This is a genomic window from Streptomyces sp. NPDC001315, from assembly GCF_042896175.1.
Classification (GTDB): domain Bacteria; phylum Actinomycetota; class Actinomycetes; order Streptomycetales; family Streptomycetaceae; genus Streptomyces.
Window position 1 is genome coordinate 656,317 of the sequence record NZ_JBIAWZ010000003.1, and the last position, 42,337, is coordinate 698,653.

At 70.6% G+C, this 42,337-nt stretch carries 38 protein-coding genes and 1 pseudogene (1 of these 39 cut by a window edge); 25 read left to right on the forward strand and 14 right to left on the reverse strand.

The genetic code is table 11. The features are described from left to right. The 8 genes from ACFY16_RS13340 to ACFY16_RS13375 form a co-directional block, all read left to right on the forward strand. Nucleotides 1-1,178: the 3' portion of an L-aspartate oxidase gene (locus ACFY16_RS13340; protein ID WP_390647195.1), read on the forward strand. It extends 544 nt beyond the left edge of the window; 1,178 of the gene's 1,722 nt are visible here — the last part of the coding sequence; the start codon falls outside the window, past its left edge; it ends in the stop codon at nt 1,176-1,178. Between the two features lie 5 nt (nt 1,179-1,183). Continuing rightward, nucleotides 1,184-2,161: a carboxylating nicotinate-nucleotide diphosphorylase gene (gene nadC / locus ACFY16_RS13345; protein WP_390647196.1), complete on the forward strand. Its 978-nt coding sequence runs from the start codon at nt 1,184-1,186 to the stop codon at nt 2,159-2,161. Between the two features lie 16 nt (nt 2,162-2,177). Next, a complete protein-coding gene (locus ACFY16_RS13350; protein WP_351138313.1) occupies nt 2,178-2,975 on the forward strand; it encodes a type III pantothenate kinase in 798 nt (265 codons plus the stop codon). A gap of 214 nt (nt 2,976-3,189) precedes the next feature. Beyond that, complete coding sequence (locus ACFY16_RS13355) at nt 3,190-3,888, forward strand: hypothetical protein (protein ID WP_390647263.1); 699 nt, start codon at nt 3,190-3,192, stop codon at nt 3,886-3,888. Between the two features lie 76 nt (nt 3,889-3,964). Further along, nucleotides 3,965-4,147: a hypothetical protein gene (locus ACFY16_RS13360; RefSeq protein ID WP_390647197.1), complete on the forward strand. Its 183-nt coding sequence runs from the start codon at nt 3,965-3,967 to the stop codon at nt 4,145-4,147. A 168-nt stretch (nt 4,148-4,315) separates the two neighbouring features. Next, nucleotides 4,316-4,768 carry a BlaI/MecI/CopY family transcriptional regulator gene (locus tag ACFY16_RS13365; protein WP_390647198.1) on the forward strand — a complete coding sequence of 151 codons (453 nt, stop codon included), beginning with the start codon at nt 4,316-4,318 and terminating at the stop codon, nt 4,766-4,768. A gap of 9 nt (nt 4,769-4,777) precedes the next feature. Continuing rightward, nucleotides 4,778-5,308, forward strand: coding sequence for an amino-acid N-acetyltransferase (locus tag ACFY16_RS13370; RefSeq protein WP_355507930.1), 531 nt, complete (start codon nt 4,778-4,780; stop codon nt 5,306-5,308). Between the two features lie 290 nt (nt 5,309-5,598). Further along, the gene (locus ACFY16_RS13375) at nt 5,599-5,934 is read left to right on the forward strand and encodes an Lsr2 family protein (RefSeq protein WP_390647199.1); all 336 of its coding nucleotides are present in this window, start codon (nt 5,599-5,601) and stop codon (nt 5,932-5,934) included. On the opposite strand, the gene ACFY16_RS13380 is transcribed toward ACFY16_RS13375, so the two are convergent. Continuing rightward, nucleotides 5,913-6,518: an SCO3374 family protein gene (locus ACFY16_RS13380; protein WP_390647200.1), complete on the reverse strand. Its 606-nt coding sequence runs from the start codon at nt 6,516-6,518 to the stop codon at nt 5,913-5,915. The two genes, ACFY16_RS13375 and ACFY16_RS13380, sit on opposite strands and share 22 nt — an antisense overlap. A 430-nt stretch (nt 6,519-6,948) precedes the next feature. Between ACFY16_RS13380 and ACFY16_RS13385 the strand changes: the two genes are divergently transcribed. Then, nucleotides 6,949-9,474: an ATP-dependent Clp protease ATP-binding subunit gene (locus ACFY16_RS13385; protein ID WP_390647201.1), complete on the forward strand. Its 2,526-nt coding sequence runs from the start codon at nt 6,949-6,951 to the stop codon at nt 9,472-9,474. 104 nt (nt 9,475-9,578) lie between these two features. On the opposite strand, the gene ACFY16_RS13390 is transcribed toward ACFY16_RS13385, so the two are convergent. Both ACFY16_RS13390 and ACFY16_RS13395 read right to left on the reverse strand, forming a co-directional pair. After that, on the reverse strand, nt 9,579-12,638 hold the full coding sequence (locus ACFY16_RS13390) for an NACHT domain-containing protein (protein ID WP_390647202.1): 3,060 nt from the start codon (nt 12,636-12,638) through the stop codon (nt 9,579-9,581). A gap of 102 nt (nt 12,639-12,740) precedes the next feature. Then, entirely contained in the window at nt 12,741-13,364 is a 624-nt protein-coding gene (locus ACFY16_RS13395) for an HAD family acid phosphatase (RefSeq protein WP_390647203.1), read from the reverse strand. Between the two features lie 684 nt (nt 13,365-14,048). Here ACFY16_RS13395 and ACFY16_RS13400 point away from each other — a divergent pair. Continuing rightward, nucleotides 14,049-14,633, forward strand: coding sequence for a M23 family metallopeptidase (locus ACFY16_RS13400; protein ID WP_390647204.1), 585 nt, complete (start codon nt 14,049-14,051; stop codon nt 14,631-14,633). 10 nt (nt 14,634-14,643) lie between these two features. Here ACFY16_RS13400 and ACFY16_RS13405 read toward each other — a convergent pair whose 3' ends face one another. Next, entirely contained in the window at nt 14,644-15,231 is a 588-nt protein-coding gene (locus tag ACFY16_RS13405; RefSeq protein ID WP_390647205.1) for a TetR/AcrR family transcriptional regulator, read from the reverse strand. A 122-nt stretch (nt 15,232-15,353) separates the two neighbouring features. On the opposite strand from ACFY16_RS13405, the gene ACFY16_RS13410 reads away from it, so the two are divergent. Beyond that, a complete protein-coding gene (locus ACFY16_RS13410) occupies nt 15,354-16,943 on the forward strand; it encodes an MDR family MFS transporter (RefSeq protein ID WP_390647206.1) in 1,590 nt (529 codons plus the stop codon). 159 nt (nt 16,944-17,102) lie between these two features. On the opposite strand, the gene cseC is transcribed toward ACFY16_RS13410, so the two are convergent. From cseC to ACFY16_RS13435, 5 genes are all read right to left on the reverse strand, one after another. Further along, the gene (gene cseC, locus ACFY16_RS13415) at nt 17,103-18,455 is read right to left on the reverse strand and encodes a two-component system sensor histidine kinase CseC (protein WP_390647207.1); all 1,353 of its coding nucleotides are present in this window, start codon (nt 18,453-18,455) and stop codon (nt 17,103-17,105) included. Nucleotides 18,456-18,466: 11 nt separating this feature from the next. Further along, nucleotides 18,467-19,171 (reverse strand): two-component system response regulator CseB, encoded by a 705-nt coding sequence (cseB, locus tag ACFY16_RS13420; RefSeq protein WP_390647208.1) that lies wholly within the window; start codon nt 19,169-19,171, stop codon nt 18,467-18,469. Between the two features lie 49 nt (nt 19,172-19,220). Further along, nucleotides 19,221-19,874: a hypothetical protein gene (locus tag ACFY16_RS13425; RefSeq protein WP_390647209.1), complete on the reverse strand. Its 654-nt coding sequence runs from the start codon at nt 19,872-19,874 to the stop codon at nt 19,221-19,223. After that, on the reverse strand, nt 19,862-20,401 hold the full coding sequence (locus ACFY16_RS13430; RefSeq protein WP_390647210.1) for a SigE family RNA polymerase sigma factor: 540 nt from the start codon (nt 20,399-20,401) through the stop codon (nt 19,862-19,864). The genes ACFY16_RS13425 and ACFY16_RS13430 overlap by 13 nt, the downstream gene beginning before the upstream one ends. A gap of 279 nt (nt 20,402-20,680) precedes the next feature. Continuing rightward, complete coding sequence (locus ACFY16_RS13435) at nt 20,681-21,619, reverse strand: A/G-specific adenine glycosylase (RefSeq protein WP_390647211.1); 939 nt, start codon at nt 21,617-21,619, stop codon at nt 20,681-20,683. A 224-nt stretch (nt 21,620-21,843) separates the two neighbouring features. On the opposite strand from ACFY16_RS13435, the gene ACFY16_RS13440 reads away from it, so the two are divergent. After that, nucleotides 21,844-22,665, forward strand: coding sequence for a hypothetical protein (locus tag ACFY16_RS13440; RefSeq protein WP_390647212.1), 822 nt, complete (start codon nt 21,844-21,846; stop codon nt 22,663-22,665). Between the two features lie 124 nt (nt 22,666-22,789). On the opposite strand, the gene disA is transcribed toward ACFY16_RS13440, so the two are convergent. Continuing rightward, nucleotides 22,790-23,914 carry a DNA integrity scanning diadenylate cyclase DisA gene (gene disA, locus ACFY16_RS13445; RefSeq protein ID WP_390647213.1) on the reverse strand — a complete coding sequence of 375 codons (1,125 nt, stop codon included), beginning with the start codon at nt 23,912-23,914 and terminating at the stop codon, nt 22,790-22,792. An 80-nt stretch (nt 23,915-23,994) separates the two neighbouring features. Continuing rightward, nucleotides 23,995-25,404, reverse strand: a complete 1,410-nt coding sequence (gene radA / locus ACFY16_RS13450; protein WP_390647214.1) for a DNA repair protein RadA — start codon at nt 25,402-25,404, stop codon at nt 23,995-23,997. 264 nt (nt 25,405-25,668) lie between these two features. Between radA and ACFY16_RS13455 the strand changes: the two genes are divergently transcribed. Next, the gene (locus ACFY16_RS13455; RefSeq protein WP_390647215.1) at nt 25,669-27,381 is read left to right on the forward strand and encodes a hypothetical protein; all 1,713 of its coding nucleotides are present in this window, start codon (nt 25,669-25,671) and stop codon (nt 27,379-27,381) included. 53 nt (nt 27,382-27,434) lie between these two features. On the opposite strand, the gene ACFY16_RS13460 is transcribed toward ACFY16_RS13455, so the two are convergent. Then, nucleotides 27,435-28,283: a hypothetical protein gene (locus ACFY16_RS13460; RefSeq protein ID WP_390647216.1), complete on the reverse strand. Its 849-nt coding sequence runs from the start codon at nt 28,281-28,283 to the stop codon at nt 27,435-27,437. 83 nt (nt 28,284-28,366) lie between these two features. Here ACFY16_RS13460 and ACFY16_RS13465 point away from each other — a divergent pair, with 83 nt between their 5' ends. The 4 genes from ACFY16_RS13465 (at nt 28,367) to ilvD (ending at nt 33,036) form a co-directional block, all read left to right on the forward strand. Beyond that, nucleotides 28,367-29,299 (forward strand): Ppx/GppA family phosphatase, encoded by a 933-nt coding sequence (locus tag ACFY16_RS13465; protein WP_390647217.1) that lies wholly within the window; start codon nt 28,367-28,369, stop codon nt 29,297-29,299. A gap of 278 nt (nt 29,300-29,577) precedes the next feature. Then, entirely contained in the window at nt 29,578-30,402 is an 825-nt protein-coding gene (locus ACFY16_RS13470) for a sugar phosphate isomerase/epimerase family protein (RefSeq protein WP_390647218.1), read from the forward strand. Then, nucleotides 30,399-31,004: a TetR family transcriptional regulator gene (locus ACFY16_RS13475; RefSeq protein ID WP_390647219.1), complete on the forward strand. Its 606-nt coding sequence runs from the start codon at nt 30,399-30,401 to the stop codon at nt 31,002-31,004. Before ACFY16_RS13470 ends, ACFY16_RS13475 begins: the two co-directional genes overlap by 4 nt. A gap of 178 nt (nt 31,005-31,182) precedes the next feature. Continuing rightward, on the forward strand, nt 31,183-33,036 hold the full coding sequence (ilvD, locus tag ACFY16_RS13480; protein ID WP_390647220.1) for a dihydroxy-acid dehydratase: 1,854 nt from the start codon (nt 31,183-31,185) through the stop codon (nt 33,034-33,036). A gap of 47 nt (nt 33,037-33,083) precedes the next feature. Here ilvD and ACFY16_RS13485 read toward each other — a convergent pair whose 3' ends face one another. Beyond that, entirely contained in the window at nt 33,084-35,174 is a 2,091-nt protein-coding gene (locus ACFY16_RS13485) for a serine/threonine-protein kinase (protein ID WP_390647221.1), read from the reverse strand. Between the two features lie 182 nt (nt 35,175-35,356). Here ACFY16_RS13485 and ACFY16_RS13490 point away from each other — a divergent pair, with 182 nt between their 5' ends. The 8 genes and pseudogenes from ACFY16_RS13490 to ACFY16_RS13525 form a co-directional block, all read left to right on the forward strand. After that, nucleotides 35,357-35,668, forward strand: a complete 312-nt coding sequence (locus ACFY16_RS13490) for an SH3 domain-containing protein (protein ID WP_390647222.1) — start codon at nt 35,357-35,359, stop codon at nt 35,666-35,668. 88 nt (nt 35,669-35,756) lie between these two features. Then, nucleotides 35,757-36,038, forward strand: a complete 282-nt coding sequence (locus ACFY16_RS13495) for an SH3 domain-containing protein (protein ID WP_355507893.1) — start codon at nt 35,757-35,759, stop codon at nt 36,036-36,038. 43 nt (nt 36,039-36,081) lie between these two features. Beyond that, complete coding sequence (locus tag ACFY16_RS13500) at nt 36,082-36,591, forward strand: EamA/RhaT family transporter (RefSeq protein ID WP_390647223.1); 510 nt, start codon at nt 36,082-36,084, stop codon at nt 36,589-36,591. Between the two features lie 73 nt (nt 36,592-36,664). Next, nucleotides 36,665-37,441, forward strand: a complete 777-nt coding sequence (locus ACFY16_RS13505; protein ID WP_390647224.1) for a class I SAM-dependent methyltransferase — start codon at nt 36,665-36,667, stop codon at nt 37,439-37,441. Nucleotides 37,442-37,826: 385 nt separating this feature from the next. Continuing rightward, complete coding sequence (locus tag ACFY16_RS13510; protein WP_390647225.1) at nt 37,827-38,675, forward strand: ABC transporter ATP-binding protein; 849 nt, start codon at nt 37,827-37,829, stop codon at nt 38,673-38,675. Continuing rightward, nucleotides 38,672-39,448: an ABC transporter permease gene (locus tag ACFY16_RS13515; RefSeq protein ID WP_390647226.1), complete on the forward strand. Its 777-nt coding sequence runs from the start codon at nt 38,672-38,674 to the stop codon at nt 39,446-39,448. Before ACFY16_RS13510 ends, ACFY16_RS13515 begins: the two co-directional genes overlap by 4 nt. Before the next feature lie 146 nt (nt 39,449-39,594). Further along, nucleotides 39,595-40,407 (forward strand): pyrroline-5-carboxylate reductase, encoded by an 813-nt coding sequence (proC, locus tag ACFY16_RS13520; protein ID WP_390647227.1) that lies wholly within the window; start codon nt 39,595-39,597, stop codon nt 40,405-40,407. Between the two features lie 168 nt (nt 40,408-40,575). Then, nucleotides 40,576-40,762, forward strand: a pseudogene (locus ACFY16_RS13525) (AraC family transcriptional regulator); the annotation flags it as partial. On the opposite strand, the gene trpS reads toward ACFY16_RS13525, so the two are convergent. Then, entirely contained in the window at nt 40,702-41,727 is a 1,026-nt protein-coding gene (trpS, locus tag ACFY16_RS13530) for a tryptophan--tRNA ligase (protein WP_390647228.1), read from the reverse strand. The pseudogene ACFY16_RS13525 and the gene trpS overlap by 61 nt on opposite strands. Nucleotides 41,728-42,337 lie beyond the last annotated feature (610 nt).

A 42,337-nucleotide genomic window follows, 5' to 3' on the forward strand; every position in this document is an offset into this window, starting at 1 on the left:
GCGTCACCCTGCACGTGATGGGCGAGGGCCAGCACGACGGTGTGGGCGCCGTGCACGCCCCCGCCGTGGTCCTCGCGACCGGCGGCATGGGCCAGGTGTTCTCCGCGACCACCAACCCGTCCGTGTCCACCGGTGACGGCGTGGCGCTCGCCCTGCGGGCGGGCGCGGAGGTCTCCGACCTGGAGTTCGTGCAGTTCCACCCCACTGTGCTGTTCCTGGGCGTGGACGCCGAGGGCCAGCAGCCCCTCGTCTCCGAGGCGGTGCGCGGTGAGGGCGCCCACCTGGTCGACGCCGACGGCGTGCGCTTCATGGTCGGGCAGCACGAGCTGGCCGAACTGGCGCCCCGGGACATCGTCGCCAAGGGCATCACGCGCCGCATGCAGGAGCAGGACGCCGAGCACATGTTCCTCGACGCCCGTCACTTCGGCGCCGAGATGTGGGAGCACCGCTTCCCGACGATCCTCGCCGCCTGCCGCGCCAACGGCATCGACCCGGTCCACGAGCCCATCCCGGTCGCCCCGGCCGCCCACTACGCCTCCGGCGGCGTGCGCACCGACTCACACGGCCGTACGACGGTGCCCGGCCTGTACGCGTGCGGCGAGGTCGCCTGCACCGGCGTGCACGGCGCCAACCGGCTTGCCTCCAACTCCCTCCTGGAGGGCCTCGTCTACGCCGAGCGCATCGTCGCCGACATCACGGCGAACCGGGCGGAGGACGGCCTCCACGCGCGCGTGCCCGAACCGGTCGCGCAGCCCGAGAAGCCGGCGCACCCGCTCCTCGCCCCCGAGGCCCGGTTCGCGATCCAGCGGACCATGACCGAGGGCGCCGGCGTCCTGCGCTCCGCCGACTCCCTCACCAAGGCCGCCGAACAGCTCCAGCGGCTGCACACCGAGGCCCGCGACGCCCTCGACGAGAACGGCAAGACCGCCGAGCCCGGCGTCGACACCTGGGAGGCCACCAACCTCCTGTGCGTGGCCCGCGTCCTGGTCGCCGCCGCCCGGCAGCGCGAGGAGACCCGCGGCTGCCACTGGCGCGAGGACCACGCCGACCGCGACGACACCGCCTGGCGGCGCCACATCGTCGTACGGCTGAATCCGGACCGCACGCTGGCCGTACACACCACGGACACCGCAGACTTCCCCCCTACCCGGCAGTACCCGCGCCCCCAGGAGCAGTGACAGAAGTGAGCACCCCCGACCTTCCCCTCGCCTCGTCCGGTGGTTGCGGCGACGGCTGTGCCTGTGGCGCGGACGCCGGTGACGAATACCTGGAGTGCGGTCTCGACCCCGCGCTCGCCCAGCTCCTGGCCGACGCGGGACTCGATCCCGTGGAGGTCGAGGACATCGCCAACGTCGCCATCCAGGAGGACCTCGACCACGGTGTGGACGTGACGACGGTCGCGACCATCCCCGAGGACGCCGTGGCCACCGCCGACTTCACCGCGCGCGAGGCGGGCGTCGTGGCGGGCCTCAGGGTCGCCGAAGCGGTGATCTCGGTCGTCTGCACGGACGAGTTCGAGGTCGAGCGGCACGTGGAGGACGGTGACCGGGTGGAGGCCGGGCAGAAGCTCCTGTCGGTCACCACGCGCACGCGTGACCTGCTGACCGCCGAACGCAGCGCACTCAACCTCCTGTGCCGCCTGTCGGGCATCGCCACCGCCACGCGCGCGTGGGCGGACGCCCTGGAAGGCACCAAGGCCAAGGTCCGCGACACCCGCAAGACGACGCCGGGCCTGCGTTCCCTGGAGAAGTTCGCGGTGCGCTGCGGCGGGGGTGTGAACCACCGCATGTCGCTGTCCGACGCCGCCCTGGTCAAGGACAACCACGTGGTCGCCGCGGGCGGCGTCGCCCCGGCCTTCGAGGCCGTACGGGAGGCCTTCCCGGACGTACCGATCGAGGTCGAGGTCGACACCCTGCGCCAGCTGCGCGAGGTGGTGGAAGCGGGCGCCGATCTGATCCTCCTGGACAACTTCACGCCGGACGAGTGCGCGGAAGCCGTGGGCATCGTCGGCGGGCGGGCCCTGCTGGAGGCGTCGGGCCGGCTGACCCTGGACAACGCCAAGGTCTACGCCGACACCGGCGTCGACTTCATGGCCGTCGGGGCGCTGACCCACTCCTCGCCGATCCTGGACATCGGCCTGGATCTGCGAGCGGCGGAGTAGGGAGCGGGAACCGGCCATGCTGCTGACGATCGACGTAGGCAACACGCACACGGTGCTCGGCCTGTTCGACGGCGAGGACATCGTCGAGCACTGGCGGATCTCCACGGACGCGCGCCGTACGGCTGACGAGCTCGCGGTGCTCCTGCAGGGCCTGATGGGCATGCACCCGCTCCTCGGAGAGGAGCTGGGGGACGGCATCGACGGGATCGCGATCTGCGCGACGGTGCCGTCCGTGCTGCACGAGCTGCGGGAGGTCACCCGCCGGTACTACGGCGACGTGCCCGCGGTGCTCGTGGAGCCCGGGGTGAAGACGGGCGTGCCGATCCTCACCGACAACCCCAAGGAGGTCGGCGCCGACCGCATCATCAACGCGGTGGCGGCCGTCGAGCTCTACGGCGGCCCGGCGATCGTCGTCGACTTCGGTACGGCGACGACGTTCGACGCGGTGAGCGCGCGCGGGGAGTACGTGGGCGGTGTCATCGCGCCCGGCATCGAGATCTCGGTCGAGGCGCTGGGCGTCAAGGGCGCGCAGCTGCGGAAGATCGAGGTGGCCCGGCCGCGGAGTGTGATCGGCAAGAACACGGTCGAGGCGATGCAGGCCGGGATCGTGTACGGGTTCGCCGGGCAGGTGGACGGGGTCGTGAGCCGGATGGCGCGCGAGCTGGCGGACGATCCGGACGAGGTCACGGTGATCGCCACGGGTGGCCTGGCGCCGATGGTGCTGGGGGAGTCGTCGGTGATCGACGAGCATGAGCCGTGGCTGACGCTGATCGGGCTGCGGCTGGTCTACGAGCGGAACGTGTCGCGGATCTGACGGGGGCCCGGGACCGCGGGTGGGGGAGGGGCGAGCGGCCCGGCGCTGACGGATGCCGCCCTTCTGTGGGACGGGTGCCGCCCCGAGCGGCGCGGTTGTCCGCAGCTACCCCCACCCGGGTGGCTCCCCGCGCCACACCCGCCCGCTATGTCGAATTTGTCTGATTAGCGCGTACCGTCGCCCCATGCCCACGCCATACGGATCCCGCGGCGGCATGGCGTTCGGTGCGGAGGAGCTGCGTGTGCTCCGCCGCGCTCTCGCCCTCGCCCTGAACCCCGCCCCCGCCTCGGCCGAGGACGTCCAGGACTGCCTTCGCGTCGCCGAGTCCCTGGACGAGGCGATGCGCGAGGGTGCCCGGCTGCGTGCCTTCCTGGTGGCCGACCTCGCCCGGTACCGCGCCGCCCTGCCCGGCACCGCCGCCGGCTATCTCACACTCCTGGAGGAGGTGCTGGGAGCCGGGTACCGCCCCGACCCGGACGATCTCGCCGCGCTCCGGACGCTGCGGGGCAGTCCAGCCGCAGCCGCGCTCCTGGACCGCTGCCGGGCGCTCGCGGAACAGGACGTGCGCACCCGCCTCGCCCGGGACGGCGCCCGAGAGGCCGCTGTGGCCCCCCAAGCGCTCTCGGGTATCCCGGCGGCCCGCCAGCCCGTCCACGCGTCGCACATCCGCCTCCTGGCGCTTCCTGGGGGCCTTTGCGGTGACTCCTCCGGCGACTTCACCGCTGTCGCCGAGGACCCGGCCGAGAAGCCCGAGAAGGAGCCCGCCGTGAAGCCGGCCCCCTCCGCTCCCAAGCCCGCCCCCGGCGGGCCCACGCCGACCCGGCGCCCCGTTCCCACCCCGGGCGAGGTCTTCCCGCGCCGCAAGCCGGCCTCACCGCCCGCGAAGCCACCCCACCAACTGGCCGTGGGCTGACCCGGCACCGGGACGGGGGCCGACGCGCCGCCCACCCGCCCCCGTCCCGCTGCCCCGGCGTGGCTACTCTGGATCCATGGACTACGTCTCCGCGCTCGTACCCCCGGTCGTCATGGCAGCGTTCTTCATCGGTCTGATCAGGGTGATCGTGAAGACCCAGGGCGGGGCCAACAAGGCCAAGGAGGACGCGGCCGTCGACGCCGCGCTCGCACGCGCGGAGAACTCCCGTCAGGCCTCCACCGCGAAGTCCGACGCCTGAGCCCTGCCCGCGGCGCCTCCCGACGGCGTACGACGCGTGCCCGCGCACCTCGCGCACCGGCACTTTCCGCGTCGTACGCCCTTTTTGTTCCCGTTTGCCGCTGAAAGTGACCGTTCGGCACGCCATTGACGAGATCTCCCACTATTGTTCTGAGTTGTGCCTCGCCCATTGGGAGAACTCGAAGACGCGGTGATGACGCGGGTGTGGAAGTGGAACCGCCCGGTCACCGTTCGAGAAGTCCTGGAAGACCTTCAGCAGGAACGGTCCATCGCCTACACGACGGTGATGACCGTTTTGGACAATCTCCATCAGAAGGGCTGGGTGCGCCGCGAAGCGGAAGGCCGGGCCTATCGATATGAAGCGGTCTCCACGCGTGCCGCCTACGCCGCGGCGCTGATGAACGAGGCCTGGGGGCAGAGCGACAACCCCGCCGCCGCTCTCGTCGCCTTCTTCGGCATGATGAGCGACGAACAACGACAGGCCCTGCGAGACGCCGTACGGATCGTCCAGGTACCGGAAACGCCCGAACCCGCCCGTGCCCCCGATACCGCCGGGGATACGGCCGTGAGCGATACCTCGGGGGAGAACCCCGACTCGGCGGTGGAGGACGGCGGGCGATAGCGTCCGCTCATGTCAGAGAGCCCCGAAGTCACCGCTAAAGCCATCACCGTCCGACGGGCCCGGACCAGCGATGTCCCGGCCGTGCGCCGACTCCTTGACGCCTACGTCCGTGACGGCATCCTCCTCGACAAAGCGATGGTGACGCTTTACGAGGACATCCAGGAGTTCTGGGTCGCCGAACGGGACGACAACGCCGAGGTGGTCGGCTGTGGCGCACTTCACGTGATGTGGGAAGACCTCGCGGAAGTCCGCACTCTCGCGGTGAAGCCCGGCCTGAAGGGCGCCGGCGTCGGCCATCAGTTGCTGCGGAAGTTGCTGCACACCGCGCGCTGGCTCGGTGTTCGCCGGGTTTTCTGTCTGACCTTCGAAGTGGACTTCTTCGTCAAGCACGGCTTCGTGGAGATCGGTGAGACGCCCGTCGACACCGATGTCTACGCGGAACTCCTGCGCTCCTATGACGAGGGCGTCGCGGAGTTCCTCGGTCTCGAACGAGTGAAACCGAACACCTTGGGCAACAGCCGGATGCTTCTGCATCTGTGATCGCCGGGCATCGCGAGGTTCGTCAAGGCGTATTCCAGTGGTGGACAAGGACCGGACAACGGATGGACAACGGGCGGACAAGGGAGCGGACCCCTGCCCGGGTTCCCTATGTCCGAAACGCGCACGTTTCCGGTCCCGGGGCGGTCCTTCGATCTCTGCCGGGGGTTTGTGTTTTTCCCGCAAAAGCGGTTTGCTTTCCGACGTACTGCAGTACTGCATATAACAGGGGGCGGCGAAACGGCGGACGCCGCAGACCCCCGACCCTCACGTTTTCGATGAAAGGAAATCCGGTGGCACAGAAGGTTCAGGTCCTTCTTGTCGACGACCTCGACGGCGGCGAGGCAGACGAGACCGTGACGTTCGCGCTGGACGGCAAGACGTACGAGATCGATCTCACGACCACCAATGCGGACAAGCTGCGCGGCCTTCTCGACCCCTATGTGAAGGGTGGTCGTCGCACCGGAGGTCGTGCTTCGGGTGGGCGTGGAAAGGCGCGCGCCGCTACGGGTGGCAGCCAGGACACCGCGCAGATCCGCGCCTGGGCGAAGGAGAACGGTCTCGAGGTCAACGACCGCGGCCGTGTTCCCGCGGCCATTCGCGAGGCTTACGAGAAGGCGAACGGCTGAGCGCACGCGCGCAGCCGGACCCGGTGACACTGCGTTGCCACCGTGTCCACGAGTCGTACGAGATCGGGGGCGCCCCCACCGCCCCCCACGGCCGACAGCGTCGGCAACGAGGCCTCGACCTCGCACCCCGGCACGGGGGGCCGCAACCACACGGCGGCCCCCTGAAGACGTCCGGAAGGGCCCGGAGGCGACGGCCGGGCGTCGGCCCGCCAGGACCCGGGTCCTGGGGGCGGTGGCGCTTCCATGCGCCCGTCCGCGCCGAGCGCCACCAGATCCAGCGCCAGCGCACCCCACTCCAGCCAGTCCAGGAGCCCCGGCAGCTCGTCCGCGCTGCCCGCGGCCACCAGTAGCCGCATCCGGTCGCCCCGCAGCGCCACCGGAGAGTCCGGCCCCAGGCGCCTCAGCGCCCCGAAACCCGCCTCGGCCGGTACGTCCAGGACGTCGAAGCGCAGGCCGGTGACCAGCCGCAGCGGCTCACCGGGCACTGTCGCCCAGCCCAGTGCGTTCTCGTACCAGTGCCGCATCCGGTCTCCCGGAGTCTGCGGCCGACGGGAGAAGGGGACCGCGGTGACCGAGCCGACCATGCCAAGCGCAACCGTCGAAAACCCCTTCAAGTTACGCTGGGTGCCCTGGCGAATGCGCAGTGTGCCGAAAAGGGGGGCGCGTGGGGGTGCGGGGAGGCACAAGGGTGTTCGCCCATAGCGGAGGGAATGAGCGCGCGCGGCATGGAGTGTCCGTCCGCGCGGGTAAGACATCCCTAGTGGGAGGGGGCGACACGCAGGAAAGGACGTCTCACGTTCGCCATCGGCGTACTGCCGGTGAGGGTAACTGCCTGGCCTGCGGGAACATCGTCTCGCACCATCGGGTTGGAGCAGATGTCGGCGTTCGGGGTCAGGAGGCCATCGACGGTGTCGGCAGTTGGAATGAGCGGTCCCCGCTTGCGGGACTAAGCTGCGGAAGGACAGAGAGGGGAAGTTCCCCCCACTGCCTGACCGCTCTGAGGAGCGATTAACGATGTTCGAGAGGTTCACCGACCGCGCGCGGCGGGTTGTCGTCCTGGCTCAGGAAGAAGCCCGGATGCTCAACCACAACTACATCGGCACCGAGCACATCCTCCTGGGCCTGATCCACGAGGGTGAGGGTGTCGCCGCCAAGGCCCTTGAGAGCCTCGGGATTTCGCTCGAGGCGGTCCGCCAGCAGGTGGAGGAGATCATCGGCCAGGGCCAGCAGGCCCCGTCCGGGCACATCCCCTTCACTCCCCGTGCCAAGAAGGTCCTGGAGCTGTCGCTCCGCGAGGCCCTTCAGCTGGGCCACAACTACATCGGCACGGAGCACATCCTGCTCGGCCTGATCCGTGAGGGCGAGGGCGTCGCCGCCCAGGTCCTGGTCAAGCTGGGCGCAGATCTGAACCGAGTGCGGCAGCAGGTGATCCAGCTGCTCTCCGGTTACCAGGGCAAGGAGACCGCCACCGCCGGCGGCCCTGCCGAGGGCACCCCCTCGACGTCCCTGGTCCTCGACCAGTTCGGCCGGAACCTCACCCAGGCCGCTCGTGAGTCCAAGCTCGACCCGGTCATCGGGCGCGAGAAGGAGATCGAGCGGGTCATGCAGGTGCTGTCCCGCCGCACCAAGAACAACCCGGTCCTGATCGGTGAGCCCGGCGTCGGCAAGACCGCCGTCGTCGAGGGCCTCGCCCAGGCCATCGTCAAGGGCGAGGTGCCCGAGACCCTCAAGGACAAGCACCTCTACACCCTCGACCTCGGTGCGCTGGTCGCCGGCTCCCGCTACCGCGGTGACTTCGAGGAGCGCCTGAAGAAGGTGCTCAAGGAGATCCGCACCCGCGGCGACATCATCCTGTTCATCGACGAGCTGCACACGCTCGTCGGAGCCGGTGCCGCCGAGGGCGCCATCGACGCTGCTTCGATCCTGAAGCCGATGCTGGCCCGCGGTGAGCTGCAGACCATCGGTGCGACGACGCTGGACGAGTACCGCAAGCACCTGGAGAAGGACGCGGCCCTGGAGCGCCGCTTCCAGCCGATCCAGGTCGCGGAGCCGTCCCTGCCGCACACGATCGAGATCCTCAAGGGTCTGCGTGACCGCTACGAGGCGCACCACCGCGTGTCCATCACGGACGAGGCGCTGGTCCAGGCCGCCACCCTGGCCGACCGGTACATCTCGGACCGCTTCCTGCCGGACAAGGCGATCGACCTGATCGACGAGGCCGGTTCCCGGATGCGCATCCGCCGCATGACCGCGCCGCCGGACCTCCGCGAGTTCGACGAGAAGATCGCCGGCGTCCGCCGCGACAAGGAGTCCGCGATCGACTCGCAGGACTTCGAGAAGGCCGCCTCCCTCCGCGACAAGGAGAAGCAGCTCCTGGCCGCCAAGGCCAAGCGGGAGAAGGAGTGGAAGGCCGGCGACATGGACGTCGTCGCCGAGGTCGACGGCGAGCTGATCGCCGAGGTCCTCGCCACGGCCACCGGCATTCCGGTCTTCAAGCTGACCGAGGAGGAGTCCTCGCGTCTGCTGCGCATGGAGGACGAGCTCCACAAGCGGGTCATCGGCCAGGTCGACGCCGTCAAGGCGCTGTCGAAGGCGATCCGTCGTACGCGTGCCGGTCTGAAGGACCCGAAGCGTCCCGGTGGTTCGTTCATCTTCGCCGGCCCGTCCGGTGTCGGTAAGACCGAGCTGTCCAAGGCCCTCGCCGAGTTCCTCTTCGGTGACGAGGACGCGCTGATCTCCCTCGACATGTCGGAGTTCAGCGAGAAGCACACGGTGTCGCGTCTCTTCGGTTCGCCCCCCGGCTACGTGGGCTACGAAGAGGGTGGCCAGCTGACCGAGAAGGTCCGCCGCAAGCCGTTCTCCGTCGTCCTCTTCGACGAGGTGGAGAAGGCCCACCCGGACATCTTCAACTCGCTGCTGCAGATCCTGGAGGACGGTCGTCTGACCGACTCCCAGGGCCGGGTCGTGGACTTCAAGAACACGGTCATCATCATGACGACCAACCTCGGCACCCGGGACATCTCCAAGGGCTTCAACCTGGGCTTCGCGGCCTCGGGTGACACGAAGACCAACTACGAGCGCATGAAGAACAAGGTCCAGGACGAGCTCAAGCAGCACTTCCGCCCCGAGTTCCTCAACCGCGTCGACGACGTGGTCGTCTTCCCGCAGCTGACGCAGGAGGACATCCTGCGGATCGTCGACCTGATGGTCGGCAAGGTGGACGAGCGCCTGAAGGACCGGGACATGGGCATCGAGCTCTCCCAGTCCGCCAAGGAGCTGCTGTCCAAGAAGGGCTACGACCCCGTGCTGGGCGCCCGGCCGCTGCGCCGTACCATCCAGCGCGAGATCGAGGACACGCTCTCGGAGAAGATCCTCTTCGGCGAGCTGCGCCCCGGTCACATCGTGGTCGTGGACACCGAGGGCGAGGGCGACGCCAAGACCTTCACCTTCCGGGGTGAGGAGAAGTCGGCGCTGCCGGACGTCCCGCCGATCGAGCAGGCGGCCGGCGGTGCCGGGCCGAACCTGAGCAAGGACGCGTAACCCTCCTGGGGGTTCGCCGAGAAAGGGGCCGGTGCTTTTCGGAGCGCCGGCCCCTTCGCTTGTCCGGTCGGAGCACGGGCCCCTTACGCTCGGCGGGCGGACTTTCAGCGGTTGACCACGGTGATCGAGGCGCCTGGAAAGAGGTCGGCGTAGAGGTGGGCGGGGAAGCGCTCGCCGGGGAAGGTCTGCAAGGCCACCTCACGCAGAGCCGGCAGCCGCGCGGCGAGGGCGGAGAGATCCTCGGTCCCGTACAGGGCGGTGACGCGAAGGGACGTCACCTCCGACAGCTCAGGCATGGCCCTGACGGAGTCCGGAAAACGAGTGACGAAGTCTCCGTTGAGGTGGAGGCTGGTCAGCCGCGGGAGCGCGAGGACGGACCGCCAGTCGGCGGTCTCCAGCGGAGTCCTCAGCTGCCCCAGGCTGAGTTCCTTGAGAGTGGTCCAGTGCTCCAGCCCGCGCAGGCCCGTGCGATTCGTGGTGTACCGCCCCAGGAAGAGGAACTCCAGCGGCGCGCCGACCGGCAGGACGTCGGTGAGGCTCTCGCCGGGAAGTTCCTGGTCGACGGAGAGCCGTAGCAGCGAACGCAGTGATCCCAGCCCCGTGAGGTCGTGGATCCGGCCGCAGGCGAGATCGACGAGACGCAGAGAGGCTAGCCGGTCGAGGCCCTGGGCCAGCAGGCAGCCTTCGAGCCGCAGGCCGCCGAGGGAGCCGAACGGCAGCAGGGCGCCCAGGTCTTCGACGTGGATGTTCCCCCGTAGATCGATGAGGGTCACCGTCTCCGGTGCCGGGACAGCGGCCAGGACGTCGGGGATCGGATGGTCGCCCCGGAGGTCCAGCCCGTGCCAGGGCCGCATCCGGCGCAGGGCCTCGCGCTGCTCCCCGGAATGGCAGGTGACCAACAGGTCGGTCCGGTCCAGATGGTCCAGCACCTCCGCCGCGTACTCCTCGGTGTCGAAGCGGCTCCAGGTGCCCACGAGTTGCCGACGCACCTCCAGGTCCGAGTGCTCCCGGAACCGGCGCAGCACGCCCATGGCCCCCGTGGGCTCCTCGGCGCCCAGTATCGACGCGGTGGTCGTGACCCTCAGGGCCTCCGCGTCGCTCAACCCCTCCGGCCCCGGCAGCAGCTCCAGCACCAGGGCCCCGGTCTCCGCCAGCAGTTTCGCCTCCTCCGCTGTCCGGGGCGGGATGAGTGCGGCGGCCTGGGTCTCCACCTCGGCCCGTACGCCGGGGTCGAGTGCCGTCGAGTGTTCGAGGCAGGCCAGGGCCAGCAGTGTCAGCCGGGGTGAGTTGCGGGCGATCAGGTGCCGTAGCAGCGTGGCCCGTTCCCGGGGGCGGGCGTGGGCCACCGCCAGGCGGATCACGTCCTCCCACTGGGCGTCGTCGGCGTGGCTGATGAGGACGTCGAGGTGGCCCTCCGCCACCGCGTAGCGGGCGCCCAGGTAGTCCTGGAACGTGCGGTGCACGAAGTCCACGACGCCCTCGGCCGGTTGACGCAGCAGCCCGCTGCGCAGCAGCAGAAGGCGGAGCACCGTCGTGGCGTCCCCCTGCCCGGCGGCCGCGGCCACCGTCGGCAGGCAGCGTTCGACGATGCCCTCGGCTGTCTCGGTGTCCATCTCCGTGCGGCCGCTCAACACCAGTGCGTAGGCGAGGCGTTGCAGCAGCTCCAGCTGGACCTCCTCGCTCAGCTCCAGGCCGTCCAGCGCGCTCATGCCCCGCTCCCGGTCGCGGCGGGTGAGCAGCATCGCGAGGGCGGCGTCGTACAACTCCTTGCGGCCCGTGGGGAGATAGCCCCGTCGTTCCCGGTGCAGGGCGCAGATCAGGCCGCACATCAAGGGGTTGGTGGCGAGGCGGGCCAGGTCGCGTTTGGTGTGCAGGGCGTCGAGCAGGGCCGGCTCGTACTCCGGGGCTCGGGCCGCCTCGTGCCAGCGGTGGACGAAGGTGGTCACGTCGGCGCGACGCATGGGGGCCAGGGCCACTTCCCGGAAGCCTTCCTCGGCCAGCCAGTCGGGCCGTACGGCCGTCGGGCGCGAGGTCAGCATCCAGTGGTTGCCCGGGAAGGCGCGGATCAGGTCGAGGAGCCAGTCGCGGGTCCGGTGGCGGTCGGCGGACGGGATCTCGTCCAGGCCGTCCACCAGGACCAGACCCCGCCCCGCGGTCAGGACGCGTTCCGCCCAGCCCTCGGGTGGTGCCAGGGGGCAGCCGACCGCCGTGAGGAACGTGGACGGCGGCGGGAGGGTGCCCGCTCGGAGCAGGGTGCGCAGGGGGAGAACGTACGGGATGCGGTCGCCCTCCGCGGCCGCTGTCACCGCGAGCCACTGCACCAGCGTCGTCTTGCCGGAGCCCGCCTCGCCGCGCAGCAGCACACGGTCATGGCCGCGCATGGCCTGCTCCGCCGGCAGCTGGAGCGTGACAGGGGCCGGCCGGCCGTCCGGCGCCCGGTCGGGCGGGGACTCCTCCGTCGCCGTCGCCTCCAGGCTCAGATAGGCCACCTCCAGCGGCCAGCGGTCCGGGGAGTCGCGCAGGTCGATGCCGTAGATGGTGATGTGGTTGTGGCGTTCGGCCACGTACGGCAGATAGCGGCGTTCGAAGGCGGTGTCACGGCTGTCGGGGCGGGGCATCCGGGTGATCAACTCGTCCACCCTGGCGATCAGTTCGGCCTGCATCCGGGTCTGTTCGACGAGGGTGCGGGGTACAAAGGTGGAGCGCTTGGTGAAGAACTCCAGGATCTGGAGGCAGGCCCACTCCGTCGCGGAGTCGAGGAAGAGGCGGGCGTCCATGGACAGGCCGTCGGCCGCGGGGGCGTTGCGGTGCAGTTCCCTGGCCAGCTCGCGATGGCCGAGGCGGACGGCCTGGACGTCGTCCATGTCGAGGTCGCCGACGGCGAGCAGCCTGCGGGCCAAGGCGTCGGCGACCGCGGTCTGCTCGTCGGCGGGGAAGGGCGGTTCGCCGGGCGAGTCCACCGCCTCGCGGACCAGGTGCCTGGCGAGTCTGCGGACGTCGTCATCGGCCAGCTGCCGTTTCTCGCCCCGGAAGGAGACGAGCTGCGACAGCCGTACGGGCTTGTCGACCAGCCCGGCGCCGGGACCGTCGGCGACGAACAGCTTCTTCACCAGCGGCGCGATCAGGCTTGACGCCAGCTTTCCGCCGAGAACCGTGGGCTCCATCCGCCGCATCCCCCCTGTGGCTGTGCGAACGAAGGGAGCCTAGCGGCGGTTTCGGCAGCCGGCGTCAGGTGATTTCGGCGACCGACGGTTCCCCGTCGCCGACTACGACAGCTGTCCGTCGTAGTCCGGCAGCTTGTACGTCTTCTCGGCGTGGCCGCCCGACAGATCGGTGGCGCTGTTGCCGATGTTCGCGATGATCGTGTAGCCCTTCGACTCGATGTCGACGCGCTGGGCGGTCTTGTAGGCGGCGACGTCCTTGAAGAGGTCGACCAGGCCGCGGGTGTAGAGACCGGAGACGTCGTAGCCGTCGTGCTCGAGGTTGTACTCGGTGGGCAGGTAGATGACGCCCGGGCGGGCGGTGACGAAGAAGAGGGAGACGCCGTGCTCCTGGGCGTACTCGGCGACTGCCAGGACCGGCTTGTTGGCGGGCTGCGGGTAGCTGAAGCCGAAGTCGGTCTCCAGCGTGGTGTTGTCGATGTCGAAGACGATCGCCTGCTTCTCGCCCGGCTCGGTGGCGGCGATGCGCTGCTTCAGATAGGGCAGTGCCTGGTCCATCACGGACCGGCAGTCCTGCTGCCAGGTCGCGTAGTCGACCTCGGCGGCGGCGGCGGTCGAGGCGGTGCTCGTGGACGTCGCGGCCTCGGCGGGGGCGGCCATCGCGACAAGGGCGGCCGCCGAGAGGGCGGTTGCGGAGATACGGCGAGCCCAGGGGCCTCGTCTGTTCATCGGTGGGGGTCCTCTCACATCCGTACGCTGCCGGTGTCGTGGGCATGATCGTGCGTGAGGGTGGCGCGAGGGGAACCGTAGGGTTACTGGACGGTAGGCGTACAGAGACGTACGTCACAACCCGCTGTGCGACTTGGCGAGTTCGGGCGCAGCCGTGGCGCCAGGGAATGGGGGACCGGTGTCGTGAGCGATCGCCATCCTGGCGACGCCCGCCTCGCGCGTTCGCGGCCCGAGGGCCCGCCGGACCGGTTGAGTGAAGAGCCTGTGCGTGACGGCGCTCACGTCAATTCGGCGCCCATGGCGGGCGGTTCCGGGCACGTCCCCGAGCTCCGTACACCGGTCGCGTCGGAGTAGCCCCCGTCACATTCGCAGGTCCTCGGATCCCGGCGGCCGGTGACATGCCGCACAGGCGATTTGTCCGTTACTACCCGAGATAGTGGGGTCCCAAATGGTTGCAAAAGGGACTTTAGGCCTGGAATCGCCCCAGTGTTCCCCGAGGCCAGGGCGCTTCGGTGTCGAATGGGCGTTGTGTCAAGAAGTGCGAAGTTTCGGGGCTAATTACTAGCTTCCGTCGTAGATCACACATTTGAGTGTTCATGGGGCGCCGGGTTACCAAGGTGTGGCTGGTCCGGCGAACTCCCGTACGCCGGGTGGCTCATCTGTCCCCGTACCCATGAGGTTTCGATGTCTCAGCGCGCCATGTCCCGTTCTTCCCGTACGTCCCTGCTCCGCACCCGTGCCGCAGTGCTGGCCGCCGGTCTGGGAGTGTCGGTCGCGCTGGGAGCCGGGGTCGCGTCCGCCGCCACGCCGGCCGCCGCCCCGGCTGCCGCCAAGACCGCAGCCACGTCCGCCTCCTGGGTCCACCCGGTGGCGAAGTACACGCTCAGCGCGACCTTCAACCAGGCCGGCGGCATGTGGGCGCACAAGCACAGCGGCCAGGACTTCGCCGTGCCGGTCGGCACCAACGTCGTCGCCGCGCACGGCGGAACGGTCGTCAAGGCGGGTGGCAACGGCGCCGGCGACGGTCCGGCGTACGGCAACGCCATCGTCATCAAGCACGGCAACGGGACCTACTCGCAGTACGCCCACCTGTCGCGCATCGACGTGAAGATCGGTCAGGTCGTCAAGACCGGCCAGCACATAGCCCAGTCCGGCAACACCGGCAACTCCAGCGGCCCGCACCTGCACTTCGAGATCCGCACGACCCCGAACTACGGCTCGGCGGTCAACCCGGTCTCCTTCCTGCGCAGCCACGGCGTGAAGGTCTGACCGGCTCCGGTCACGAGCCCTGGTGGGCTCGCGTCACCTGATCGACGGCGACCTCGAGGACGGCCTTGCGCTTGTCCTCGGGGTCGCCTTCGAGGTCCTGCAGGACGAACATGCCGGCGTGCAGCGTGAACAGGGCGCTGACGCAGCGCACCTGGTCGACCAGGGGGGCGTCCGGGTCGATGATGATGTCGCGCAGGCCGCGCATGCGGTCCTTGAACGTGTCGCCGATGCGCAGTTCCCGTATCGTCGCCTGGTTCTCCTGCATGAAGCGGAACAGTGGTGACGCGTCGATGAGGGCCTGGTGGTAGCGCCGTATGATCTCCTGCTTGGTCTCCAGCGTGTGCGGCTGCCCCTTGCCCCACTCGACGAGCTCCTCCATGGGCCTCGTCAGGTCCTCGAAGATGCTGACCAGGATCTGTTCCTTGGTCTTGAAGTGGTAGTAGAGGGCGGCCTTCGTGACGTCGAGACGCTCGGCGATCTCGCGCAGCGAGGTCTTCTCGTAGCCCTGCTCGGCGAAGAGTTCGAGCGCGACGTCCTGGATGCGCTGGCGGGTGTTGCCGCGGCGCTGCTGCTTGGTGCCGTCCATGGTGACGCCCATCCTCGTACTCCTTGCGCTCCCAGGAAACTTACTTGACGACCGGCTAGTTGCGGGTCTATTTTCCCAGTGTAGTCAACTAGCCGGTCGGCAAGTAAGTGGCCCGGCCTGGGGGAGTGGGAACGATGGCGGACATACAGACGGTCGACGCGGTCGACACAGGGGCCAGGGACGGCGAGAAACAGCCGAAGAGCGTGCGGGTGGTCCTGCTCGCGCTGATGATCACGATGATGCTGGCGATGCTCGACAACATGATCGTGGGCACGGCCATGCCGACGATCGTGGGCGACCTGGGTGGACTGGAACACCTCTCCTGGGTCGTGACGGCGTACACCCTCGCCACCGCGGCCGCCACCCCGATCTGGGGCAAGCTCGGCGACATGTACGGCCGCAAGGGCTCCTTCATGTCGTCGATCGTGATCTTCCTGATCGGCTCCGCGCTGAGCGGCATGGCCCAGAACATGGGCGAACTGATCGGGTTCCGGGCCGTTCAGGGGCTCGGGGCCGGCGGTCTGATGGTCGGCGTCATGGCGATCATCGGCGACCTCATTCCGCCGCGTGAGCGCGGCAAGTACCAGGGCATGATGGCCGGCATCATGGCGCTGGCGATGATCGGCGGACCGCTGGTCGGTGGCACCATCACCGACAACTGGGGCTGGCGCTGGTCCTTCTACATCAACCTGCCGCTCGGCGTGGTCGCGCTCGTCGCGATCAGTGCGGTACTGCACCTGCCGAAGAAGCGGGCCAAGACGCGCATCGACTACCTGGGCGCCGCGCTGCTGACGATCGGCATCACGTCCATCGTCCTCGTCACCACCTGGGGTGGTACGGAGTACGCCTGGACGTCCGCGCGGATCATGGAACTCATCGGGATCGGCGTCGCCGCGCTGGTCGGGTTCTTGTTCTGGCAGACCAGGGCCGCCGAGCCGATCGTGCCGCTGCACATCTTCCGCAGCCGCAACTTCACCCTGATGTCGATCATCGGCTTCGTCACCGGTTTCGCCATGTTCGGCGCCACGCTCTTCCTGCCGCTGTACCAGCAGGCGGTGCAGGGCGCGTCCGCGACCAACTCCGGTCTGCTGCTCCTGCCCATGCTGGGCGCGATGCTCGTGACGTCGATGGTCGCCGGGCGGGTCACCACCAACACCGGCCGCTACAAGATCTTCCCGGTCGTCGGCGGTGTGCTGATGGTGGGCGGTCTCTACCTGCTGTCGACGATGGACACGGACACCAGCCGCTTCATGTCCGGTGTCTTCATGGCCGTCCTCGGCCTCGGCATGGGCTGCCTGATGCAGATCACCATGCTGGTGGCGCAGAACAGCGTGCAGATGAAGGACATGGGCGTCGCGTCCTCCTCCACCACCCTGTTCCGGACGCTCGGCTCTTCGTTCGGCGTCGCGATCATGGGCGCGCTGTTCAACAACCGCGTCCAGGACGTCATGGCCGAGAAGGCCGGCGCGCTGGGCGCGAAGATCACCGAGCAGTCCGCGCAGCTGGACGCCGCGAGCCTGGCGAAGCTGCCCGAGGCGGCGCGGGAGGCGTACCAGCAGGCGGTGTCGGCCGGTACGCACTCGGCGTTCGTGCTGGGGGCGGCGGTGGCCCTGGTCGTGATGGTGGCGTCGGTGTTCGTGAAGGAGGTTCCGCTCAAGGGGGCGGGGCCGAAGGGGGACGAGGCGGCCCAGGCGGCTCAGCCTCCGCTGGCCGAGTCCGTCTGACCTGTTGACGAGCTGAAGGCCCCCGGCTGGTGTCCGCCCCGGGGGCCTTCGCCCTGCCCGGGGGCGACGGGTTGTCCGGTGCTCGACGGTTCACCTGGTGGCCGACCGGGTCAGAAGCGAGCCCCTGCTGAACCGAACCTCTGCCGAAGTGGGCCGGCGCTACTTCCCCGAAGGCAGCATCGGATAGCTCCCCGTGCTCGTCGGCGCGTGCTCCGGCAGCCACAGCACGGCGACCGCGCCCTCTGCCGGGATGTGCTCCGGCGCTCCGGCCGGGCGGACGTTGCGGAAGGTCAGACGGGCGCCGAGCACCCGGGCCTGGCCCGCCGCGATCGTCAGACCGAGGCCGTGGCCGCGCCCCGAGCGGTCGCTGCTGCCGGTGCGGAAGCGGCTGGGTCCCTCGGCGAGCAGGGCCTCGGGGAAGCCGGGGCCGTGGTCGCGGACCCGGATGACCCGGCCCTCGACGCTGACCTGGATCGGCGGTCTGCCGTGTCGGGCGGCGTTGGCCAGCAGGTTGAACAGCACGCGTTCGAGGCGCCGCGGGTCGGTGGTGACCTCCGACTCGTGCACCACGCGCACCTCGACATCGGGGTCCTTCGCCGCCACCCGCCGGGTCACGAACTCGCCCAGGACGATGTCCTGCAACTCGGCCCGCTCGGAGGCGCCGTCCAGCCGGGCCACCTCCAGGACGTCCTCGACGAGCGTGCGCATCGCCTTCGCCCGGTCCAGCACGAGTTCCGTCGGGCGGCCCGGCGGCAGCAGCTCGGCGGCCGTGAGCAGCCCGGTCACCGGGGTGCGCAGCTCGTGCGCGATGTCGGCGGTGACCCGGCGCTCCGCCTCCAGGCGTTGCTGGAGCGCGTCCGCCATCGCGTCCACCGCGCGCGCGAGGTCGTCCGTCTCGTCCCGTACGACACCGCCGATGGCGTCCCGTACCCGTACGTCGGTCTCGCCCTTGGCGACCTGGTTCGCCGCGGCGGCCGCCTTGCGCAGCCGGCGCGAGAGCTGGCCGCCGATGAGCACACCGAGCGCGCTGCCGCCGAGGACCACCGCGATGGAGCCGATCACCAGGGCCTGGTCGAGGTCCTTGAGGATGTCCGTGCTGCGGTCGGTGAACCCGGCGTGCAGCGACAGCACATGCCCGTCCTTGACCGGCACGGCCGCCCAGATGTCCGGCACCCCGCCCGCGCGGTCGGACACGAACGTCGCCCGGCGTCCCTCGGCGACCTTCTCCCGCAGTTCCGACGGCAGCCCCGGGTCGTCGATCACCACTTTGGGGAAGTTCGGCCGCCCCGACACCTCGTAGTTGTGCTGGGCGATCTGTACGCGCTCGTCCGCGAGGTCGCGCGCGTTGTCCAGCATCGAGACCCGGGCGGCGTTGTGCACGACCAGGCTGAGCGCGATCGCCACCAGCGCGCCGACCAGCGCGATGGCCGCGCTGAGCTTCCACCGCAGACCCGTACGTATGCCCGAGCGCTCCACGTCGACCGGGAGCAGGCGTCCGATGATCCCCCGCATGGCCGCCCCGCTCAGGCCTTCAACTTGTAGCCGAAACCGCGGACCGTCTCGATCCGGTCCTGGCCGATCTTCGTGCGCAGTCGCTGCACATGGACGTCGACCACGCGGGTGTCCCCGCCCCAGCCGTAGTCCCACACGCGCTCCAGGAGCTTGTCGCGCGAGAGCACCGTGCCCGGCGCGGAGGAGAACTCCAGGAGCAGCCGCATCTCGGTCGGGGTCAGGCCCACCGGCTGCCCGGCGCGGCGTACCTCCATGCCCTCCGTGTCGATCTCCAGTTCGCCGAAGGTCAGGACCCCGCCGGTGGCGGCGGAGGCAGCCTCGTCCGCGCGGTCGGCACCGCCGGCGTGCCCGAAGCGGCGCAGCACCGCACGGATGCGGGCCACCAGGACGGCACCGTCGAACGGCTTGGTCACATAGTCGTCGGCGCCCGCCTCCAGGCCCAGTACGACGTCGATGGAGTCCGCGCGCGCCGACAGCATGATCACCGGAACCGTGGACTCGTCGCGGATGCGCCGGCACAGGCTGACGCCGTCCAGCCCGGGCACCATGACGTCCAGCAGCGCGATGTCGGGGCGGTTCGCCCGGAACGCCTCCAGGCCCGACAGACCGTCGGGCATGGCGGTGACCGCGAAGCCGTCCCGCTCCAGGGCGAGCTGGGTGGCCTCGCGGATGACGTCGTCGTCCTCGACGAACAGGACGTGGGTGTGGTCTGCCATCCCGGTGTTCTCAGTCCTTCTGGGGTGTCTCTGCGTGAGGGGGGTGGGTTCAGTTGCTCTCGGGCACGGCTGTGGGCTCGCCGCCCACGGCGTTGCCGTACTCGCTGTGGGTGCGGTACTCCTCGGTGAACCGGTCCGAGGCCCAGCGGTAGGTGATCACGTTCTCGCCGGACGGATTCGTCACCGCGTCGCTCTTCTCATACACCTGCTTGGTCACCACCAGGTCGCCGCGGTCTATCTCCGCGTAGACCGGAGGCTCCTCGGCCTTGAAGACGTTGGTGTACCGGCCGCCGTGCTCGCGGTACACGTACGAGCCCACTCCGACAGCGTCACCGCAGGTGAGCACGTTGACGACGACGTCGCTGGCCGATCCTCCGGTCAGGTCGCCGTACGACACGTCCACCGGGTACTCGTTTCCGACGCACGGCTTCAGCTGCCGCTTGACCTCCGCGGAGACCTTCGGGTCCTCCTTGACGAGTTCGACCGCGTCCACCCGGTCCGGGGTGGCGGAGGGCGAGAGCATGGGGGAGGCGGCGCCCGCCACGGCGTCAGCGTGGGCCGGACCCTCGTCACGGGCGCCGGTGCCGCCGGTGGCGCACGCGGCGGCGAAAAACCCGAGGGCGGCGAGCACGACCATCGCCGTGATCACCGCCGGGAAGGTCCCGCGGGCCGCTGTGGGCCCGGCGCCGGTCAGGCCGCGCAACGCTCCTGCTCCTCACGCTCCAGCGCGCGTGCGTCCAGATCGCGGCTCTCCAGCTCCTCGCGGAGCCGGGCGAGCGCCCGGTGCAGCGTGCTCTTGACCGTTCCGGCCGACATGCCCAGGGCCGCGGCCGTTTCCTCCGTGGACATCTGCTCCCAGTGTCGCAGCACGACGACACTGCGCTGCTTCGGGGCGAGCACCTTCATGGCGTCCATCAGCAGGGCACGGTCCGCGTGCTGCTCGGTGGAGTCGTCGACGGAGGCGTCCGGCAGCTGCTCGGTGGGCACCTCTTCGAGCTTCCGCGCCCGCCACCACTCGGTCCTCGTGTTGATCATGACCCGCCGCAGGTAGGCGTCCGCCAGCCGCTTGTCCGCTATGCCCTCCCAGCGGCCGTACGTCCGTGCCAGCGCCGTCTGCAGGAGATCCTGGGCATCGACCGGATCCGGGACCAGCCGACGCGCGCTGCGCAGCAGCGCGTCCTGCCTGGTGCGGACGTACTCCTCGAATTCGAGCACCTCGCCCTGCGCCATGATCGACCGCCTCCGTTCCCCGTTTTTCTCCGGCCCGCGCCGTCGTCCCCGTGGTCCTGCCGGGCACAGAAATGAAGCTACGGAGGTGTTGTCACGGGGCTGTCCGAAGCAGCCTGCGGGAAGCGCTCGGCTGTCCGTCGGTTGTGTAACGGAAGTAGGTTCGGGGTAAGGCGACGGGGTGACTGGTCCTGATATAGGGCGATTTGGGCTCTGTGCGGGCGAGGCGTCTCCCAAGGATCGGCTGTGAAGAAGCCCCGCCCTCTGTGATGTGACTGTGCGTCAGGTCAGTGGCAGCCGGTACCGGCCGCCCGGCAGCGGCTCCACCAGACCGTCCGCCACGAGCCCGTCCAGGGCCCGGGCGCGCTGTACCGGCTCGTGCCACACCCGGTCGAGCGCGGCCTGCGGGACCGGCGCGTGGGCCTCCCTGAGTACGGCGAGCAGCTTGCCGCGGACCTGACGGTCCGTGCCCGCGTATGTCTGGCCGCGGCGCGGCGGGCCCTCGTGCTCCGGCTTGCCCGCGAGCCGCCAGGCGCACTGCGTGGCGATCGGGCAGCGGTGGCAGGTCTCGTTCTTCGCCGTGCACACCAGTGCGCCGAGCTCCATGGAGGCGGCGGCCCACCGCGCGGCGGTGCGCTCCTCCTCGGGCAGCAGGGCGCGGGCCAGCTTGCGTTCGGCGGCGGTGGTGGCGTTCGGCGGGTACTGGACGCCGGTGACCGCGCGCGCGAAGACCCGGCGGACGTTGGTGTCCAGCACCGCGTGCCGTCGGCCGTACGCGAACGACGCCACGGCCGCGGCCGTGTACTCGCCGATGCCGGGCAGGGCGAGGAGCTGGGCGTGGTCGGACGGTACGTCGCCGCCGTGCCGCTCCGTTATGGCGACAGCGGCGCCGTGCAGCCGCAGGGCGCGGCGCGGGTAGCCGAGCCGGCCCCAGGCGCGCACGGCCTCGCCGGGGGCGTCCTCGGCGAGGTCGGCGGGGCGGGGCCAGCGGGCCATCCACTGCTCGTAGACCGGCAGGACGCGGTTCACCGGGGTCTGCTGGAGCATGAACTCGCTCACCATCACGCCCCAGGGGCCGGCCTCCGGGCGCCGCCAGGGGAGGTCGCGGGCGTGTTCGTCGAACCAGGTGATGACGGGGGCGTGCAGGTGCTCTCCGCCGGGGGAGTCGCCGGGGGAGCCGGGGGCCGGGACGGTGTGCGGGGGTTTCGTGGGCGCAGTCATGGCATTCCGATCCTGCCACGGGTCGACCGGGCGTGGTTCGAGGCTGGCCCGATGCGGATGGTGTCCGATTATCGGAGCACTCCCTTGCCGGCGACCGCTCACCGGGTCGGCCGCCGCCGAAACCGCACCCGGAAGTGCCGCTTCCGGAATGATGATCCGGAAAAGTTGCGTACCGGCGGCGGGTGGGTCAAGCGAACGCGGGGATCTCTCGTACAGTTTGCGCCGTGGGATCTCTGCGCAATCCGGTCGGGCCGCTTCCCTCCACCATCTACTGGCGACGGAGGGCCGTACTGCTGTCTGTGGTCGCCCTGTTGGCGCTGCTGATCGCGTGGATCGTCAGTTCGGGCGGCGGGGGCGGCAACACCGGTGCCGGCGGGGCCGACGGCAAGAATCCCGCCTCCTCGATCACGCCCGGGCCGTCCGGCTCCGGGCCCGCCATCAGTCAAGCCCCGGGCGGGCGCGACGAGTCGACGGGCGGGGACTCCGGCGGGTCCGGTTCGGGTTCGGGCTCGGGCGACTCCGGTGCGTCCACCGGTACGAGCAGTGCCGACCCGTCGGGGTCCGGCAGCGGCTCGGACGACGATTCCGACGGCGGTTCCGCCGGTGGCGGCGGCACGGGCACGCTGCCGGCCGGTTCCACGCTGCCCAACTGCACGGCCGGCGTGGTCACCTTGACGTTGAGCAGCGTCCAGAACTCCTACTCGCCCGATGAGACGCCCACGTTCCGGCTGACCGCTAAGAACTCGTCCGGCAGTGACTGCAAGGTCGATCTCGGTCCGAAGAGCGCGGTGTTGACGATCACTCAGACCGGGAGCGGTGACGCCTACTGGTCGTCGGACGACTGCCCCAAGGTCTCCGGGGGCCTGCTGTACCGGGTGCCGGCGGGCAGCAGCGCCGCGTACACCGTGAAGTGGGACCGCAAGCCGAGCGCTCCCGAGTGCGCTACGCCCCCGGCGGGGTCGGCCGGCGCGGGCACGTATCTGGTGGAGGCGAAGGCGCCGGGGTTCGCGAAGGCGCAGACGTCGTTCGTACTGTCGGCGGACTAGGGTCTGCGCGGCGCGGCGCCTGCGGCGTCCGAGTGCCTGCAGAGCCCGCAGAGCCCGCTGCACTGCAGCGCCTGCAGTGTCTGCGGCGCCTCGGCAGCTGACGTGCCTCAGTGCCTGAGGTGCCTCAGACGTACCGCTCCAGGATCGACGACTCCGCCAGCCGCGACAGCCCCTCACGGACGCTGCGTGCCCTCGCCTCGCCGACGCCGTCGACCGTCTGGAGGTCGTCCACGCTGGCCGCGAGCAGCTTCTGGAGGCCGCCGAAATGTTCCACCAGGCGGTCGATGATCGCGCCCGGCAGGCGCGGGACCTTGGCCAGCAGGCGGAAACCACGGGGGGACACCGCCGAGTCGAGGGCCTCGGGGGAGCCGGTGTAGCCCAGCGCCCGTGCCACCGTGGACAGTTCGAGGAGCTCCGCGTGGCTGAGGGCGTCGAGCTCGGCGAGCGCCTCGTCGACCGTGCGGGAACGCTTGGCCGTGGGCTCGGGGACGTAGTCCCGGACGACCAGTTCACGCTCGGGCTCCACGCCCGCGATCAACTCGTCCAGCTGGAGGGCGAGGAGGCGGCCGTCGGTGCCCAGTTCGACCACGTATTCAGCGATTTCGGTGGCGATGCGGCGCACCATCTCCAGACGCTGGGAGACCGCCGAGACGTCCCGGACGGTGACCAGGTCCTCGATCTCCAGCGCCGACAACGTTCCCGCGACCTCGTCGAGGCGGAGCTTGTAGCGCTCCAGGGTCGCCAGCGCCTGATTGGCGCGGGACAGGATCGCCGCCGAGTCCTCGAGGACGCGGCGCTGACCGTCGACGTAGAGGGCGATCAGGCGCATCGACTGGGAGACCGAGACCACCGGGAAGCCGACCTGCTTGGAGACCCGGTCCGCCGTGCGGTGCCGGGTACCCGTCTCCTCCGTGGGGATCGTGGGGTCGGGCAGGAGCTGTACACCCGCGCGCAGGATCTTCGACAGGTCCGACGACAGGACGATGCCGCCGTCCAGCTTGCACAGCTCGCGCAGGCGCGTGGCCGTGAACTCGACATCCAGGACGAATCCGCCCGTACACATCGACTCCACGGTCTTGTCGGAGCCGAGCACGATGAGTCCGCCGGTGTTGCCGCGCAGAACCCGCTCGAGGCCGTCGCGCAGGCCCGTACCGGGCGCCACGGCGCTCAGCGAGGCGCGCATCAGACCATCGGCACCGGAACTCCCACCGGACTTTCCGGGAGCTGCTACCCGGTCGTTGGCTGCCACTGCACTCCTCCGGTCGCAGGTTCTGGGGCGCCCCGTTTCGCGCACTCTTTTCGTACGGACGGGCGAGACCAGGGCAAAGTCTACCGGCGGTCCTCGTCCTCCCGTGGGGCCTCTCGGCGACGCGAGCGCGGCAGGACCCGCAGCGCGTCCCCTATGTCGGCGACTTCCAGGACCTTCATGCCGGCAGGGATCTTGCCGGGGTCGCCCGGCACGAGCGCGTGCGTGAAGCCCAGGCGGTGGGCCTCGGCGAGCCGGCGCTGGACGCCCGTGACGCGTCTGACCTCGCCCGCGAGGCCCACTTCGCCGATCGCGACGAGGTTCTTGGGCAGCGGGGTGTCGCTCGCGGCCGACGCGAGCGCGAGCGCGATGGCCAGGTCCGCGGCCGGCTCCGAGAGCTTCACTCCGCCCACCGTCGCGGAGTAGATGTCCCGCTTGCCGAGGGCGCTGATCCGGCCCCGCTGCTCCAGCACCGCGAGCATCATCGAGACGCGGGAGGTCTCCAGGCCGGAGGTCGTACGGCGCGGTGAGGGGATCTGCGAGTCGACAGTGAGCGCCTGCACTTCGGCCACCAGCGGGCGGCGGCCCTCCAGGGTGACTGTCAGGCAGGTGCCGGGGACCGGTTCGTCACGACGGGTCAGGAAAAGTCCGCTCGGGTCGGTAAGGCCCGTGATGCCCTCGTCGTGCAGTTCGAAGCAGCCGACCTCGTCCGTGGCGCCGTAGCGGTTCTTGACGCCCCGGACCAGGCGCAGGCGCGCGTGCCGGTCGCCCTCGAAGTGGAGCACGACGTCCACCAGGTGCTCCAGCAGGCGCGGGCCCGCGATCGCCCCGTCCTTGGTGACGTGGCCCACCAGGAGGGTGGACATCCCACGCTCCTTGGAGGCCCGGATCAGGGCCCCCGCCACCTCCCGCACCTGGGCCATACCGCCGGGCGCACCGTCGATCTCCGGGGACGCCACCGTCTGCACGGAGTCGAGGATCAGCAGCGACGGCTTCACCGCGTCCAGGTGGCCCAGCACGGCCGCCAGGTCGGTCTCGGCGGCGAGATACAGGTGATCGTCGATGGCCTTGATGCGGTCGGCGCGCAGCCGGACCTGGCTGGCCGACTCCTCACCCGTGACGTAGAGCGTGCGGTGCTCGTCGCTCGCCGACTTCGCCGCGACGTCGAGGAGGAGGGTCGACTTGCCGACGCCGGGCTCGCCCGCGAGGAGCACGACCGCGCCGGGTACGAGCCCGCCGCCGAGGACGCGGTCCAGCTCGGGCACCCCGGTGGTCCGGGCGGTGGCCTGGCGGCTGTCGACCTGCCCGATGGGCACGGCGGAGGTGGTGACGCGGCCCGGTGCCGTCGTACGGACCGCGGGTGCGCCGTACTCCTCGACCGTCCCCCATGCCTGGCACTCGGCGCAGCGGCCGAGCCACTTGGCCGTCTGCCAGCCGCACTCCGTGCAGCGGAAGGACGGGCGGTCCTTGGTGGTCTTCGTACGGGCAGCCATGGACGAAACCGTAGCCGGAGGCACTGACAACGCGGCCACGCCCACCCCGCACCAAGCCCGTACTCGCCCCGCACCAGCCCCGTACTCGCCCCGCGTCGGCCCGCCCCCCCAACCGCGCACCGCCCGGAACCAGCCACGTCCCGTCACGAACGAGCCATGGCGCGACGCCTTCCGGTCCCCTTATGAGGGATCGTTTCACCCGTACGGATTAAAAGTGCTCAAGGGGACGGAAAGGACCTGCTCACGCCGCCTACGGTCGCACGGGTGATGAGCAGCAGTCCGGACACCTCGACCCGCACCACCGGCGCACACCGGGCGCACCCGGAGGCGAGCGCCCGCGCTGCGGCGCACACGCTGGAGCAGCGGCCGCCCGCGCGTTACGAGCCCTACCTGGACGGCCTCTTCACGTACTGCCTGTCCGTGCTCTGCGACCACGACACGGCGACCGCCACCCTGGGCGACGTCCTCGCGCTCGCCGAGCGGCGCGGCCAGCGCGCCCCGCAGGCCGCCGGGGACCGCAGGGCCTGGCTGTACGCGCTGGCCCGCTGGTCGTGCCTGCGCAAGCTGGCCGAGGCCAAGCAGAAACGTCTGGGCACGCACGCGGCGGGCCGCCACGGCCCCCGGCAGCGCCCCCCGCAACCCGCCGCCCAGCCCGTCTCCGACGAGGTCCAGGAGCAGCGGCGGCGCGAACTCGCCCTGCTGGCCTGGCCGGAGGCCGCCGGTACCACCCCCGAACAGCGAGAGGCGCTCGAACTCGCCGTGCGCCATCACCTCGCCGCCCACGAGGTCGCCGCCGTCCTCGGCCTGGACCTCGCCTCGGCCCGTGATCTGCTCGCCTCCGCCGCCTGCGAGGTCGAGCGCACCCGCGCGGCCCTCGCCGTCGTGGAGACCGGCGGCTGCCCCAGCGTCGCCCACCTCACCGGCGACCAGCAGCTCGTCCTCAGCGCGACGCTGCGCCGCGAGCTGGTCCGGCACGTCGACGACTGTCCGCGCTGCCGTCGCTCCGCCGAGCGCGCCGTTCCCGGCCGCTGGCCCGGCATCATGATCACGCCCGCCGAGCTGCCCGTCCTGGAGGCTCCCCGCGCGGCCCTGTACACGGCGATGGCGAACCTCCCACGCGCGCGGGGCGCCGCCGTGCCGCGCTTCGACCGGCGCGGCTTCCCGATGGAACCCAAGGACCGCACGGCCCGCCGGGACCGGCTCCGCGCGCGTGCCGTCACCACGACCGTCGTCGCCACCGTCATCGCCGCCCCCGTGCTCGCGCTGTGGGCCGCCTACCGGGGCACGCCCACGGGCGAGGGGTCCGACGGCCGTTCCACGAGCGCGAGCGCGACCGAGGCGCAGGGCCCCGGCAGCCTCGAAGGCGAGGTGGCGGACGACTACGAGAACGCGGGCAACGCCGGCACCAGACCCGGCGCCCGCGTCGGCAGGGGCAACAACCGGGACGTCTCCGTGGAGGTCGTCAGCGTCACCGGGGCCGGCCGCAAGGGCGCGGGCCACCTGGACGTGACGGCGGGCGGCAGCGGCGACACCACGCTGATCACCCTCACCGCGACCGGCGAGTCAGCGGTCCGCTGGTCGGCCACGACCGGAGCGGGGTGGCTCTACCTCAGCCAGTCGTCGGGAACGCTGGCGCCCGGCGATTCGTTGACGATCAAGGCGTACGTGGACCATCTGCGCGAGCCGTCCGGCCACTGGAGCGCGCGCGTGGCGATCGCACCGGCCGGCGCCGTCGTCTCGATCGACGGCTACGGCACCGCCCCCTCCGGCCCGCACAGCCCCAGCGACCCGCCCGTCCCGTCCGGCCCGGACCCGACCCCTACGACCTCGGCCCCCTCCGACCCGACGCCGAGCGATCCGCCCCCGCCTCCGCCCTCCGACCCGGACCCCACGCCCACGGGCCCGGCCTCGTCCGACCCGGGAGACTCGACGCCCTCGCCCGACAACGGGGCCGACCCGAGCCCGTCCACCTCGTAGGCGCGGGGGCGCAGGAGGTGAAAGGGGCGTAAGGGGCGCAGGCTGTGTGGCCCTCAGGCCACCGGATCCGCCGGATGCGGCGCCAGCAACGGCAGCTGCGAGGCCAGCCGCTCCTCGCACAGCTCGACCAGACGGTCGTAGCCGGCCTTGCCCATCAGCTCGATCAGCTCGGGCCGGTAGGTGACGTACACCGGGTCGCCCGCGCCGTGCGCCGAGGTCGCCGACGTGCACCACCAGTGCAGGTCGTGGCCGCCCGGGCCCCAGCCCCGGCGGTCGTACTCACCGATCGACACCTGGAGCACACGCGTGTCGTCGGGCCGGTCGATCCAGTCGTACGTCCGCCGTACCGGCAGCTGCCAGCACACGTCGGGCTTCGTCTCCAGCGGCTCGCGGCCCTCCTTGAGGGCGAGGATGTGCAGCGAGCAGCCCGCGCCGCCGGCGAAGCCGGGCCGGTTCTGGAAGATGCACGAGCCCTGGTAGGGGCGGGTCTGGCGGGAGCCCTCGTCGTCCTCCGAGATCCAGCCGGTCTTGGTGCCCACGTCGTGGTTCTGCCAGATCTCCGGGGTGAGCCGCGCCACGTGCCCGGCGACCCGTTTCTCGTCGTCCTCGTCGGAGAAGTGGGCGCCCAGAGTGCAGCAGCCGTCGTCCGCGCGGCCGGCCTGGATGCCCTGGCAGCCGCTGCCGAAGATGCAGTTCCAGCGAGAGGTCAGCCATGTCAGATCGCACCGGAAGACCTGCTCGTCGTCTGCCGGATCAGGGAACTCCACCCACGCGCGCGCGAAGTCGAGCCCCTTCTCGTCGCTCACCGTCGGGGCCTTGTCCGACCGGGGCGCCTTCGCCTGCGAAGAACCCTTGGCGGATTTGGCCGACTTTTCGTCCTTCGCCTTTTTCGTCTTTGGCACCCGTCCAGAGTAAGTCGCCCGAGCCCTCTTCCGGGACCGCTCCGGAGCCTGAGCACAGCGCCCCTGGCAGTAGCGTTCCCTGTATGAGACTCGGTGTCCTCGACGTGGGATCGAACACGGTGCATCTGCTGGTGGTGGACGCGCACCCCGGCGCACACCCGCTGCCCGCGCACTCGCACAAGGCGGAACTGCGCCTTGCCCAACTCCTCGACGGGGACGGAGCGGTCGGTCCCGACGGGGTCGACAAACTGATCTCCGTGATCCAGGGGGCGCTCCAGGCCGCCGAGGACAAGGGTGTCGAGGACCTGCTGCCGTTCGCGACCTCCGCCGTGCGTGAGGCCAGCAACGCCGACGACGTCCTCGCGCGCGTGCAGGCCGAGACCGGTGTCGAGTTGCAGGTCCTCACGGGGGCGGAGGAGGCCCGCCTCACCTTCCTCGCCGCCCGCCGCTGGTACGGCTGGTCGGCGGGAAGACTGCTGGTCCTGGACATCGGCGGCGGCTCCCTGGAGATCGCCTACGGCATGGACGAGGAGCCCGACGCGGCCGTCTCGCTGCCCCTCGGCGCGGGCCGCCTCACCGCCGGCTGGCTGCCCGGCGACCCGCCCGACCCCGAGGCGATAAGGGCGCTGCGCCGCCATGTCCGGGCCCAGATCGCCCGCACGGTGGGGGAGTTCAGCCGCCTCGGCGCCCCCGACCACGTCGTCGCCACGTCCAAGACCTTCAAGCAGCTGGCCCGCATCGCGGGTGCCGCCCGCTCCGCCGAGGGCCTCTACGCCCAGCGCGAGCTCAAGCGGGAGTCCCTGGAGGCCTGGGTGCCCCGGCTCGCCGGGATGACGACCGCGCAGCGCGCGGAGCTGCCCGGCGTCTCCGAGGGCCGCGCCGGCCAGCTGCTGGCGGGCGCGCTGGTCGCCGAGGGCGCGATGGACCTGTTCGGCGTCGAGTCCCTGGAGGTCTGCCCGTGGGCCCTGCGCGAGGGCGTGATCCTGCGCAGACTGGACCACATGGGATCGGCGTGACGCTCCGCCCCACGCCGCCGAAGCGCTGTGGGAGGGCGTGATCCTGCGCACACGGGCGACTGGCCCCCATGGGATCGGCATGCCGCTCCGCCCTCCGTCGCCGAAGCGCTGCGGGAGGGCGTGTTCCTGCGCGCAGGCTGGCCCCCATGGGATCGGCACGACGCCTTGAACCCCCGCCACCGTGCGCCGCGCCCGCGCGCTTGAACGCGTGCCCGGTCGCCGCGGCCGCGCGGTAACCCGCTCCCCGGCGCGAAGCACGGCCCCGTACGCTGTCCCTCGTGGCAGAACCAGTCGTGCGCGTCCCGGATGCGAAGGTCGCCCTGTCGACGGCTTCCGTCTATCCGGAGTCGACGGCTACGGCCTTCGAGATCGCCGCGCGCCTCGGCTACGACGGTGTCGAGGTCATGGTCTGGAACGACCCGGTCAGCCAGGACATCGAGGCACTGCGCCGGCTCAGCGACCACCATCAGGTCCCGATCCTCGCCGTGCACGCCCCGTGCCTGCTCATCACCCAGCGGGTGTGGTCCACCGACCCCTGGACCAAGCTCCAGCGTGCCCGCGCGGCCGCCGAGAAGCTCGGCGCGAGCACCGTCGTCGTCCATCCGCCGTTCCGCTGGCAGCGGCAGTACGCGCGTGACTTCGTCGCCGGGATCTGGCGGATGGCGAACGAGACGGATGTGCGGTTCGCCGTCGAGAACATGTACCCGTGGCGCTACCGCGACCGCGAGATGCTGGCGTACGCCCCCGACTGGGACGTCACGAAGGACGACTACCGCCACTTCACGATCGACCTCAGCCACACCGCCACCGCCCGCACCGACGCGGTCCAGATGATCGACCGCATGGGCGACCGTCTCGGCCATGTCCACCTGGCCGACGGCAGCGGCTCCGGCAAGGACGAGCACCTCGTCCCGGGCCGCGGCAGCCAGCCCTGCGCCGAGCTGCTGGAGCGTCTCGCCCGGACCGGCTTCGACGGGCACGTGGTCATCGAGGTCAACACCCGCCGGGCCATGTCCAGCGCCGAGCGCGAGGCCGACCTGGCGGAGGCGCTGGCCTTCACGCGCCTGCACCTGGCATCGGCGGCGAAGGTGCCCCGGCCATGACCGGCGCGACCGCCCGCAAGCGCGGCCGGCCCCCTCGTACGGAGTCCGTCGGCACCCGCGAACGCATCCTGGCCGCCGCCCGCGAGGAGTTCTCCGAGCGCGGCTACGAGAAGACGTCCGTGCGCGGCATCGCCAAGGCCGCGGGCGTGGACTCGGCGCTGGTGCACCACTACTACGGCACCAAGGAGCAGGTCTTCGAGGCGGCGATCGAGGTCGCCTTCGCGCCCGCGCTGAACGCGCCGACGGCGGTGGCGGACGCCCCGCCGGACGAGGTCGGCGAACGCCTCGCCCGCTTCATCTTCGGCATCTGGGAGAACCCCACCACCCGTAAGCCCCTGCTGGCGATCGTCCGTTCCGCGGTCAACAACGACACCGCGGCCGCCGTCTTCCGCCGGCTGGTCGCCTCCCAGCTGCTGCGCCGCATCGCGTCCCAGCTCGACCTGCCGGACGCGGAACTGCGCGCCGAACTCGCGGCCGCCCAGCTCGTGGGCTGCGCGATGCTGCGGTACGTGATCAAGGTGGAGCCGCTGGCGTCGGCGGACCTGGAGCAGATCATCGCGCGGGTGGCGCCGGTGGTGCAGGGGCATCTCACCGGCCCCTGACACCTGGCGCGCGGCGGGACCGGCCCCGGCGCCCGCGGTGGGACCGCCCCCGAAACCCCCTGTCGAGTGAGACATGTGTCCCGCATTCCGGACACCCTGTCCCGACCCCTGGATGACCGGCGTACGCTCGTTAGCAGTCAGAAGTCTCTGATCGCAGTCTCTGAAGGAGCGAGCGACGATGCCCGAGCTGAGGTCCCGCACAGTCACCCACGGTCGCAACATGGCGGGCGCCCGCGCCCTTATGCGCGCCTCCGGTGTACCCGGTGCGGACATCGGCCGCAAGCCGATCATCGCCGTCGCCAACAGCTTCACGGAGTTCGTCCCGGGCCACACCCACCTCCAGCCGGTCGGCCGGATCGTCAGTGAGGCCATCAAGGAGGCCGGCGGCATCCCGCGCGAGTTCAACACGATCGCCGTCGACGACGGCATCGCGATGGGCCACGGCGGCATGCTGTACTCCCTCCCGTCCCGCGACCTGATCGCGGACAGCGTGGAGTACATGGTCGAGGCGCACTGCGCCGACGCCCTGATCTGCATCTCCAACTGCGACAAGATCACGCCGGGCATGCTGATGGCGGCCCTGCGGCTGAACATCCCCACGGTCTTCGTCTCCGGCGGCCCGATGGAGTCCGGCCGCGCGACCCTCGTCGACGGCACGGTCCGCACGCTCGACCTGGTCGACGCGATCTCCGACGCCGTGAACGACAAGATCTCGGACGAGGACATCCTCCGTATCGAGGAGAACGCCTGTCCGACCTGCGGCAGCTGTTCCGGCATGTTCACCGCCAACTCGATGAACTGCCTGACCGAGGCGATCGGCCTCTCCCTCCCCGGCAACGGCTCGGTCCTGGCCACCCACACGGCCCGCAAGGCGCTGTACGAGAACGCGGCCCGCACGGTCATGGACATCACCCGCCGCTACTACGAGCAGGACGACGAGACGGTCCTGCCCCGCGCCGTCGCCAACTTCGCCGCCTTCCAGAACGCCATGGCACTGGACATCGCGATGGGTGGCTCGACCAACACGATCCTGCACCTGCTGGCCGCCGCCCAGGAAGCGGGCGTCCCCTTCGGCCTGGAGGAGATCAACGAGGTCTCCCGCCGCGTGCCCTGCCTGGCGAAGGTCGCCCCGAACGTCGCCAAGGACCGCACGTACTACATGGAGGACGTGCACCGTGCGGGCGGTATCCCGGCGCTGCTGGGTGAGCTGCACCGCGCGGGCCTGCTCAACGAGGACGTGTACTCCGTGCACAGCCCGTCCCTGGCCGACTGGCTGAAGACGTGGGACGTGCGCGGCGGCTCCCCGTCCGCCGAGGCGGTGGAACTGTGGCACGCGGCCCCCGGCTGCGTCCGCTCCGCCGAGGCCTTCTCCCAGTCCGAGCGCTGGGAGGCCCTCGACGAGGACGCCGAGGGCGGCTGCATCCGCTCCGCCGAGCACGCGTACTCCAAGGACGGCGGCCTGGCGGTCCTCAAGGGCAACCTCGCGGTCGACGGCTGCGTCGTGAAGACGGCCGGCGTCGACGAGTCGATCTGGACCTTCGAGGGCCCCGCGGTGGTCTGCGAGTCCCAGGAAGAGGCCGTCGAGAAGATCCTCAACAAGCAGGTGACGGACGGAGACGTCGTCGTCATCCGCTACGAGGGCCCCAAGGGCGGCCCCGGCATGCAGGAGATGCTCTACCCGACCTCCTTCCTCAAGGGCCGCGGCCTGGGCAAGACCTGCGCCCTGATCACGGACGGCCGCTTCTCCGGCGGCACCTCCGGTCTGTCCATCGGCCACGCCTCCCCGGAGGCCGCGTCCGGCGGCACGATCGCCCTCGTCGAGGACGGCGACCGCATCCGCATCGACATCCCGAACCGCACGATCGACCTGCTCGTCGACGACGCGGAGCTGGCCCGGCGCGAGCAGGCGCTCGGCGGGGTCTACGCGCCGAAGAACCGGGAGCGGAAGGTGTCGGCGGCGCTGCGGGCGTACGCGGCGATGGCGACCAGCGCGGACAAGGGCGCCGTGCGTGACGTGAGCAAGCTCGGCTGACGCTGTGCGGAAGGGGCCGTCCCTTCGGGGACGGCCCCTTCCGCATGTCACCAGGCCGAAGGCTGCCGGCCGTCCACGGCGAAGACGGTGCCGTCGGGGGCGGTGGCGTAGACGCGGTGGTTGTCGATGACCGGCTGGGGAAGCCCGGCGACGACCTGACCGGAGGTCGTACCCAGCCGCGGGGGTGTCTGGCCGAGGAGCCTGCCGGTGCGGGCGTCGACTGCGAGGAGGCGGCCGTCGGGGGCGGTGACGTACACGTGCCGACCGTCGGAGACCGGCGCGGAGCCGCGGAGCACGCCCGTCTCCAGGCTCCATAGCTGCCGCCGCGCGGCCATGTCGACGGCCACCAGCGATCCGCCGGTACCCATGAGGTAGACGAGGTTTCCGCGCACGGTGGCGTGGGCCTGTTCGAGCGGGACGGTGAGCGCCACCCGCCGCGACGCGCCGGTGGCAGGGGTGTAGCGGACCACCGCCTTCGTGTTCCGGTACACCGCTTCGGCGGAGAGGAAGGAGACAGCCCCGTCCTCCGCGCCGACGACCTCCAGCGAGCCCTTCAGCTGGGCCTCCCACCGCACGTCACCCGTGTCCGGATCCACCGCGGTGACCCGCGTGCTCGTCTCGTCGTCGGACGGGGTCGCCGCGTACGCCAGTGGGTCACCGGTGAACGTGGAGAAGTAGGGCATGCTCTGGCCCGGAATCCGGCGGTTCCACTTCGTGTCGCCCGAAGCGCTGTCCACGCCGGTCACCGTCCCGTCGGCGCCGGTGACCAGGAGCATGCCTCCGGCTCGCTCCAGCCCGCTGTGCGCGGGCAGGTTCCGCTGCCAGGACGCCCGCCCCGAGGCGGGATCGAGCGCCTCCAGGAGCCGGCCCTCGTCCAGCGCAGGCTGCACGAGACCACCCGACACCACCGGCGGTCCGCTCCTGCGCGTCCTGGCGACGGTATGCCGCCACAACAGGTGTCCGTCGGACGGATCGAGGGCGAAGACCACGCCCGGCTGCGCGCAGAGCAACTTCCCCGCACCGTAGGAACATTGGGGTGTGCTCGTCTTGGACACGGGCGTCGACCCCCACGCGCTGAACCCGGCGGACGCGGTTCGGGAGGTGGCGTTTTCCGGCGTTCCGCTTCCTCCGTCGAGAAGATGGACCGAGACCAGCGCGCCGATCACGGCGAGGCCGAGCGCCCCGGCCCCGAGAGCCGCCGGCCTGCCCACGCGTCTGGTGGGGCGTCGTGCCGGCTCTTCGACGTGGTGCTCCGGCTTGGGCACGCCACCTGTCCGCTGCGCAGGTATGAAGGCCTGCGTGTCGTACGAGGCCGCCACCGACCGCAGCTCCCGCATGAGCTCGTCCGGCGTGGGCCGGTCCTCGGGCTCCTTGGCGAGACAGCGCAGCACGAGCGGCGCGAGACTCTTCGGTACGCCGGTGAGGTCGGGCTCGTCGTGCACGACCTGGTAGGCGACGACGTACGGACTGTCGGAGTCGAACGGCCCGCGCCCCGTCGCCGCGTGCACCATCACGGATCCGAGCGCGAAGACGTCGGCGGCGGGCCCCACCTCCCGCGGCCGCCGGAACTGCTCCGGCGCCATGAACGGCGGCGTTCCGATCAACTTCCCGGTCTCGGTGCGCAGTTCGCTGTCCTTTGGCCGGGAAATGCCGAAGTCGATGACCTTCGGCCCGTCCTCGGCGAGGAGCACGTTGCTCGGCTTCAGATCCCGGTGCACCACGCCGACCCGATGGATGTCACGCAGCGCCTCAGCCAGCCCGGCCATCAGCCGGCGCAACTGAGCCGGCTCCATGGACCCGTTCCGCTTCACGTGGTCGGAGAGGGTCGGCCCAGGAATGAACAGGGTGGCCATCCATGGCCGTTCGGCCTCCGGATCGGCGTCGACGACGGACGCGGTGAAGGCCCCGCTCACCCGCCGCGCGGCGGCCACCTCCTGCCGGAACCGCCCCCTGAACTCGGGATCCTTGGCGAACTGGGCGTGCACGACCTTCACCGCGAGCTTCATCCCGGAGGCGCTGCGGGCCAGGTGGACGATGCCCATCCCGCCGGAGCCCAGACATGACTCAAGACGGTAGTGACCGGCGTACTCAGGAAGTTCGGCTTCCGCGCCCGCTCCGGTTTTCTGCTGCGGCGCCATGGAACCACCCCCGTGCTGTTCGTCCGCGCGCGCGACGCACGGAGCCTAGTCGATGACTCGTACGAGACAGAGGCGGCTTGCTAGCCTCCGTGTGCGAGTTACGTACATGTGTTTCGTGGCGTGATTCAGGGGATTCAACGGGACCCCATGGCAGTCATGGGGTGCAACGGGGGAGGATTTTCATGTCTGTTGACCGCGTCGAAGAGGTAGAGGGCGCAGCCGAGGCGGAGGCCGTCACCACGGGGCTGACGTACTACTCGATCGCACCGGGCGTGCGTCTCAACGTCCGCAGCGGTCCCGGCACCAGCTACACCGTCGTCCGTGTCCTGGCCGAGGGGTCCAAGGTCCCGATCTTCTGCCAGACGCCGGGAACGTCGGTCGCGGGTCCGTACGGCACCACCAACATCTGGGACAACATCGACGACAGCCAGTACGTCTCGGACGCATATGTGCACACGGGCAGCGACGGCTACATCCGACCGCGCTGCTCCTGAGCCCGCCACTACTAACCAGGGGGTACCGATGACATCCCGGAGACGCAGATCCGTTCTTGTGGCGGGTACCGCCGCCGGAGCCCTCCTCATGGTGGTGGGTTCCGCCACTGTGGCCAGCGCTGATCTGCGCACCTACACGACTGCCGCTGTCCGCCTCAACGTTCGCAGCGGGCCCGGCACGAGCTACAACCTCATCCGCACACTGCCTGCGTCGTCCAAGGTCGTCATCTACTGCCAGATGCCGGGCACGACCGTGACGGGCACGTACGGCACGACGAACATCTGGGACAACATCAGCAACGGCGAGTTCGTCTCGGACGCCTACGTCAACACAGGCAGCGACGGCTATATCGCCTCCCGCTGCGCCTGATCCCACCCAGGAGCCCGCGGCCCCCCCCAGCCATAATCAAAGGGTGAGCGACAAGACCGACACCCCACCCACTCCCGCGGGCTCCCCGGGCGGCGCCACCCCCCGCCCCGAACCCCTCCGCTTCTTCGGCACGACCTGGGTGAACCACGACAACGGCTACGCGGCCCGCCGCATCGGCGTGGCCGTCGGCTCGTTCGCCGCGGCGGTCGTCTCCGTCCTGGTCCTCCGCGTCGCCTACCAGGGCCTGCAGATCGCCGACATCGGCGGCCTCGTCACGATCCTCGTCGTCGTCATGTTCGCGATCTGCAGCGCACTGGCCTTCGGCCACACCTGGGACACCTTCCGTAAGCGCCCCGACCCCGACCGCCAGGCCTCCCTCCGCGGCCTGCTGGCCATCGGCTTCGTCGGCTCTCTCCTCGCCTACTTCTTCCGCTCCCTCACCGAGGCGCCCGGCGAGAAACTCCACCGCGAGGAGTACGAGGCGGCCCGGCAGCGGCACGAGAAGCGCACGACCCGCCGCACCGGGGACCCGTCGAAGAAGCGCCGCCGCTGACAGCCGACCCCCACCTCGCAAGATCTCCCCCAAACCAGGTGTATCCCGCACTCACCCCCGTCACCATGGCGGTATGACGGCCTCCTCCCACACCACCCGAGCGCACTCCTTCAACGCCGCCGCAGCGCAGTACGCCGCCAACCGCCCCTCCTACCCGCCCGCCCTCTTCGACGCGATCGAGGAACTCGCCGGCCTCCCCCTCACCGGCGCCCGCGTCGCGGACATAGGCGCCGGCACCGGCATCGCGACCGTCCTTCTGCACGCCCGCGGCGCCGATGTGATCGCCGTCGAACCCGGTGACGGCATGGCGGCCCAGTTCCGCCGCACCAACCCCGGCATCCCGATCGTCAGGGGCAACGGCAACGCCCTTCCCCTCGCGACCGCCTCCGCCGACTTCCTCACCTACGCCCAGGCCTGGCACTGGACCGACCCCGCGCACTCGGTCCCGGAGGCCCTGCGCGTCCTGCGCCCCGGCGGCGCACTCACCCTGTGGTGGAACACCGACGCCCTCGACGTGCCGTGGATCGCCGCCCAGTCGGACCGCATCTACCGGCACTTCGACATCAATTCCGCCGTCGAGAAGAACGGCAGCGGCGCCCGAGCCATCCTCTCCGACCCCACCGGCCGCCTCGACTTCGCCCGCCGCCAGGTCCGCTGGAGCCGCCGCGTCCCGGTCGACACCCACCTCGCCAACATCGGCAGCCACTCCGGATTCCTGGTCCAGGGCAAGGAGGCGGCCGCCGCCTTCCTCGCCGAGGAGCGCAACCACCTTCTCGAGGTCTTCCCGGACGGAATCGTCGAAGAGGTATACGACGTCGACCTGCTGCTTGCCATCAACCCGGCCCCCTGACCCCGTGCGGCGGCCCACCCCACCAGGGCCGCCGCACACGCGTGGTCCACATGCCGCAGCCCGCCCAGCCCGAGCAGCAGCTCCCGGTCCCGCGGCAACGCCTCCAACCCCTCCAGCCCCCCAACGCGTCCAACAGCCTCGGCAGCGGCAGAAACGTCCCATGCCCCAGTACCCGTACGACGATCCCCGCGCACGATCCCCGCGCGCGATCAGTGCCGTCACGGGTAGCACTGCCATGGCCAGCGCCAGCACTGTCATGGCCAGCACCGCCGAGCACCCCAAGGCCATACGCCTGGACAGCCTCGGGCACCAGCACGGTCAGCCCCGCCGGGCGCCGTCCCGCACCCTCTTGACGACACCCTCACCCCCGAGGATTATTCATCACATGATGAATTACTCGCCGGGCGCCCCAGAGGCCGACGTCGGGGCTGCCCCCCGCCCCGCGATCCGCGCCGAAGCCGTCTCCGTCGTCCGCGGTCCCCGAACGGTCCTGCGCGGCCTCGACTTCACCGTCCCGCGCGGCCAGATCACCGGCCTCCTCGGCCCCTCCGGATGCGGCAAGTCGACCCTCATGCGTGCGATCGTCGGCACCCAGGCCAAGGTCACGGGCACTCTGGAGGTCCTGGGCAGCCCGGCCGGCCACCCCACCCTGCGCACCCGCATCGGCTACGTCACCCAGGCCCCCTCCGTCTACGACGACCTGACGGTCCGCCAGAACCTCGACTATTTCGCCGCGATCCTCGACCCCGGCCGCCCCCACGCTCGTACGCGCTCGCGCGGGGGCACCCCCAGCGCCGCCGACCGCCGCCGTGCCGACGTCACCCGAGCCATCGCCGACGTCGACCTCACCAGTCACGCCGACGCCCTCGCCGGCAACCTCTCCGGCGGCCAGCGCAGCCGTGTCTCCCTCGCGGTGGCCCTTCTGGGCGCCCCCGAACTCCTGGTCCTGGACGAACCGACCGTCGGCCTCGACCCCGTCCTGCGCCGAGACCTGTGGAACCTCTTCCACCACATCGCCGCATCCCGCGGCGCGACCCTCCTCGTCTCCTCGCACGTCATGGACGAGGCCGAGCGCTGCCACCGCCTCCTCCTCATGCGCGAGGGCGAGATCCTCGCCGACGACAGCCCCGACGCCCTCCGCACCCGCACCGGCTCCGCAACGGTCGAGGCGGCCTTCCTGCATCTGGTGGACGAGGCCGTAGCGGCCGGCCACGCGAAGGAGACAGCCCGATGACCACGACAGCCACCGACCCTGCCCCCGCCAGCGCCCTGAACGTCTCCCGCACCACGGCCACCGCGGCCCGCGTCCTGCGCCAGCTCCGCCACGACCCGCGCACGATCGCGCTGCTGATCCTGATCCCCTGCCTGATGCTGGTCCTGCTCCGCTACGTCTTCGACGGCAGCCCACGCACCTTCGACAGCATTGGCGCGTCCCTCCTCGGGATCTTCCCGCTGATCACGATGTTCCTGGTCACGTCCATCGCCACCCTGCGCGAACGCACCTCGGGCACCCTCGAACGCCTCCTCGCCATGCCCCTCGGCAAGGCCGACCTGATCGCGGGTTACGCCCTGGCCTTCGGCGCCCTCGCGATCATCCAGTCCGCCCTGGCCACGGGTCTGGCGGTCTGGTTCCTGGGCCTCGATGTCACCGGTTCCCCCTGGCTGCTTCTCCTGGTGGCCCTGCTCGACGCGCTCCTCGGCACAGCCCTCGGCCTCTTCGTCTCGGCCTTCGCGGCCTCGGAGTTCCAGGCCGTCCAGTTCATGCCCGCGGTGATCTTCCCCCAACTCCTCCTCTGCGGCCTTTTCACCCCCCGCGACAACATGCACCCCGTCCTGGAAGCCATCTCCAACGTCCTCCCCATGTCCTACGCGGTCGACGGCATGAACGAGGTCCTGAAGCACACGGACATGACAGCGACCTTCGTACGAGACGTACTGATCGTCGCGGGCTGCGCCCTACTGGTCCTGACCCTGGGAGCAGCCACCCTGCGCCGCCGCACCGCCTGAGGCCGACGGCGCACCCCGTGATCACCGGAGGACCTCCGGAGGCCTCCCCACAGCCGACGTCCGCCCACCGGACACCTCACCCGAGCCGACGCCCCGCGGTGCGAGGATGAACCCGGACGACGCACCCCCCGGAGGGCACCCCAGCCATGACGCAGAAAGTCGCAGTCCTCGGCACCGGCAAGATCGGCGAAGCCCTGCTCAGCGGAATGATCCGCGGCGGCTGGGCCCCGGCCGACCTCCTGGTCACCGCCCGCCGCCCGGAACGAGCCGAGGAACTCCGCACTCGCTACGGAGTCACCCCGGTCACCAACCCCGAGGCCGCCAAGACCGCCGACACCCTGATCCTCACGGTCAAACCGCAGGACATGGGCACCCTCCTCGACGAACTCGCCCCCCATGTCCCCGCCGACCGCCTGGTCATCAGCGGAGCCGCCGGCATCACCACCGCCTTCGTCGAGGACCGCCTCACGACCGGCACCCCGGTCGTCCGCGTCATGACGAACACCCCCGCCCTCGTCGACGAGGCGATGTCCGTCATCTCCGCCGGCAGCCACGCCACCGCCGCTCACCTCACCCACGCGGAGGAGATCTTCGGCGCCGTCGGCAAGACCCTCCGTGTTCCCGAGACCCAGCAGGACGCCTGCACCGCCCTCTCCGGCTCGGGTCCGGCGTACTTCTTCTACCTGGTCGAAGCCATGACCGACGCCGGCATCCTTCTCGGCCTGCCCCGCGACAAGGCCCACGACCTGATCGTCCAGTCCGCGATCGGCGCCGCGACCATGCTCCGCGACAGCGGCGAACACCCGGTCAAGCTCCGTGAGAACGTCACCTCCCCCGCCGGCACCACCATCAACGCCATCCGCGAACTCGAGAACCACGGCGTACGAGCCGCCCTCATCGCCGCCCTCGAAGCCGCCCGCGACCGCAGCCGCGAACTGGCCTCCGGCAACAACAACTGACCCCACCCGCTGTAACCCGCCGCCCCCTGCCGGGGGGCGGCACGGCACCTCACCTCACCGCGTCCACGACCTCCTCCGTAGTCACCACCCGCGCGAACCCACCCCCGTTCAGCGACACCGCCGACGCCTGCGCGAGCTCCTCCGCACCACGACGCCGGCCGAACGGACCAGAAACTCCGCGAACGCACCGACCTCCCCGTGCCCGAGGTGGCCCGCCGCGCCGGCTTCGGCAGCGAGGTCACGATGCGCCGGCACTTCGCCTCGCGCGTCGCGCCGCGCCACCAGCCCACGCGCCTACCGAGCCGCGTTCACCACCGTCTCCGACACGGGCGGAAGCAGCCCGATCGCGCGATAGGCGGCATCCACGGTCGGCCGGGCCATCGCCCGCGCCCGCTCCGCACCATCCCGCAGCACCCCCTCCACATACGCAGGATCCGCGCACAACTCCTTGTGCCTGGCCTGTACGGGCCTGAGAACCTCGACCACGGCCTCCGCGGTGTCCTTCTTCAAGGCGCCGTACGACTCATATACACCGCCCAAGGCCTCGGGGTTCCCACCCGTACACGCAGCAAGGATCTCCAGCAGATTCGCCACGCCCGGCCGCTCCTCACGGTCGTACACGACGTCCCGCCCGCTGTCGGTCACGGCCCGCATGACCTTCTTCCGCACCACGTCCGGCTCGTCCAGCAGATAGACGATCCCCGGACCGACGTCATCGCTCTTCCCCATCTTCGAGGTCGGCTCCTGAAGATTCATGACGCGCGCCGCCACCCGCGGAACCGTGGCCCGGGGCACCACGAACGCCTGCCCGTACCGCTGGTTGAACCGCACGGCCAGGTCCCGCGCCAGCTCCACGTGCTGCGCCTGGTCATCGCCCACCGGCACCTCGTCGGTCCGGTACGCCAGGATGTCCGCCGCCATCAGCACCGGATACGTCAGCAGCGACAGCCGCACACTCCCGCCGCGCTCCCGCTCCCGCGCCGCCTTCTCCTTGTACTGGATCATCCGTCGCATCTCACCGTCGGTGGCAACGCACTCCAGGACGTACGACAGCCGCGCGTGCTCGTCCACATGACTCTGTACGAACACGGTGCACAGCTCCGGATCCAGCCCCGCCGCCAGCAACAACGTCGCCGCCTGCCGACTCAGCCGGCGCACCCGAGCCGGATCGTGCTCGACGGTCAGCGCGTGCAGATCGACGATGCAGAACAACGCGTCCGCCTGATGCTGGTCGACCGCGGCCCACTGCCGCATGGCCCCCAGGTAGTTCCCCAGCGTCAGATGCCCGGTCGGCTTGACCCCGCTGAAGACCCGCTTCATCTCTCCACCTCCTGATCGAGACCGCCGCGCCCGGCCGGCCGACCCTCTGGAGGGAGAAACAAGAACGGCCGCCGAAGCGGCGGCCGTTGAGTGCATACGTGAATGCGGCCGCCGTCAGGCGGCCCACCACAGCTGGGTGCACGTACGCGTAGTCATGGCCCCCACCGTACTCTCCGAGAGACCGGTGGGCACGTGAGTTGACACACCTCGATCGGGTACGTAATGTTCTCCGAGTTGTCCGACGTGAGCGTCGACTCCGGTCGGTCCCCGGACAGCCACCTCGTAAGTACCAACCAACCTCGACGATCAGTCGGCCTGTCTGTGCGTCTGCAGTCGTTTCATTGGTATGCGTATTTACGGAATGAGGAATCCGCGTCGGAAAGGACACGGCCCCCCGATTAGCTCGGGAGCCGGGAATCCGCTAAAGTCTCACTCGTCGGAACGGCCCAACAGCCGGGAAGACAAACCCCCTCTGACTGGGAGTCAGGCCCGAAAGGATCTGATAGAGTCGGAAACGCCGGAAAGGGAAACGCGAGAGCGGGAACCTGGAAAGCACCGAGGAAATCGGATCGGAAAGATCTGATAGAGTCGGAAACGCAAGACCGAAGGG

Coding starts and splice junctions, on each gene's coding strand:
- ACFY16_RS13350 (WP_351138313.1), top strand. CDS start 2,178: ATGCTGCTGACGATCGACGTAGGCAACACGCACACGGTGCTCGGCCTG.
- ACFY16_RS13355 (WP_390647263.1), top strand. CDS start 3,190: ATGGCGTTCGGTGCGGAGGAGCTGCGTGTGCTCCGCCGCGCTCTCGCC.
- ACFY16_RS13360 (WP_390647197.1), top strand. CDS start 3,965: ATGGACTACGTCTCCGCGCTCGTACCCCCGGTCGTCATGGCAGCGTTC.
- ACFY16_RS13370 (WP_355507930.1), top strand. CDS start 4,778: ATGTCAGAGAGCCCCGAAGTCACCGCTAAAGCCATCACCGTCCGACGG.
- ACFY16_RS13380 (WP_390647200.1), bottom strand. CDS start 6,518: ATGGTCGGCTCGGTCACCGCGGTCCCCTTCTCCCGTCGGCCGCAGACT.
- ACFY16_RS13385 (WP_390647201.1), top strand. CDS start 6,949: ATGTTCGAGAGGTTCACCGACCGCGCGCGGCGGGTTGTCGTCCTGGCT.
- ACFY16_RS13390 (WP_390647202.1), bottom strand. CDS start 12,638: ATGGAGCCCACGGTTCTCGGCGGAAAGCTGGCGTCAAGCCTGATCGCG.
- ACFY16_RS13395 (WP_390647203.1), bottom strand. CDS start 13,364: ATGAACAGACGAGGCCCCTGGGCTCGCCGTATCTCCGCAACCGCCCTC.
- ACFY16_RS13400 (WP_390647204.1), top strand. CDS start 14,049: ATGTCTCAGCGCGCCATGTCCCGTTCTTCCCGTACGTCCCTGCTCCGC.
- ACFY16_RS13405 (WP_390647205.1), bottom strand. CDS start 15,231: ATGGGCGTCACCATGGACGGCACCAAGCAGCAGCGCCGCGGCAACACC.
- ACFY16_RS13410 (WP_390647206.1), top strand. CDS start 15,354: ATGGCGGACATACAGACGGTCGACGCGGTCGACACAGGGGCCAGGGAC.
- cseC (WP_390647207.1), bottom strand. CDS start 18,455: ATGCGGGGGATCATCGGACGCCTGCTCCCGGTCGACGTGGAGCGCTCG.
- cseB (WP_390647208.1), bottom strand. CDS start 19,171: ATGGCAGACCACACCCACGTCCTGTTCGTCGAGGACGACGACGTCATC.
- ACFY16_RS13430 (WP_390647210.1), bottom strand. CDS start 20,401: ATGGCGCAGGGCGAGGTGCTCGAATTCGAGGAGTACGTCCGCACCAGG.
- ACFY16_RS13435 (WP_390647211.1), bottom strand. CDS start 21,619: ATGACTGCGCCCACGAAACCCCCGCACACCGTCCCGGCCCCCGGCTCC.
- radA (WP_390647214.1), bottom strand. CDS start 25,404: ATGGCTGCCCGTACGAAGACCACCAAGGACCGCCCGTCCTTCCGCTGC.
- ACFY16_RS13465 (WP_390647217.1), top strand. CDS start 28,367: ATGAGACTCGGTGTCCTCGACGTGGGATCGAACACGGTGCATCTGCTG.
- ACFY16_RS13475 (WP_390647219.1), top strand. CDS start 30,399: ATGACCGGCGCGACCGCCCGCAAGCGCGGCCGGCCCCCTCGTACGGAG.
- ilvD (WP_390647220.1), top strand. CDS start 31,183: ATGCCCGAGCTGAGGTCCCGCACAGTCACCCACGGTCGCAACATGGCG.
- ACFY16_RS13485 (WP_390647221.1), bottom strand. CDS start 35,174: ATGGCGCCGCAGCAGAAAACCGGAGCGGGCGCGGAAGCCGAACTTCCT.
- ACFY16_RS13490 (WP_390647222.1), top strand. CDS start 35,357: ATGTCTGTTGACCGCGTCGAAGAGGTAGAGGGCGCAGCCGAGGCGGAG.
- ACFY16_RS13495 (WP_355507893.1), top strand. CDS start 35,757: ATGGTGGTGGGTTCCGCCACTGTGGCCAGCGCTGATCTGCGCACCTAC.
- ACFY16_RS13505 (WP_390647224.1), top strand. CDS start 36,665: ATGACGGCCTCCTCCCACACCACCCGAGCGCACTCCTTCAACGCCGCC.
- ACFY16_RS13510 (WP_390647225.1), top strand. CDS start 37,827: ATGATGAATTACTCGCCGGGCGCCCCAGAGGCCGACGTCGGGGCTGCC.
- ACFY16_RS13515 (WP_390647226.1), top strand. CDS start 38,672: ATGACCACGACAGCCACCGACCCTGCCCCCGCCAGCGCCCTGAACGTC.
- proC (WP_390647227.1), top strand. CDS start 39,595: ATGACGCAGAAAGTCGCAGTCCTCGGCACCGGCAAGATCGGCGAAGCC.
- trpS (WP_390647228.1), bottom strand. CDS start 41,727: ATGAAGCGGGTCTTCAGCGGGGTCAAGCCGACCGGGCATCTGACGCTG.